Below are 57671 nucleotides of genomic sequence, written 5' to 3'. Positions count from 1 at the left end.
ATAACGAGGGTGTGAGATAGGATAAGATATGAAAATTGATATAAATAAAATAGCGAGTTTAGCAAGACTGCAAATTGCAGATGCAAAGAAGGCTGAGATCGAGAAGCAACTAGAAGGAATACTAGATTACTTTGCTCAAATTCAGTCCATAAATACAGATGGTGTAGAGCCCTTAGTGACCCCCCACGATGATCGGCCCATATTTCGAGAAGACCAAGCCTTATCAGATGATGAGTTTGTGGCAAATACCCTAAGCCAGGCCCCAGAAGTGAAGGGTCGTTTGGTTAAAGTTCCACCAGTTGTGGGAGGAGAGTAAGATGTCGCTTTTAAGCATGGGCCTATTTGAATTATCACAAAATCTAGAAAGTAAAAAAATAAGTTCCAAAGAAGCAACTGAATTTTATTTATCAAGAATTGAATCTTTGGACAAAAATATCAACAGTATAGTGACTGTAAATACGAAAGCTCTTGATGAAGCACAAAGAATAGATGAATTAAGGGCAAAAGGTGAAAGTCTTTCGCCTGTGGCTGGTGTACCGTATGCGGCTAAAGAGATGTTTTGCACAAAGGGCTTGCTGACAACAGCGGCATCTAAGGTGTTGTCGAATTTTGTTCCTCCGTATTCTGCGACGGTGATCCATAAACTGCAAAATTCAGGAATGGTGCTTTTAGGTAAGTGCAATCAGGATGAGTTTGCGATGGGATCAAGTAATGAAACCTCTTGCTTTGGGGCAAGTAAAAATCCGTGGAATGCAGAGTATGTGCCAGGAGGTTCAAGTGGAGGTTCTGCTGCGAGCGTGTCCGCGCGTTTGGCTCCTATGGCTTTGGGAACAGATACAGGCGGGTCAATCAGACAGCCTGCCAGTTTTTGCGGGATTGTGGGTGTGAAGCCTACCTATGGTAGAGTCAGCCGTTATGGGATTGTGGCATTTGCATCAAGTTTAGATCAGGCAGGTCCAATGACTTTAAAAGTCAAAGACGCCGCTCTTAGTTTGGAGCATATGTGCGGCGCAGATCCCTTTGATAATACGTCTGTAAATAAAGCAGTACCACAGTGGACTAAGAATATCAGTGCGAATGTGAAAGGTAAAAAAATTGGTGTCGTTAAAGAGTACATCAATTCTGAAGTGGATGCTTCTGTGAAAAAAGCATGGGACTTGGCTTTAGAAACATTGAAAAAAAATGGTGCAGAAATTGTAGAAGTAAGCATTCCTTTTTCAGAATATGCGATCCCGATCTACTATTTAGTTGCGGCCAGCGAAGCTTCAAGCAATTTGTCGAGATACGATGGTGTTCGCTATGGATATCGTTCTGATTTTGAATCTCGTCCAGCAAAAAGTTTAGAAGATTTTTATTCTAGAAATAGAGGCGAGGCCTTTGGTGAAGAGGTGCAGCGTCGGATCTTACTAGGAACATTTGCTTTATCAGCAGGGTATTATGATGCCTTTTACGGTAAGGCTTGCCAGGTCAGACGTATGTTGCGTGATCAGTACCTTGAAGCCTTTAAAGGTTGCGATGTGATTGTATCACCAGTTGCGGCTACGCCTGCCTTTAAGATTGGTGAACGAGTGCAGGATCCATTAAAGATGTTTTTGAATGACTATTTTACGACGGCCACAAATCTTTGTGGTCTACCTGGAATGGCTGTGCCCATATCGACGGATGAAAATGGTTTACCTACAGGTATTCAAATCACAGCAAACGCTTTTGATGAGCAATCCATGTTTGATGTTGCTCTCAACTTAGAAGAGAGTTTTGAATTTTATAAAGAGGTGCCCAATGGCTTTTAATATACCCAATGGATGGAAGGCTGTGATTGGCTTAGAGATTCATGCGCAGTTGCAAACTGTATCGAAGATGTTTTCTGTAGATTCAGCGGCTTTTGGTAGTGCGGACAATGAGAACATCTCTGCGGTGAGTATGGGAATGCCTGGTGCATTGCCTGTTCCAAATAAAAGAGCCATTGAGTTTTCTGTAAAGACGGGTCTAGCACTTAACTGTCAAATCCGAGACAGATCTGTTTTTGCCAGAAAACACTATTTCTATCCAGATTTACCTAAAGGTTACCAGATATCACAATTTGAACTGCCGATCTGTTACGAAGGTTATGTTGAGTTTTTATTGGGTGATCAGAAAAAAAGAATCAGAATTGAGCGAGCCCACATGGAAGAAGACGCAGGAAAATCTATTCACGATGGAAGCCAAAGCTTAATCAATTACAATAGAAGTGGTGTCCCTTTGTTAGAAATAGTATCTGGCCCAGATATGGGGGCCCCCGAAGAAGCGGCGGAATATGCCAGAACTATTCGGTCCATTTTACAGTATCTGGACGTCTGTGATGGAAACTTAGAAGAGGGTTCTTTAAGATGTGATTGCAACGTCAGCGTTATGAAAACCGACGAGACTCAATTTCGTACAAGGGTAGAGATCAAAAATATTAACTCCTTTAAATTTATTGAAAAAGCACTTGAGTTTGAAATCTTAAGACAAATTGACGTCTATGAAGAGGGTGGCACTATTGTTCAAGAAACGCGTTTGTTTGATTCTTCTAAGGGCAAAACGTTTTCTATGCGCAGTAAAGAAGAGGCGCAGGACTATCGGTATTTCCCTGACCCAGATCTATTGCCAGTATATTTGGAGCAAGGCTTTATCGAAGAAATTAAAAAAAATTTACCAGAGCTTCCTCTGAAAAAAGCAGAGCGTTTTCAACAAGAGCTGGGTCTTCCAGAATATGACGCTCATGTTTTGATCCAAGACCGAGATATGGCGGTATTTTTCGAAAAAGCCGCAGAGCTTTCTAAAAACCCTAAAGCGACATCGAATTGGATTATGGGTGAGTTGTTGCGTAGGCTAAATGAAGAAAACTTAGAATTTTCGCAGAACCTTATCAAAGCAGAAGACTTTGCGGAGCTGATTGTTTTGATCGATAACAAAACCATATCAGGCAAGATCGCAAAATCCGTTTTTGATGAAATGTGGCAATCCAGTAGATCAGGAAGCCCAAGTAAATCACCCAAGGACATCGTGGCCAGCCAAGGCTTAACCCAGATTACAGACGAAGGACAGATTGAAGCCTTGGTTCAAAGCGTGTTAGATAAAAATCCAAGTCAGACATCTGAATACAGATCTGGTAAAACAAAACTATTTGGATTTTTTGTGGGTCAAATTATGCGTGAATCTAAGGGACAGGCTAATCCAGATAAGGTGAATGAAATTCTAAAAAGACTTTTGGGTTAGTTGGAATTTTAACTATTAGGAAAAGGGAAACCATGATTGCCGCCGCTGTGGATTTAGGTTCGAATTCATTCATTTGCTTGATCTTTAAAGCAGATCCCTTGGGTAATATTACAAAACTTCATGATGAGGTGATTTTAACTCGTCTGTCAGAAGGGGTAGATCAGGATAAAAGGCTTTCGCTCTCGGCTCTAAACAGAGCTGAGCAAGCCTTCCAGAGGTTTTCTGATCTTTTCAGACAGTATGGCGTTGAACACGTTTTAGGTGTAGCCACCAGTGCTGCGCGTGATGCCAAGAATAAAGAGGAATTTCTAGGATTAGCAACAAAGTACGGAATCCCCATTAGAATTTTATCTGGCGAAGAAGAAGCTCAGATGACCTTTGAGGGTGTCAGAGATTATTTTACAGAACACACGGGTGTGATTGTAGATATTGGTGGGGGTTCGACAGAATATATTTTGGCTCAGAGAGGTGAGATTGTTTTACGAACCAGTTTAGATATGGGAGCGGTAAGATTTACTGAAAGATATTCCACAGCCCATGATTTCATAAATCGAGAATTTAAAGTTCGCGAAGGCATTCGAAGTGCATTATTACAGAGTGAGACTCTGAAACGAATTAAAGAACAGAACGCTTTAGACTTCTTGATGGCAGTATCGGGAACACCCACGAACGCTGTTGCTCTGGTGTTAGGAAAGTTTGATGATGATCAAATTGAGGATTTCGTTTTGACCCAAGATCACTTAAAGCAATTAACAGAAAGTTACTCGTACAAAAACCTCGAGCAGAGATTACAAGAGTATCCCTTTATTGAGGCCAAGAGAGCAGATGTTTTACCAGTGGGACTTGCAATCCTTGAGGAATCTATGAAATTCTTTGGGATGGATTCGTACAAAGTTTCAACCCGAGGAATAAGGCATGGCGCAGCAAAAAGTATTATTAACAAGTAGCTTTGGGATTTTAGCGCTCTTACTTTGGTCTAGTGTTTCTGCTAGCCCAAAGTCTGAGGTGGTATTTGAAAAGTCTAAAATTCAGCTTGGCAGCCAGGTTCTTGATGTGGATGTGGCAAAGACCATGAAGCAAAAAGAACGTGGTTTGATGTTTGTGAAACAAATTCCAGAGAATTACGGGATGTTATTTGTTTATGAAGGTGAGGACCACAGGGGTTTTTGGATGAAAAACACCTTGATCCCTTTATCTATAGGGTTTTTTGATAAGAATAAAAAACTAGTAGAAATCGCAGAAATGAAACCTGTTAAGAGTTTTCTGGATAAAAAAATAGACTCCATCGTCAGTCAGAAGCGGGCTCAATACGCACTGGAAGTGAATCAGGGATGGTTTGAGAAAAACAAAATCGGAATCGGAACACCTTTTAAGTGGATTAACACAGAATTAACACAAAAAAAGAATCACAAAAATAAGATCAAATAGAAACTAAGGTGCTTGTTGGCAGTAATAGATCAAGGGCTGGGTGTGAAAAATCTCTTTTCACACCATTATAATGTATGGTGTACTGTATTATGAAGAAACGTCTAGGAGTGTTGGCAGCTATGAAAAAAATAATTCTAATACCGATCCTAATGTTTTCATTATTGACGGTCATCTCGTGCTCTTCAAACAACGTAGGACAAGATGATCTGAGCATTTCTGAAATTGAAGACATTGAAAAAACAGGTGAGTTTAATGCTGAAGACTTTTTTAGTGATGAAGATGTCTTAGAAGAAAGTGGTGTCGCTGTAGACCTTGAGGGTGTAGATAGTGACTTGGATATTAGCGACGACGCCGAGCTTTTATCTGATGTTGAGTTCGATGAGTTTGAAGGCGAGAACTTTGATGAATCCAGTGATTTTGAAACAGACTTTGCTGATGGATCAGATGCGGAGTTTGACGAATTTGATGAGTTCATGACAGACGAAAGCGTTGCCAAAAATGAAAGCTTTGATTTAGATGACGAAGACACAGCTGTTGCAGGTGCGGGCGATCTAGATATTGATGAAGACGACGTGTTTGCAGAATTTGACAATATGGATGTTGCGGATGGCGGCGCAGGAAGTAACGACCTGAGCTTTGAAGATGCCTTTGCCGATGATTTCGAGACCCAACAAAATATCGTAGACTCAAACGATGTCATTTCTGAAAATGATCTGTTTGGTGAGCAAGAGCAAGCGGTAGCCAGAGAAAACATAGTGACTACAGAGGAAACCCCTGTAGGTGGTGGCCCAACGGCATCTCAGCTTTTAGGATCAAAAGCTGAGACAGGTGTGGGTCAAACATTTGGTGTGGGTGACACAGTGGATGCTGTGGCCAAGAATCTTGTACCCGTACAAAAAATGGCGGCCTCTCCATTCAATAGAGCGGGTATTTTGTTAAATACTCTTTATATAGTCAGAGAGGGAGATACTTTAAAATCTATTAAAGATAAAATTTATGGGTCTAACAGTTCAGCCAATTTACAGCAGCTCAACCCTACAATAAAGCCAAATAACTTAAAAGTGGGCGAAAAGATTTATTACAACTCTCCTAATCGTCCAAATGATAATAATCGAATGATGTTTTATTATGATGATATTGGAGCACAAGCGCAGTATCAGGAAATCAGATCTGGTCAAAGTATCCGAAAAGTAGCACAAGACTTATTAGGTCATCCAAGAAGTTGGATGGAAGTTTGGGCGACAAACCCAGATGTTGAGTCCAAGTGGGCCGTATCAAGAAATCATAACTTAAGATACTTTCCTGATGGAATTGCAGCAGCGCCAACATTGGCTCAAAACAATCAACCTGAATTGATCGAACCTGCTGAAGAAGAGCCACTATCTGTGACCACAAATATGAACAATGCAGGTTCAGGAACTGTAGAGCCTGACTTCGATGCAGGTTTTGATGATTTTGCTGAGGATAATAACCAAGTTGCCGCCAATGAGGGTGCCGTGACGGAAGTGCAGCCCGATTTTGATCAAGGGTTTAATGATGACTTTGATCAAGGTTTTGGAGATCAAGCCGCGAATGATACTAGTTTTGATGATGGTTTGGATACGGGCATGAGTGGACAAGATGCCGCGGCTCAAGCAATACCAGACAACTTCAAAAATGCAGGAACTAAAAACTTAGGCCCATTTGGTTTGGATCAGTCTATGATTGACAAGATCAGCCTTGGTGCTGGTGGTGCGTTGATCCTAGCGGGTCTATTCTTCATTGCTCGTAGACGACGTGGTAAGCGTGAATCTGTGGGTGTAGATGATTTTGATTTTGCTGGAAACACTCAGATTGATGAGCAAACTAAAACTCGTATTGATCTGTAAAGCCAACCTCATGAATTAAGATCAAGGTACAATAAGAATAAAAAAAGGGCTGTCAAAGCCCTTTTTATTTATAGCTAACCCAGATCAATAAATCGACAAGTTAGGTTAAGCCACTTTTTTAAAAATATTGTCTAAAACATCTCTTCGTTTCTCTCGTTTCGACTCTAAAAAATAAATAAGATCGTCAACGATTTGGATGTCTTTGTTGTTAAATGGAGAAAATTTCACTCCACAACCACGTTGGTTTTTCCAAACCACAGTGGCATTTAAGATGCGTTCGCGCCCACTCACATTGATAGTAATGTGTAGCTTGTCGTTTTCTTGTATGTCAGGATGAGAGTTTTCTAGAAACGCGCCGCTGATGCTAATATTCTTTAGTGTACCACCAATGGCATCTCTGCCATAACTCTTTCGAAACTCGACATCGAGTTCGACTGGAAACCTTGGTGCTGGTGCCCCAGAATTTGAACCAACAGACATAACTACCTCCAATGTTCTCTTCGGCAATACCACAAAGGATTTGAGGCAATTCTTTAAAAAATGTAGATATTTTTGGGGGTTACCTAGCCTCAGGGCCAGTAAGTTTATGATCTGAAATAAATCCTCTAGACTTTGGGGTTGACAAGATATGGCTTTTAAATGATCTTGGAATCTCCCAGAACATAATAGCCTTTTATGTAAATATAGAAGTTCGTGGTAAACAGAATTTTTGAAGTGGGTCAAAATTAACTAAAATTTAAAATCAAATAAACCAAGCAGTCTTTAAAAAAATAATCATAAAATACAAGGATTCCGATGTCTGATGAAACAGAAGAAATAAAAAAAAGCTCTAAGAAAACAGCAACCAAAAGTAAAAAAGTAGTAGAGGTTGCACCCAAAACTGAAAAAACTGCGGGTAAAGACGATGCGGGGCGAGCCCCAGAGCCTTCGCCTGAAGCGGTAAGCGCGAAAACAGAAAGTACATCTCAAAATACTGAAAGAGAAGAAAGCCCGAGTCGCCAAGAGGATAATCGAGAAAAAAAATATAATAATCATAAGAAGTTTGGTCGTCACAAGAATAATCATAATAATCGCGATCAACGTAATGGTAATAATAGCAATGGTCAGCAACGCCGAAAAAGACAGGGGTTTGAAGAGGATGGTCATGTTATGGGTGGCAAAGGGATAGACGAGATCGAAAGAGTGCCTGTATCTGAAATTGACCTTTCAGATATTGATCTTACAGAACAAGAGAAAAAAGAACTGAGTTCAAAACACCTTAAACAAAAGAAGATTAACGACCTTACGGACCTTGCAACGAAGTTTAAGGTTGAAAATGCGGCGGGGCTCAGACGCCAAGAGTTAGTATTTGAAATCCTTAGAAGGGCTGCAACCTTAGGGGACATTTATGGAGATGGTGTTCTTGAAATTCTGCCAGATGGGTATGGGTTTTTAAGATCTCCTGACTATAACTATCTGCCAGGTCCAGATGACATTTACGTGAGCCCATCACAAATTCGTCGTTTTGGTCTAAGAACGGGCGATACGGTTGTAGGGACGGTAAGACCACCTAAAGAAGGAGAAAGATATTTTGCTCTTTTAAAGGTGGATGCGCTCAACTATGAGCCGCCTCAGCACGCCAAAGATAAAATTCTATTCGACAACTTAACGCCACTTTATCCTTGTGAAAAACTAAAGCTAGAGCACAACCCTTCAGAGTACACGACCCGAGTGATTGATCTTATGGCCCCCTTAGGTAAAGGCCAGAGAGCCCTTATTGTGGCTCCTCCTAGAACAGGTAAAACGGTCATTCTACAGAATATTGCTAACGCTATTACGGCCAATCACCCTGAAGTGACACTTATCGTACTGTTGATTGATGAACGTCCTGAAGAGGTGACAGACATGTCACGTAATGTGAAGGGCGAAGTGGTCAGCTCGACCTTTGACGAGCCACCAACACGACACGTTCAAGTGGCTGAAATGGTCATTGAAAAGGCCAAGCGGTTGGTGGAGCATAAGCACGATGTTGTGATCTTGCTGGACTCGATTACAAGACTTGCGCGCGCCTACAACACGGTTGTGCCACCATCTGGAAAGATTCTTTCTGGGGGTGTGGACTCCAATGCTCTGCACAGACCTAAAAGATTTTTTGGTGCGGCGAGAAACATTGAAGAAGGCGGAAGTCTCACTATTATTGCTACCGCGCTGATTGATACGGGTTCAAGAATGGACGAGGTCATTTTTGAAGAATTTAAAGGAACTGGTAACGCTGAAATTTTACTGGATCGTAAATTGATGGAAAAACGTATCTTCCCATGTATGGACATCAATAAGTCAGGTACGCGTAAAGAAGACCTGCTGACAGATAAGGCTGACTTGAACAGATTGTGGATTCTTAGAAAGGTTCTAGCCCCCATGAATGTGGTAGACAGTATGGAGTTCTTGTTGGGCAAGTTAGAATCAGACAAGACCAACATTGACTTTTTAAAGGGCATGAATCAGTAGCGGCGAGGAGGAGAGAGGCAAATGATCTCCCCTTTTTTTTGCTCTAATCCCCGTTGTGTTTTACTAAGGGAGTGCCTCTTAGGAGAGCATTCGCGAATACATCTGCGGCTAAGGAACCTGAGTTTCTGAGCTATAAAAAGCCAGTAATTTTGACCATAGGCCGTAACTATATAAAAACACAGGATATTTTAGGTATTTGCCAACCTTAAAAAAGCTTTAATGAAACATTGATTTTTAATTCTAGGAAGACTATAAAGTAGGCTTTCCAAGCAGGAGCAAGATAGTGAAAAAAGACATTCATCCCAATTACAGACCCGTTGTTTTCAAAGACATTTCAGCAGACTTTGCTTTTTTAACTTACTCAACAGTTCAAACCAAAGAAACTATTGAGTGGGAAGACGGTAAAGAGTACCCGCTTTACAAAGTTGAGATTTCTAGTGCTTCACACCCTTTCTATACAGGAACACAAAAAGTTCTTGATACTGAAGGACGTATTGATCGTTTCAAGAAGAAGTACGCTCGTTTCTCAAAAAACTAGATATTCATTTAGAACTTTTAAAGGTCCTTTTGTTAGCAAAAGGACCTTTTTTTATTTAAAATCCATCGGTATCCTATATCCATAAAGAGTGTCTCTGAAATTAAGGCAGGATTCATGTTCGACAAACTACAAGAAGTAGAAAGAAAGTTTGAAAAAGTGGAAAGAGATTTGCAACGTCCTGAGGTTGCAAACGACCAGAAAAAATATCAACAGCTAATGAGAGAGTTTTCCGAACTGCAACCTATCGTTGAGGCCTATCGCAAATATGCAGGAATCAAAAAACAAATCCAAGATAATAAACAGTTGTTGATTGATGAGAAGGATGAAGAACTTCGGGATTTAGCCAAAGAAGAGTTAGGACAACTAGAACCTGAATTAGAATTGCTGGAACAAGAACTTAAAATCAGTCTTTTACCCAAAGACCCCAACGACGACAAGAACGTGATTTTAGAAATCAGAGCAGGCGCAGGTGGTGATGAGGCCAGTCTGTTTGCTGAGGAATTGTTTCGTGCGTACCAACACTATGCTCAGTCCCAGTCATGGTCAGTAGACCTGATGTCTTTTGCTGATGGTAATGCAGGTGGAGCCAAAGAGATCATTGCCAGTATATCGGGTGCCAAAGTTTTTAGTAAAATGAAATACGAAAGTGGTGTTCATCGAGTGCAAAGAGTTCCGCAAACAGAAACTCAAGGCCGTGTTCATACGTCGACAATTACCGTGGCGGTGATACCAGAAGCCACTGAAGTGGATATTAAACTTGATCCTAAGGATGTCAAAGTGGATGTGTACAGATCAAGTGGTGCGGGTGGACAGCACGTTAACACCACAGACTCTGCTGTCAGATTGACACATCTTCCTTCGGGCATTGTGGTCACTTGTCAGGATGGTCGATCTCAGATTCAAAACCGTGAAAAGGCATTTAAAATTTTATACTCACGACTGCAAGCGGCAGAAGAGGAACGTAAGATTAAAGAAGCCTCCGATCAGCGTTTAAGTCAGATCGGTACAGGTGATAGATCCGAAAGAATCAGAACTTATAATTTCCCTCAGACTCGTGTGACCGATCACAGAATTGGTTTAACATTACATCGTATTGACGAGATTATGGGCGGGAATATGTCGTTGGTCGTAGATCCCTTGATCACCTACTTCCAAGCTGAAGCGCTAAAGCGTTCTCAAGGTGAGGGCTAAATTTGATTCTTAAAGAAATTTATAGCTTTATCAAAAATAAATACGAACTGTCTGAGCCAGATGCTCGCGCTCTTATTGAATTTCAGCTGCAAAAGGATTTTTCTTTGATCATCGGGTCACAAGAAGAGATTTCCAAGCGGGATTTAAGTTTATTGGAAAAAGAGGCTTACAGTCTTCAACAGGGCTATCCGTTATCATATATTTTAAATGAACACTTTTTTTATAAACATAAATTTTATGTAGATAACAATGTTCTCATTCCTAGAACGGAAACTGAATATCTTGTAGAACTTGTAATTAAAGATTTAAAAAACCAAGGGCGCACACCTCAACTCATCATGGATATTGGTGCAGGCAGTGGGTGTATTGGTATAAGTCTGTTGCTGGAATATCCGCAATCAAAAGTATTTTTTGTAGAAGACTCACCAGGAGCAGTGGCAGTCACTCTTAGGAATTTAAGAAATCATAAGATTGATGAAAATAGATATGCAATTAGTTCTAGTCTGATCGAAGCGCAAAACCTATTAGCAGGACAAAAATTAGACCTGATTGTTTCTAATCCGCCTTATATTGCTAGTGAAGATCAAAGAGTTGATGACAATGTGAAGCTCTATGAACCTCCTCATGCTTTGTACGCGGATGATGATGGTTACGCCTATCTAAAGGGTTGGTCTATTTGGAGTAAAAATAATATTAAAGCAAAGGGTACAATCTATTTTGAATTTGGAGAGGGTCAAGCTGGAGAACTGGGAACCTATGCGGAAGCTCAAGGTTGGACCTATAAAATCTTAAGAGATCAATTTCAGGTAGATAGATTTTGGCATTTAGATGAGGGAGTCTAAGCATGGATAGAATTAAAATTGAAGGTGGGCAAAAGCTGATGGGTGAGGTGAAAGCTAGCGGAGCAAAAAACTCCAGTTTACCTATTTTATTTGCAACATTGCTTGCTGAAGGAAAATTTGAGTTGAATAAAGTCCCTCATCTTGCAGACACATTATCCACCATTGCTTTGTTAGAGGTGCTGGGATGTCAGTCGGATTACAACAATGGTCGTTTGATCATTGACCGACCCTCGACGATCGAAAAAGAAGCTCCGTATGACATCGTAAGGAAAATGCGTGCTAGTATTTTATGTTTGGGGCCCCTAGTGGCAAAGGAAAAAACCGCTAAGGTCAGTTTGCCAGGGGGATGTGCCATTGGCTCGCGTCCCATCAATTTACATTTAGAAGCCTTAAAAAAAATGGGCGCTCAAGTAGAACTTAAAGATGGATATGTTTACGCCTCAGCCCCAGAGGGCCTGAGTGGTGCTCACATTGCTTTTGATATGCCGACAGTGGGTGGGACCGAAAATATTTTAATGGCAGCCACTTTGGCAAAAGGAACCACAGTCATTAACAATGCCGCACGTGAACCTGAAGTGGTCGACTTAGGAGAAATGCTCATTAAAATGGGTGCAAAAATTAAAGGTTTAGGAACCTCCATTATCGAGATTGAGGGTGTGGACCAACTTCATGCGGTAAAGCATGAAGTGATTGCGGATCGTATAGAAGTAGGGACCTTATTGATTGCGGGCGCCATCACTGGTGGAAAGGTTAAGGTTACAGAGTGTAACCCAGAGCATCTAGAGGCTTTCTTAGAAAAGCTTAAAGAAACAGGTGTGAAAGTAGAAATTGGCAATAATTGGATTGAAGTGGATGCCACACTGGGAAGACTGAAAAGTACAAATATCACAACTATGCCCCATCCAGGTTTTCCTACAGACTTACAGGCACAATTTATGACATTGCTGTGTGCTTGCGAGGGTGTGGGATCTGTGAAGGAAACCATTTTTGAGAATAGATTTATGCACGTGCCTGAGTTGAATAGACTGGGTGCGGAGATAGAGGTGAATACTAGGACTGCGGTAGTTAAAGGTAAACGTCCTGCGTTCAGTGGGACCACCGTTATGGCCACAGACCTTAGAGCCAGCGCTTCGTTAGTGTTAGCGGGGCTGATTGCAGATGGTGTGACTTATGTAAAGCGCATCTATCATTTGGATCGAGGTTATGAAAATCTAGAAAACAAACTGGCATCGCTGGGCGCTAAAACACAAAGAGAAAAAGACCTGTAAGTCGCAGAGGTCTCACTGAGGTGATCCTTTCATTCGACGTGACCATGTCAGGACGGAAACAGTGTCAAAGCTGTCTCCAAAATTAAGATATAAGCTTAGAGTTAGGATGGATCGACCATAAAAAAAAGCCCTGGTTTAAGAGGGGAGAAAACCAGGGCGGAGTGCCAAGTAGGCAGGAGACAAAGAAAGAGGGGCTATCTTTGTATTTTGATACTTGTCACAATCAAATTAGGTAAAAATTGGGGGCGCGATGGAAGAGCTTGTTTCACCACAAAGCCTTCAACTTGATACAGACCATGTAAATCTAAACGCTCAAAGTCAATATCAGAGGAATTGAGTTCTACAGTAAACCGAGCTTGGCTTGGAAGAGCTATAAAGTACACCTTGTTGGTGTTTTCAAACTGCAAAGGTGTCACTTCAAAATGTCCAACAAGACTTTGGGCAGAAGCACTGACATGTCCAGTGCTCATATCATTAGCTTGAATATCAAGTAATTTACGTTCTTTTAAAAAGCTCAGTTCAGCCTTGATCTGGTCTAGTTCCAATTTCAAAGCTTGAGGGTCGATTGTGCTTTCAGCTCTGACAGTGGCTGAGATCACTAAAACGGCTACAACGTAAACCGAAAGTAAGATTTTTTTCCAATGTGATTTTACTAAATACGTCATCTTCATACACCTCTCTATAGGCAAGTGGTGTGCCAACTTGAGACGTCTTCTTCTCTTTTTTATTTTGATTTGGGAATAAGTTGTTTAGAATAAAAGTATGACTTTGGAACCAGGTCTAGAAGCGACTTCGTATGTATACAAAAAAGACAAGTAATATTAAGATGTTACGGGTTGGTTCCAGTCTGGAGCTGAAAACCGTTTTGGAACTGGAGTGAGATGGCACAAAAGTGGATCACAAGAGACGCCCTGGGAAGAATTGCAGGACCCTTTGATACCTCAGAGGTCATACAAAGAATTCACCAAGGTTTAATTACAGAAGAGGATTCTGTAGCTGCCTATCCAGAAGGCAAATGGATTTCTGTTACTAAAGAAGTGGCCTTTTTTGACGAGCTGCTTAACGCGCTGTCAGGGAATCGGCGTGGACGTTCCTCTGAACCTGCTGAGAGTCCAAAGGTGACATCTACGAATTCTACAAGCAAAAGTATTACTGAAAAAAGTAACAGCAAAACTAAGTCCATCACTCAAACTTCGACTTCAGATAAGACCGCGGTTTTAAATAATGATGAGAACACAAAAACTTTAGCCATTGAGGCTCCCAAAGATACGGGCTACGGAGATGAGACTTCAAGAATCACAAAGCCTATTATTGCGGAAGTCCCAAGTGGTATCACAACGACAGAAAAACAAATTGTGACAACAGAAGGGGCAAAAGCCAAAGCCAGTCCTGCCGCCCTTTTTTCGCAGAAAGATGTTTTTGATATTCAAAAACATCAAAAGATAACACTGGTTGAGAAGTATAATAGATATTTCGGGATTGCGATTATTCTCATGGCTTTAACTGCTGCGGCGTATTTTTTCTGGCCAGAGAAAGTAGATTCTATTACTGGAGACGAGTTTAAACTTCGACCACCAAGGTTTAACCAAAATAAAATTGCAAGGGAGCTTGAAGAGAGCAAAGTCACCTTGGCCTATGCAAAAATCAGACAAGGTACCTTTGCAGATTTTAGGGATGCACAAAATGAGTTGATTCAAGTTTTAGAAAGTACAGCAAATAACAAAGAAGCATTAGCACTACTTTGCTTTTCATATTTTCATCTTTGGGATTACACAGAAAAGAACTCAAGAGATCTCAACGCAGTAAGTGTTGTTACAAAAAAAGCAACCTCAGTAGATCGTTTTGGTTTTCAAGGGAAAACCTGTCGGTTTGTTGATTTTATGGTGAGAGCTCAGTACCAAGAAGCTCAAAAAGTTGTAGATGACGTCTTAGATAGTGAAGAGGGCGCGTCCAACGTGACGTTCAGTTATTTTAATGGATACCTTAAGGCCTCCCGTAGAGATCTTATTTCTGCTGAAGGGTATTTAAGTGCTGCCATTGCTCGAAGCCAAGCGCTTTCTACTCAAACGAGTAACAACGAGTTTACAGTGATGTGGCAGGCTTTGGCAGATGTGCAAAAAGAGTTGGGTAAATCTAATGAAGCCTATAAGTCAGCTCAAAGAATTTTAGCCATCAATCCTGCATTCGTCGATGCGATGCTCATCAAGGGTGTTTTGGAGTATCGGGCATTTAGAAAACCAAAAGTCTCAAAGAGCACTCTACAGAAAGCCTTTATGCTAGTGGCTAATAATAAAGCTAATAAAAAGAAACTTTCAGAAGCCTACTTGGTGTTAGCAGAGGTGGCACTCAGTGAAAAGAACAGGAAAGCCGCTTTAGAATACGCTGTGGCCGCCTATAACTATAACCCTGGAAATACCATTGCTAAAAACCTTGCTATTGAACTGGGTGGAAACAATAAAGTAGGACGTAAAAAAGTATTAGCGCAGCAACTTGTGATTGAGGGTGAACAGAGTTTGCAAGAGTCAGGGTGTGCTACTGCTCAGGCCTTTTTTAAAGAGGCTTACAAGTTAGATCCGCAAAACGGGTATGCAGCACTTAAAACAGCTCAGTGTTTGTGGGAGCTGAGCTTTTCCATGGATGCGATTCGTTGGATTGAAAATGCTATTTTGGCTGATCCGACACTGATCGAAGCCTATGTGACAGCCGCCAGTTTTTATATTGCTCGTTATGATTTTGATGCTGCACTGAAAGTATTATTAAAAGGCAGAAACAGAGCGCCGAGAAGTTATGAAATATTTAGGGGCCTAGCTTCTTTGGAGCTTAAAAGAGGAAATCCAAAATTAGCCGTCGGCTACTGTAATGAGGCCTTAAAGATTTATGATGCCGACACGGGCACACTCATTTTGATGGCTAAAGCATTATTGGATTTGGGTGATAATGATAAGGCCTTCCAGTATATTGTGCGCGCAGGCGAAAACGATTCGCGTAACGTAGAAGTGCACACCACTCACGGTAAGGTTCTTTATAAAAGCCAAGGTATCTTTTCCTCTATGGAGTATCTAACAAATAGGATCAACAGTTTCCCGCTTGAGCCCGCATACCGTGTGGCTTTGGCTGAGGTCTTATATGAGGACCAGAAACTACAAGAAGCAGAACGAGTGGCGCGAGAGGCTCTGCAATTTGATGCTAAAGCCAAGAGTGCTTATATGGTTTTGGGGAAGGTTCTTAAGGAGCGAGGTCAAAAGGATCAAGCGCTGAACTACTTTCTTGATGCACATGGTGTGGACCCCTCGGATGCGGAACCACTTTTTGAAGCGGGCAAGATTTATATTGAAGGGCGACAGTTTGACGAGGCCATCAAGCAGTTCAGGCGTATTCTGGCCATTAACCCAAGGTATCCCAATGTTTATTTGAATATGGCTCAGGTTTATTATGCACAAGGTAAACTGGAGGAGGCTCTTAAAGAGGCTCAAGAAGAGATTCGAAACTATCCAGATAATTACGAACCCTATATTTTATCGGCCCAAATTTACTTTAATTTAGGCGAGTCCCAAAGAGGGGCATTGGGGAATCTGAATAACGAGACGATCACAGAGGAGAATGCCAAACATCTAGAGAATGAAAAACGGGCCACCTATGCTAAGATGATCTCCTATCATAAATTATGTGCAGGCGCTTACCAGCAGGCCATTGATATTGCCCCACCGCAGGGCACGGTCTATATTGATTTATCTAGATGTTATCGTTTTTCTGGAGATTTGGATAAAGCCCAAAAAATGGTGGAAAAGGCCATTAACTTAGAGCCAGGTAACCCTGTGGTGTGGCGAGAAAATGGACTTATTTTTGAGCAAAAAGGGGATTTTCCTTTAGCCATGGAAGCCTACAAAAGATATCTCATCCTCAATCCCAACGCGAAGGATAGAGATCAGATTGTAGGGCGTATGAGAAGTCTGGAAACGAAGATTGATTAAAAGGACACAGCTTTGGATAGTGAATACAGTCGCAACGGAAATATAAAAAAGAAGGCCCTCCACTTTTTAGTAAAATCCTTATCCGCATTTTTTGTTGGGTTTGTGGTGTCTTTAGTTGGAAGACAGTTGATAGGGTATGATACCTTTGGCTTTATCTTTGTGGGAGTAGTCTTTGCGGGGCTGTTCTTGAAGGCCTTGGGACGAGCGGGATTGATGAAAATTCTTGTCTTTGACTCCTTTTTTGTTTTCTTGTTATTGCTCTTAGGCATGTATATAAATTTAGCTCCGAAGCTATAAAATACAAATGCCAGCGTGATCCATAGCAATTAGTGTGGTAAATGTAGGCTGTTGCAACCAGGGAGGCAACTGTGATCGACCTTAAGTGGCTTGAGTCTGACAAATTAGATGAAAAATGGGGTATGCTTCCAAGAGAAGTTTATAAGCAAAATCTGTCCCATAGAGGTGCTGATCCTAGTGCTGTGGATAAAATTCTTGAGATGAATGAGGCTCGTAAGAAAAAAGTATTTGAAGCGGATACGCAAAAAGCAGAACTCAATGCGATCAGTAAGCAGGTGGCAGAGCTAAAGAAAAATAAACAAGATGCTTCAGACATCATCAGTAAGACCCAAGAGATATCCAAAGCCGTAAAAGCTTTAATGCAAGAAGCGGATGAATTAGATCAAAAACTTAAATACGAGTTATCGATCATTCCCAATCAGTGTGCCAAAGAAGTCCCAGTGGGCAAATCCGAAGAAGACAACCAGCTTGTAAAAGAATGGGGAGCCAAACCAGAGTTTGCATTTAAACCTCTTGAGCATTATGTGCTTGGAGAAAAAAATGGAACCATGGATTTCACTAAAGCAGGACAAGTCACAGGTGCTAGATTTGCGTTTTTAAAAGGTGGTGCGGCTAAGCTTGAAAGAGCCTTGATTCAATTGATGCTAGATACTCATGCCACAGAACACGGATACGAAGAATTTGTCCCACCTTTTATGGTGAATTCAGACAGTCTGTATGGAACTAGTAATTTACCAAAGTTTAAAGAGGATTTGTTTAAGCTAGAGGGGTTTGATTATTTTCTGATCCCCACAGCTGAAGTTCCACTGACGAATTACCATCGAGAAGAAATTTTAGATGAAGCCCAACTGCCAAAATTGTTTACGGCGTACACTCCTTGCTTCAGATCTGAAGCGGGAAGTTACGGGCGAGACACAAAGGGTTTAATCAGACAGCATCAGTTTAATAAAGTAGAGCTTGTTAAAATTTGTCATCCCGAAGAATCAGAAGCTCAGCATGAAAAGCTTCTTAGCGAAGCCGAAAGCATTTTGCAAAAGTTAGAGTTGCACTATCAAGTGGTGAGTTTGTGCACAGGCGACATTAGTTTTGGTGCGCAAAAATGTTATGATATCAACGTATGGCTGCCAGGACAGAATGCGTATCGTGAAATCAGTTCGTGTTCTAATTTTGGTTCTTTCCAGGCACGCAGAGCAGGAATTAGATTTAGGTCTAAAGACCCTAAAGCGAAACCTCAGTTTTGCCACACACTAAATGGTTCTGGGCTTGCCGTGGGCAGAACTTTGATTGCTATCTATGAAAATTATCAAAATGAGGACGGAAGTATTACCGTTCCAAAAGTTTTAAGGCCATACTTAAATGGGCTTGAGCGCATCTAATAAGGGGTTAGGGTATGAGAGACATGTTTAAATACATCGTGGCCACAGTCATCGGCTCTATTGTGGGTCTGTTTTTCTGTTTTATGTTCTTTGTGATTATTGTTGCTGGGATTTTTTCATATATGGGCCAGATGTCATCCAAAGGCGTTTCAAAGATTGAAGATCAAAGTGTATTGGTGCTCAATTTCCAACAGCCTCTTCGTGAACGTAGAGATGAGTGGTCTTATCTCCTTGGGACGTTCCACGCTCCAACTCTAAGACAGGTGACCCAAGCTATCGACTATGCAGCCCAAGATAGCAAGATCAATGGAATTTACTTGGATTTAAGTTCAACAGCCCCTTTGGGATGGAGTACAACAAAGGCCGTTCGTGAAGCTCTTGAGAAATTTAAATTATCCTCAAAATTTATTTATGCTTACGGGGATTATTACACTGAAGGCACTTATTATCTGGCTTCTGTTGCGGATAAAGTTTTTATGCACCCCAAAGGTGAATTTGCTTGGGATGGGATTGCAACAGTGCCTATGTTTTACAAAAGATTATTTGAAAAGTTGGGCGTAAAACCCGTGATCTTTAGAGTGGGCAAATACAAGTCTGCCGTTGAACCTTTTATTCAAACTGAGATGAGTGAAGCCAGCCGCATACAAGTGTCGGCTTTGGTGGATGATCTATGGCAAGAGCTCATTTCGGCTGTAACTACATCCAGAAAATTGGACCCGCAAGATGTAGAGAAAATGGCGGAGCATCTTGAAGTGCGCACGGCTGAAGAGGCCCTAGAAAAAGGAATGATTGATGGTTTAAAACTAAGATCAGAAATTTTTGAAGAGTTTTTGATTGTAAAAGCTAACGATGAAATCAAGAAAAAAGATTATGATCGTCTTGTGGGACTGAGCAGATATTTGATGGCGAACAAAGGGGATATGTTTGATGACATGGGCTCCCCTGCAGAACTGTTTCAGGTTTCCAAAACAAGTGAGGATAAGACCGAAGATGTCATTGCATTGATCCAGGTTGAGGGTGTGATCATGCCTGGCAAAAGCAACGAAGAGACGACGGGCTCTGATGATATTGTCAGCCAAATTCAAAAAGCTAAATACGACAAGAACGTAAAGGGTGTCATCGTTCGGGTAAATAGCCCTGGTGGCAGTGCCTTAGCTTCAGATGTGATCTGGTCTGAGATTAAAAGACTAAGAGAGATCAAGCCCGTGTACGCGTCCTTTGGTGATGTGGCGGCTTCAGGTGGATACTATGTGGGTGTAGCTGCTGAAAAGATTTATGCGCACCCCAATACCATTACGGGTTCAATTGGTGTGTACAGCGTGCTGATGGATGTGCAAAAAGGGGCCAATGAAAAATTGGGTCTAAGTTTTGATAGGGTCGTGAGCCACCCTTATGCAGATCGAGGTTCAGCTGTGCGTACGATGTCACCGCAAGAGGTTCATTTTTTCCAAGAAGACACTAATCGTGTTTACAGAAGATTTATTGAAGTGGTGCAGTCAGGGCGCGAGATGGATACATATCAAGATGTTCACAATATTGCTCAGGGACGTGTCTGGTCAGGAACACAAGCCAAACAGATTGGCCTTGTGGATGAGTTGGGGAACCTAGAGGATGCCATAGCCACCTTAGCCGAAGAGTTAAAGATCACCGACAGTTACAGAGTCAAAGAGATGAGATCAGAGATGAGTTTTGGTTTCCTATTTTCTGGAATGATTCACTATTCTTTTCTTCAAAAGTTACCTGAAGAAATGAAAATTTTTGCTCAAACTTTGCTCAATAAAAATGCAACTTACCAACCCGTCAAAGAGGCGGATCGAGTTTGGGCTATAGCCCCTGCTTTACAGATTAGATAATTAAGGCGGAACGCATCAAACAGCCGCTTTGCTGAATAAAAATCGTTGAATACTCTCTTGAAAACCAATAGAACGGTAGATGGAGAGATGGCAGAGTGGTTGAATGCACCAGTCTTGAAAACTGGCGGGCCTTTGCGGGTCTCGGGGGTTCGAATCCCCCTCTCTCCGCCAAACTTCTGCAATCGCAAAAAACCAATTTAGTCATTAACCAACAAAACTAACTAGTTGAAATAACTTAAAGGGCTTGGCTCCCTTAGATGGAATCTTTCAAAATCGGTTCAACTCTCTTCATGGTGAGTGAAACCATATAAAGTCGAGAGTACAAAATACCAATTCCAACATGAGGGCAAAAATGACCCCAGCTTTTACTGGTGCTGCTCCGCCAGATAAACCATTAAAGCCTGACTGTTCTGTCCAACCTAACTGCGCATAAACAGACATGCTATCAAGCAAACCATACTCGCATCGAATATGAACCTAGTAACCAGGACGCCTTACCCCATCGGGCCGAAACGTGCGATCGTAGCAAACAACGGCAGTTCCATCACAAGGCAAATTTTTTGGATTCTCTGGATAGGGCAATCCTTCAACATAAACTCGATTTGGAGACTCTATCCCCCAGTGAATTTTAAAAATCTTTTGTGATGGAATAAAAGCGTAGCTGGCCTTTTGATAATTCGGACCATGGTTTATCCAATAACTTTTTTGTCTCCATTTAAAAAATAAATCGCCCTCAAGGCCCAAGTCGCTAGTAGGATATAGGATTTCACCATAAAAATAGTTATCTGGATCTTCGGGTACGATGGCCTTACTTTTAAGGGCTAAATATGAAACATCGGGACTGTCGTAAAGCGAAGAGTCATAAACTACATTCCCTTTAGCAATGGGCCAAATGGCCACGGAGTCATCACAAAGCTCACGATTAGGATGGGCGGCAGCCGCCGAGCAATCTCCAGGTGGTTTCTCGTACACACCTGTCGCATTTTCAATAATGCCGTTGTATTTGTCCTGTGAAGCCATAGGGACAGTCCAAAGCTCGGCTTCAGCTTGAATCAGCCATCTTTGTATATATGGTTTGGAATAGTCATAATAAACTGAGCTGCTGTTTAACATCTCTTTTTGTAAAATGTTTGTTAAATCCTGTTGCAGCTCAAAAGTTTGCCAAGAGTAAATGGGAACCGCTGCTTTTTTTATTAAATCTCGAGTGGGAATTTCAATTTGTGCTCTTGGTATTTTTTCATAATCCGTTTTGTGAGATAGAATAATATTAGAGTCATGCGGCGACACATTACCTATGATATGAGGTATTGCGACACTCTCTCCTTCATCTAAAAGAATTGGTTTTGTCAGTAAATTGGTGTCCAGTGGGCCCGTATAGGTATCAGGATCTGGTAGACCTTGAGCGATCATTTTGGCACGAAGATCGGGGCCCACCCAACCAATGTGTCTGAAGGAATAATGGTATTGGCATATTGTGCCTTCAATTCGCCAATGGTTCGACGTTCCGATGTAGATAAAGTCTGGTGGATAAATGTCAATGAGTGCCACTCGGGTAATTTTAAAATCGTCAGAAGGCGAAATAAGATGCGGACGTGCAGCCATTACCCAACTTGTTTGCAGGCCACAATCTTCACCCGCCTCACAAATACCATCATCATCCCCCTTGCCATCACCAGATACTTCTACCAAATGGGATTCATTATCTGTGTGATTAAAATTCGCCATCATATTGGCTTTACCGTCATCCCCAGCATGGCCTGTGTGAGGTGTTCCTGCGCGGGCCGACCAAGGGAAAATATAAAGCCGTAGTTTTTTATTTGGGTCATTATCTGGACTATGGATAAAAATTTTCTCAGCCTCACCAAGACCGTTGCGTTCAATTTCGTAATTAAATAAAAAGGCTGATGGTGGCGGGGCGCAGCTCTTAATGTCACTTCCCTTCTTGCTGCTACAAGATGCAAAAAACAAGGGTACACTACAAAGAATAAGTTTAAATGTGATTTTCACAGAAACACCCCTCTCGACCAAATTGTAGTACCAATAAAGATGTTTTGGAAACAAAATTAGACTGTAAATGCAAAATATAGCATTAACTTGGTGAGTTATAAGAGCGCTCATTTGGCAAGTATGGTTTTGTTTAGATTACGGTTCGACCTGCTTTAAAAATTAAAAAATTAAAAAATTCAATATCACTTATAATCATTTCAGTAGAGATCAAGACATCGGATTCCTAGACAAATTTACAGGAAGGGTTCAGTCTCATAATACTGAACAATGGAGATCGTATGGCACTTAAAGTTTATGAATACAAAAATTGTAGCACCTGTCAGAAGGCTAAAAAGTGGCTAGAAAATAATGATATTGCTTATACGGCTTTACCTATTGTAGAGCAGCCACCCTCCTTGCAAGAGCTAAAAACAATGCTTTCACACATCAGAGAGCGGGGTGGAGACCTAAAACATCTCTTCAATACTTCGGGCGAGCAGTACCGAATGTTGAAAGTCTCTGACAAACTTAAGGCGGGGATGAGTGAGTCTGAAGCTCTAAAGCTTTTGTCCAAAAATGGCAAATTGATCAAACGTCCCTTCGTGCTTGCAAAGGGCAAAGGCACTGTAGGCTTTAAAGAGGACGTTTGGAGTGAAATTTTCTAAAACCGTCTCATTTTAATATATTAAGTAAAATCTCAAAACGACCGTTTAGCCTTTTGTACAGATTTGCAAGAGAGATTTTATGAAATGGATATTTGTTATTACGGTTCTCTTTAATTACAGCGTTTTTGCAAATGAAAACGAAGAGTTCATCGAAGAGGGAAGCACAACAAGAGCCATCCAGCAATGTGAACCGATTATTGCTACTAGTAAAAGTAACAATAAAAGGGTAAAGGCTGAAAAGTGTTTTTATGGTTTTGGAGGCATTGGCTTTGATCCCAATAACCCTCCTGTTTTTTATTATGTGGGTGACAAGGAAGTCGAAGAAGAGGACTTTTTAAGAAATTACACAGAGCAAGCCCAACTCTCGCCTGAAGAGGCCAATAAATATAAATGTGATGGCAAGTCAGGTGACGATCTACAGTGCCTCATCTGTAACTGTTATTTTGAGACAGGTGCCGATGGCAACACAAGAAAAAATATCAGTCACGAAGAACGTGTTATGGTGGCTAAAGTGGTCACTTCACGGGTTTTAAATCCAAGTTTTGCCAATAGTGTGTGTGGTGTTGTGCACGAGAGAAGTGCTTCTGGAAGAGCCCAGTTCAGCTGGATTAGACTTTGGAATGACAACTGTGCAGATGGGACTCAAAACTGTAAAAACGAAGATGCTTCAGACCCGAACCATAAGATCAATACTGTCTTAGCGCCACCTACACAACATGACAACTCGCCTAAAGGTAAATTGATTCGTAGCTGTACCCAAGCAGCTAAAGAAGCTTTAAGAGACAGAAAAAAGTACTTTGCTTCTTACTACCTGACACCAGGTGCAGAGCAAGATTCAGCTTGGGCGAAGTCTTGTCGAGAAATGTATAAAACATTGAATAACAGAGTTGCGGCTGGCCCATCTGGAAACAGTTTATCCCATGTTTTTTATAAAGCATGCAGTGAGGACGAATTAAATTTAGCTGATGGACTACAACAGCCTTCAATTCCGTTTCCGCACCCACGTCCAAGACCCAACCCTAGAACTCAGAGCGGAACAAACTAAATAGATTTTAAATTTTCAAAGTGACAGACAGGACCATGCCCGTGGCCCAGTCTTAACTTTGATCCGTTTTGAATGGCTTTAGAAATAAAATCCTTAGCGTGAAAAAAAGCCCTTTCAATACTGAGGCCACTTGCCAGATACGCAGTCATGGCAGACGAAAATGTGCACCCAGTACCATGTGTATTGAGAGTGTGTATTCTTGGAGTACTTATCCATTGTGGCGAGTGGGGCGCTGCCTTGGTCAGCAGCAGATCGTGGGCCAACGGGTCGTCTAAATGACCGCCTTTCATCACAACAGCTTCGGGCCCAAGTTCCAGTAATAAAAGAGCCGCTTGAGCCATGTCTTGCGTAGAAGAGATCTTCATATTTAATAACACTTCTGCTTCGGGAATATTGGGAGTAAGAAGAGTAGCAAGCGGTAAGAGTCGTTGTTTCAGTGTGCTAACGGCAGAAGGCTCAAGTAAAAGGTCTTTGCTTTTGGCAACCATCACGGGATCGATCACGATGTGTGTTGGCTTATAAAATATAAGACGATCCGCAACCACATCAATGATGTCTGTTCTTTGTAACATTCCAATTTTAACAGCATCAATGGTCATGTCTTCAAAAACAGTGTCGATTTGTTCTGTGACAAATCTGGAACTGACATCATAAATAGCGGTGACCTGTTTTGTGTTTTGAGCGGTTAAAGCCGTAAGAACAGACATTCCATATATACCTATCGCAGAAAAAGTTTTTAAATCAGCCTGAATGCCTGCGCCCCCTCCAGAGTCTGAGCCTGCAATGGTCAATGCGGTGAGGTATCGCCGAGTGGTCATAAAGTCTCCTTTTTTTTATTCATGAGGGTTAAGGATGAGTTCAACTCAAATCCATAAATTCATTTCAAATTTTTATTTAAAGTGCTCAAATCCTTTGAGCGAGATGGGGTGGGGTTTATTTTGGTAGGTGTAAGTCAGGGATAAGGTTTGAGGTAGAATTTTTCCGATAGGCCACAATGAGGTGTTGAATTTTTTATTATAGCCTTCAACTAATGTAGCAAAATTTTCTGGAGCCACAGTCAAAAGTAAACAGTAATCTTCACCTCCTGACAGAGCCAACTCAAATTTATCCCAACCATATTCTTGTGCTACAGAGATTAAAGCTTTTGAAAGTGGTAGATGACTCAGTTCTATCTCTGCTCCGCAAGAGGACTGCTCAAGAATTTTAGGTAAATCTAAATGCAGCCCATCAGAAAGATCCATCATGGCGTGTACATCAGGATGTTGAGCTAACCACTGACTCTCATGGATAAAAGGATAGGGGCGTATATGTTGCTGTATCAAAGATGATTTATAATTTGTTCTTGTTATGGATCTGTCTTTGTGTGTCTGATCAGTATCAGTAAATGGTGTGGGTCGGGTATCGCGTGCGAAGGGTGAGGTTGTTTGTATGAGGGCAGCATCTGTTGTGACTTTTGAGGATGGGGTTTCTAATAGCAGTCTTAGTCCTGCGGCGGAATCCCCTAAATGACCTGTAACACAAATAATATCCCCGATTTGGGCTTGGCTGCGCAACTTACATTGTGAAGTTTTGATAGTTCCCACAAGTGTAATGTTGATCACGATGCCTTTGGGTGATTTGGTCGTGTCGCCACCTAAAATTAAAACGTTATGCTTTTGAGCAAGTTCAGAGACTCCTTGGTAAACCTCTTTGACCCACTCTACAGAAGTGGAAATGGGGAGTGCTAAAGAAATGAAAGCAGATTGTGGCACTCCACCCATTGCGGCGATATCACTCAGATTGACGGCAAGGGATTTATGCCCAAGGTCTTTGGGTGAGATCAGGTGTTTTAAAAAGTGAACGTTCTCAGTCAGAAGATCAGTAGTTATAACAAGAGAATGTGTGTGACTTAAGGGAATAACGGCAGCATCATCACCTATGCCTACATACTGAGAGGGTAAAGTCTGCTTAAGTTCAGAACTTAAAAGCGAAATCAAATTCAATTCACCAATATCAGAAAGTATCATGATTTAAGACTCCTAATAATTCTAGTGTGGCTGCATAAGGGTCTGGTGCGCTACAGATCGCAGAGACAACAGCAATGCCTGATGCCCCTAAATTTTTGACGGTAGAAATATTATGCGTGTGAATGCCACCGATAGCGATATGAGGTTTATCTGGAAAGAGGTTGCAGATATTTTTAAACTCATTTAATGAAGTCAGAGGTGTGATGGCTTTTGTTTGTGTGTGCCACAAAGGTCCTATACCCAAATAGTCAATAGGCGAACCCTGAGCGTCTTTGGCTTCTTGTAAGCTAGAAATAGAAAGACCAATAAACATTTTCCTATCAAAAAGTTCTCGTGCTTTAAAAGGGGAAGTGTCTTTCTGTCCTAAATGTAGTCCATCAGCCTGAACGTCTAAAGCCACATCTAAATCATCATTGATAATCAAGGGTACTCCTACGTTCTGACAGAGGGGTTTAATGGTCTCAGCAAGTTTTAAAAATTTTAAAGGTGATAAAGTCTTTGAACGGATTTGCACGGCTTTCACCCCAGCTTGAAGCGCCATGTGTGCCACATCAAAGGCAGAGTGATGTAAGCAATAGTCTTGGTCCAAAACAAGATACAAAAAAGGCTGCGCAGAATTAAAAGGATTCATAAGTGATCCTTTGCATCCGTGTCAGAGACTTTTCTGTTAAATTATGTAAGGCATCTAAATAATGAATTTGAAAAGTTCCAGGTCCGTGACTGTGGTGTAGGGCAAGCTCACCAGCCACACCAGTGACTACCATAGCAGACTGGACAGCCTCAAAGACAGAATCTGGTTGTAAGGCGACGAAGGCCCCAATCAGTGCTGTGGCAGCGCATCCCATGCCTGTCACACGAGTCATCATCTCGTGGCCATTGTGCACACAGGCAATATGTTTAGCGCTGACAATGTAGTCTATGTGTCCACTCACACACACCACGCATTGAAATTCTTGGGCCAGCTTTTTTGCAGCCTCAATCGCGGCGGCTGAGTCTTCATTGCTATCCACACCTCTGCTTGTATATGAGTGTCCCGCTAAGGCCAGTATTTCTGAAGCATTGCCACGGATGACCGTGGGAGAAGTTGAGCGAAGTAACGACATACAGGTTTGAGTTCTAAATGCAGAAGCCCCCGCGCCAACGGGGTCAAAGATGATCGGTTTATCATTTTTGTAAGCGGAGCACATGGCCGCCTTCATACTTGCAGCCCAAGGTGCATCAAGCGTTCCAATATTGATGACCAGTGCGTGGCAAATCTGAGTCATGGCTTCTTGTTCTTCTAAGGCGTGAGACATAAGAGGTGAGGCTCCCACGGCCAGAAGACAATTCGCCGTCCAGTTCATAACCACATAGTTGGTGATGTTGTGAACCAAGGGATGTGTGGTGCGCACACAATGTAAAGCATTGTATCTAGAGACAGAGGAATTCATAAAATGCTCTATGAAAACGGAGTGATTAAAACGATGTGAAAGCTAAAAGAAAATAAAGTGTGCACCTGAGCTCCTTTCGCCAGCATTACCTGGATCAAGTTATCGGGTCGTTGGGCCATTCCAACCTCTCAGCCACAATACAGTGCAGCTCCCCGTGGATAGAGCCAACATAGAGTAAGCTGTACTTAAAGTCAATTTTGCGCAGCTCTGCATTTACACTCTCAAAAGAACTTGTGTTGTCTTTATGAGAGGACTTCATTTAGAATATTTGCGTATTCAACATGAGGAGATGTGGTGAAAACAAAGTTAAGTCTTATTGCATTTGCAGCAAGTGTCATTTTAACTGGGTGTTTAAATTCTGGAAAAAAGGTCACAGCAGAAAAACTATATGAAGGGTTATCTATCCCACAACAAAGAGAATTTCCTTTGAGCCAAAAGGTGGGAGCCTGTGAAGACTTCCATCAGTACGTGTGTTCTGAAGTTGAAAACGCATTTAAATTACCTGATGACAGAGAACGCTGGATATTTTCTTTTTCAGACAATGCAGAAAAACTGCTTCATGCTAAAAAGAAATTTTTTGAAAACATCAATGACTTTAAACCTAAAAATAAAAGAGGGCAGCAATTCAAAAGCACTTATACGGCTTGTATGAATACGGAAGAAGCAAGAAAAGAAGAGGTCGCTTATGTTAAAGAGGAAGTGGCTCTGTTAAGTAAAATCCAATCATGGGAAGAACTGGCTCAACTTTCTCAGGCTCGTGTGGATCAAGGTTTAGAGGCATTCACTTATTTTGGACCTATTGCCAACAAAGAAAATCCATTACTTAACGATGTGTTTATAGTTTCTGATATGCGAACACTTCCTGAGCGTAGTTATTATACAAAGGCTGACTTGATGTCAGAGTTTAAGAAAATTCTTATGGAATTTTTTACGACCATTGGTATGGACGATGTAGAAAAACGCGCCCAATTTGTTTTGGATTTTGAAAAGGCACTTGCGCTGAAGGCCCCTTTGCCCAGTGAGATCAGAGGACGTTTTGCTGAGAAAAGAGAAATTTCACGAGAAGACTTTTTAGCAAAATACCCTAACCTCATGTTTGAAAGAATGTTAGAGCAAGTCCCCGCAAATATTGTTCTCATAGATGTAGTCCCAGAGACCAACGAATTTATAAATAAAGCTTTAGCTGAATCACCTCTGGAGCAGCTTAAAAGCGTTTATGCGTTTCACAGCTTGGTGGATTATCTTGATGATTCCTATCCAGAATTTTTTCAAAAGTATTTTGATTTTAAGCATAAGTTTTTAGGAGGACCAGCGGTCAGATCAGAACGTCATGAGCGTTGTACTAAACTTGTGATGGGGCAGTTTGGTATGGAGTTGGATTATGAACTGTTAGATATCTTGTTTCCTCATTTTCCACAAGACCGTGCGATCAAAGTGGGTGAAACTGTCAGAGAAGCCATTATTAAAGGGCTTGAAAATAACACATGGCTTTCAGATTCCACAAAAGAAGAAGCCATTAAAAAGATTAAATTTGCTAAATTACACTTGGTAAAACCACTTAAGGATAAAGACTGGAACTTTATGCCCATTAAAAAGTACAGCGATACCGAAGTGTACGCCAATGCGAGACTCTATAAAAAGACTCGTATTGAAAAGGTCCTATCGGAACTTAAAGAACCTAGAAATCCAGACCGTTGGTGGATGTCGCCTCTTTATGTGAATGCGTACTATTCTTCGTCTGACAATAAATTTGTCTTGCCCCAAGGTATTCTACAGTTTCCTTTCTTTTCAGCAGATTTAAGTGACATCGAAAATATCGCTGCGATTGGAACAGTAGTAGGGCATGAGTTGGGCCATGGTATTGATGATAAAGGGTCAGACTATGACTTTGAGGGTAAGGTGCGAAAGTGGTTTACAGATGCAGACCTTAAAACATTTAAGAGTCGTGGAGCGAAGTTTATTAAACAATTTGATAAGATTGGACACGACGGTAAGCTGACTTTAGGTGAAAATATTGGAGATCATGTGGGGATCACCTTCTCTCATGATGCTGCGTTTGCAGGAGTGGAAAAGGCCTCTAAAGAAGACCAGCAAAAATTCTTTGTGGCTTATGCAAGGATGTGGTGTGGTGTTGCCACTCCATCTTATATTGAACGCCAACTTAAAACTGATCCTCATGCTTTAGGCAAAGAAAGAATCAACCAACAAGTGATCCACCACAACGGGTTTTATGAGGCCTTTGGATGCACACCTAAAGATAAAATGTATTTAGCACCAAAAGACAGAATACGAGTTTGGTAATTTTATTTTAGAGGTTCCATCCAACTAAAGATGTCGTCACTTTGACCCGATTGAATTTCGATCAGGTCATTGTAAAGCTCAGAGGCCAAACTATTTTCAAAGTCTTGTGTAAAGGCAATGTCCCACTCGCGGGCTCGAAGCTCACCAATAGGACTAATAATAGCGGCAGTACCAGTACCGAAGGCCTCTTTCAGTCGACCTGTTTGTTGTGCATGTCTGAGTTCTTCAATGCTGACCTTCTGCTCAGAGACCTTATACCCTTTGTGTTTGAGGAGCTGAATGGCAGCGTCTCTTACGCCGCCGCCAAGAATGGTGCCATCAAGTTCAGGGGTGATCACTCGGTCATCAATCACAAAGAAGACGTTCATGGTTCCTACCTCTTCAACAAATTTTCTGGTGACGTCTAACCATAGAACTTGTGAAAATCCATTCTGTTTGGCTTTCTGTGCGGCTTTCAGACTGCCTGCATAGTTTGCCGCCGCTTTGGTGTGGCCCAATCCACCTGGGGCTGCTCGTAAAAATTCATCTTCAACCCAAATTTTTACAGGAGACACTTTGTCGCCAAAGTAATTGCCAGCAGGAGAAAGAAGAACAAAGAAAAGATACTCTTGCGAAGGGCGTACACCGAGAAAGGGCTCTACGCCTATAAGCGTGGGGCGAATGTATAAAGAGCATCCCCTGGTCTGAGGAACCCAATCCTGATCTATTTTCACAAGTGCTTTGATCGCGTCTTGGAAAAGCTCTAGGGGTGGAGCTTGCAGACAAAGTCGTTCTGCTCCTATACACATTCTTTCCCAATTGAATTGAGTCCTAAAAAGTGACACGCTTCCGTCTTTTTGGCGAAAGGCCTTCATGCCTTCAAACAAAGCTTGCCCATAATGAAGAACAGAGGCGGCGGGGTGAAGCTCAAGATTTTTTACGGGAGTGATCTCAGCAGAGTACCACCCTTTGTCGTTATGATATTTTGCTAGAAACATGTGATCTGTAAAATGCTTACCAAAACCCAAGTTATCTTCAGAGGGCTTCTCCTTAAGGGTTTTGCTTTTGGTGATATGAATAGGAATTGTATTTTGAGGAGTAGATTCCGTCTTCATAAGAACTCCTTTTTGATAATTTACAGTCCTCCATGTAACACCCTTATTGGGGAGTGTGAACAGTTTTTCTTAGAGTTTTAATTTTAGTAAGATCCCCAACCAACCATATAAGGTCTTCGGCCTGTAATGTTGTAGAAGGGTTAGGGCTTAGGATGCGCGTGCCATCGCGCTCAAGGCCCACAATCAGTCCATTGGCGACTTCACGAATACCTGAATCACGAATGGTTTTACCTACAAATTGATCTTCATCGTGTAAGATCAGTGAGGTCAGGCCATAGCTCTTGTAATCTTCGGTAGATACAGTTTCTGGACGATATTCAATCTCTTTTACGGCATTGCTAAGTTGCTCTTCAGTTCCGATGAGAGAAAGCTTGTCATAGGGGAGAAGAATCTCGTTACCCAGAGGGGCAATGATCTTTGTTGAGCCTCGTTCAATCATCGTCACTGTAACACCATAATTTTCTTTAAGTTTTGAATTTTGCAAAGTCTTGGTGATCAGTGGTGAATGAGGTGAAAGTTCAAATGCTGAAAGTTCGATGTTCCAAGGTGCCAAATCAGGTGTTTTTGCTTTTTTAGCCAAAGCAATACGTTCGTGCTCAGTCAAATTAGACAGGAATCGGGCTTCAATCTTTTTATAGAGAGGTTCAGAAAATTTACTCAGCAAGGCCGCTGCGACCACAAAACCTAGCAGCACAAAACCAGGAATGGTGGCAAGGGATGTAAAGTTGGAAACTATAAAAGCAATCAGAATGCCACCAACTGTCAGTCTGACGATAAAAAATCCAACCTGAAGTTTATTCAGTTTATCCACCATTTCTGGGCCGTATTGACTTAAATCTTTGGGTTGGCGAAGCACAATCGCCCATAAGAAGGGTCCCACCATCACAAGTGTCAACAAACATAACCATAAATTTACGGGTTCAATAAAACTCATATTAAGGCTGTGCAAATAAGGATAAAGAATTTTGCTGCTCAACAAAGTTGCAGCAATCACAAGCACGAGATTCATTAAAATCAAAACGCCATAAGACTTCCAAATGACTTTTAAAAAACTAGTGTCATTGCTTGAGGTGGACATAATGGCTTCGTACCTTTTCAAAGCCACTTGGACTCTTTTGGGTAGGCGACCCTCTACCCAATCAGACAAAGGTTCTGAAAATTTAATGGTGTAGGGTGTAGTGAAAGTTGTGACAGCAGATACAGCAATGGTAATAGGATAAATAAAATCACTTGTAACATTTAATGATTTACCGAGCATGGCGATCAAAAACGAAAATTCCCCGATTTGCGCAAGACTCATGCCTGCTTGAATGGAAGTTTTCAAACTTCTACCAGAAACTAAAGCCCCAAAACCAGAGCTGACTAATTTTCCAAAAATGGTGATGAGTGTAAGTAAAATGATCACCCAAAAGTGCTCAACCAGTATGGCAGGATCAATAAGCATTCCGACAGAAACAAAAAAGACCGCCGAAAAAAGATCTTTTACGGGTAAGATGATCTTTTCAATGCGATGACCTTCTTGGGTTTCCGCAAACAGAGAACCCATAACAAAGGCTCCAAGAGCTGCCGAGAAACCCACTTCTGTTGCAATGAAAACCATCATAAAACACAAGCCAATGGCTACGACAAGAATGGTTTCATTGGAGAGGTAGCTGCGGATTTTTGTTAGAAGTGTAGGGAGCAGATAAATACCAAGTAAAAACCAGAGAGCTAAAAAGAAAGCGAATTTACTAGAGGTGAAAAGAAGTTCTGATCCAGATAGTGATTGCGTGATGGCAATGGAGGACAGGAAGACTAAAAGTAGAATGGATATTAAATCTTCAACAATGAGCACGCCAAAAGTGAGAGTGACAAAGTTCTTGCCTTTGAGACCCAGTTCTTCAAAAGCCTTCACAATGATGGTTGTGGAAGATACAGATAAGACCGCTCCCATAAATAAGCTGTCCATTTGGCTCCACCCGAGCAATTGCCCCACACTGTATCCTAAGGCTATCATAAAGACCACTTCAGAGAGCGCAGACATGGATGCGCTCTTTCCCACCTGTCCCAGCTTTTTAAAACTAAACTCCAATCCAAGCCCAAAAAGCATAAAAATAACGCCGATCTCGGCCCAAATTGAAATGTTCTCAGTGCCCTTAACGGTAGGAAGCCAATTAAAGTGTGGACCTACTAAAAAGCCAGCAATCAAATAACCGAGAACGATGGGTTGCTTGAGGCGGCTGAATAAGATGGTTACAACAGCTGCGGCCACAAGTATAAGTGCCAAATCTTGAACCAGTGCCAGGTCGTGTACGGGTGCGGAAGAGTGCATAAATCACCTCAAGTTTGAGAACTTTTTTAGAGACTAAATAAATTAACATTTATCAAAAATATTGTCATTAAATTACTAGTGTGTTGATATAAAGCCTGTAACTATTGAGTTCAAAAAATAAATACAATTAAAGTCCAAGTAGACTGAGTTAAAATATACGGAGGAAAAGTGGGCATTCTAAAAGAGTTTAAAGAATTTGCGGTTCGTGGAAATGTGATTGATATGGCTGTCGGTATTATTATAGGTACTGCATTTACGGGCATTGTGAAATCACTTGTTGATGGTGTGATTATGCCACCATTAGGACTATTACTCGGTGGAGTGGACTTTTCACAACTCTTCATAAATTTATCTGAGACAGAATATTCTACTCTAGCTGAAGCCGCAGCGGCGGGTGCGCCAGTATTGCAGTACGGTGCTTTTATTCAAACTGTGGTAGACTTTACGATTGTAGCGATTGCGGTATTTATGATGGTCAAAGCCATTAACTCTTTAAAGAAAAAAGAAGAAGCGGCTCCAGCTGCACCTGCTGCGACACCAGAAGACATTATCCTGTTAAGAGAAATTCGCGACAGCTTAAAGAAATAAGACTCCCTTTTGGCATAGACATAAATCTATAAAAAGGTGAGGAGACACTATGAAACTGTGGTTTAATTTTTTCTTAAAAGGACTTTTGGTCGTTGCACCCATCAGTATCAGTGTGTACTGCATTGTTCTGATCGTTGTTTTTGTGGAAAAGCTGATCCAGCAAGGTATCTCTAAACTCTTTGTTATAGATTTTCAATTTCCAGGCCTTGGGATTCTGTTTGCGATCATCTTGATCACGGTCATTGGCATGGTGATGCACACTCTTGTGGCGCAAAAGCTCTATGGGCTTTTGCAGCAGGTCATCGCCAAGCTTCCAGTGCTAAAGACCATCTATTTTGCCATAGAAGATTTTATGGGATTCTTTGCAGATCAATCCTCAGAATCTACAAATAAAAAAGTGGTCCTAGTGGATCTAGCTGAAGACTTAGTTGTCATTGGGATCATCACTAACGAAAATCCAGAACATGTAGTGCATGAGGCAGTATCAGGAAAAATTGCTGTCTATTTACCTATGAGTTATCAAATTGGTGGATACACGATCTTTGTCGATAAATCCAAATTGCGAGAAACAGACTTGAGCGTTGAGGATGGAATGAAATTGTCAATGACAGCTTGGATGAAGAAAACCCCTTAGGCAGGAGAGCAAAGGTTATGAAGGTCGGAATTTTAACAAGTGGTGGTGATGCTCCAGGAATGAACGCCGCAATACGGGCTTGTGTAAGATCGTTGATCGAATTTGGACACACACCTGTTGGAATTAAAAGAGGGTATCAGGGCCTTATTGATCAAGATTTCACAGAGATGAACCTAAGATCAGTGGCCAATATCATTCACAGAGGGGGTACCATTTTAAAGACGTCTAGGTACGAAGACTTTAGAAAGTCATCTGTGAGAAAACAAGGCGTTAAAAATTTGCAGACCGCACGTATTGATCGCCTTATTGTGATCGGTGGGAACGGAAGTTATTTGGGAGCTAAAGCCTTATACGATGAACATGGTGTGATTTCATGTGGAATTCCTGGAACGATTGATAACGATGTTAGCGGCACAGACGAAACCATTGGTTTTGATACGGCCTTAAATACAGCTATTGAAGCCATTGATAAAATCAGAGACACAGCCAATTCACATGAAAGGCTATTCTTAGTCGAAGTTATGGGAAGGGATTGTGATGATTTACCTTTAGCTGTTTCACTAGCGTGTGGGGCAGAGTATCCTTTGATCTATAAATCTGCCAATGACCTTAAAAAAGTGCATCAAAAGATTCAGCAAGGTTTAAAGAAAGGAAAAAAATCAAGCATCATTGTAGTGGCTGAAAATTCAAAAGTGGATGCCATTGAACTTTTAAAAAAATCACTTAAAAATGAACAGTTGGATTTTCGCTCCTGCATACTTGGTCACATCCAGCGTGGGGGTGCCCCAATGGCCAAAGACAGGATTCTTGCAAGCCGTATGGGATACGTAGCTTCTGAACACATTGGTCAAATTAAAAAATTCAGTTGTGTGATTTCAGACAGCATAGATATACACGTTAAATCTTACGATGAATGTTTAAAAATAAAACGTCATAGCCTAGAATCATATAGAACCTTAAACGAAATTCTGGCTAAGTAATAAAAAAAAGATCCCCAGTATGACTGAGGATCTCTTTTAATAAAATTCATCTTTAGTACAAAAGAAATTTTTATTCACGGGCTCCAAAATCTCTTAAATTGTTTTAGAGTGCCCATTGTCCCAATTATTTTGGAACGTCTTTGAAAGAAATCAGCTGCGCCCCAGTCTCCACATTGTCGCCAACTTTAACAAAAATTCTATCCACGATCGCTTCTTTGGAGGCGCGCATTTCGTTTTCCATTTTCATGGCTTCCATAATCAAAAGTGGATCATCAGGATTTACACGATCACCTTCTTTGACAAGAATATTAACGATCTTTCCTGGCATACCTGCTTTTAAGTTTCCTTGTGCACCAATTCCACCGCGACCACGGATGCTTTCTCTTAAAAGAATCTCATCGTTCACAATAGAAACTGTTCGGTGCGAACCACGAGTGTAGACCTCATAATCGGTTCCGTATTTTACAGTATCAAGAATGTAGGAGACATTGTCCATAAGCAGACTGATGTGCCCGTCTTTAGCTACAGTAAAGTAGCGTCGATCAAAGACTCGTTCTACCCATATCTCTTCTTGATCAGGAACGAGAGTTCCGTCTTTTTGAGTTTCAATTTTACAATATTTAACAACCCAAGCGGAACGGTTCTCTTCTACAATGACTTTGTATGCAGATTCATCGTTTATTTTTGCTTCGAAATACATCTTAATATCTCCTCATCATGCTCTTCATGCGTGCACTGATGCGCCACTTTTTACCTTGTTTAAGATCAATGATTCGACGACCTTTACTTTCTTTATAGGCAGTGATGGCCGCAGCAATGAGAAAGATTTCGTCATCCACAAATTTAAAAAATGTTTTAGAGGCAGAAGGGATCAGTTCTTTATCGACAAACTGTGTGGTGTAGCTGCCATTTAAAAACTTCTCATGATCTAAAATGTTTTTATGTAGAATGACGTTGGTCTTAATACCTGCAACAGCAAATTCAGCCAGAGCACGCTTAAGTCTTTCAATACACTGTTCGCGCGTAGGACCCCAAACGATAAGTTTGGCAATCATCGGATCGTAATAGATAGAGATGTCGGCCCCCGAATAAATATAACCATCAAAGCGGATAAAAGGACCTTCTGGAATACGGCAACGAACAATTTTGCCTGCACTAGGTAAGAACGTGCTAGGGTCCTCAGCGCACAGTCTCAGTTCAATAGAATGACCCTTCTGACGAATGTCCTCTTGTTTCATACTCAGTGGAAGACCGTGAGCGACACGAATCTGTTCTTTGACAAGGTCTAAACCAGTCACTTCTTCGGTGACGGGATGTTCAACCTGCAAACGTGTGTTCATTTCCATAAAGAAAAATTCTTTTGTGGTGTTATCAAAAATAAATTCGATAGTTCCAGCACCAACATAGTTGATGGACTTAGCGGCATTCACAGCCACTTCGCCCATGCGTTTACGAACATCATCAGGAACAGAAATACTTGGGGATTCTTCAATGATCTTTTGGTGTCGTCTTTGAATGGAACATTCGCGATCATACAAGTGAACTACGTTTCCGTGGGTGTCCCCAAAGACTTGAATTTCAATGTGTTTGGGGTTTTGAATGAATCTTTCGATAAAAACGGTGTCATCGTTAAAGTAGTTTTTTCCTTCTGACTGAGCCGCCCTAAAAGCACTGGCTAATTCTTTAGGTTCGTGCACCACACGAATCCCTTTTCCACCGCCACCTGCAGAGGCTTTGATCATAACGGGGTACCCAATTTCTTTGGCCGCGGCTTCAGCTTCAGCCACGTTTTGTATAGCACCACTGCCAGGAACAACAGGCACGTCGGCCTTTTTCATCAGCTCACGCGCGCCCAGTTTGTCTCCCATAGCATCAATGTTTTCAGGTGTGGCCCCGATAAAAGTGATGCCTGCTTTACGAAGAGCTTCAGCAAAAGCCTTGGATTCACTTAAAAATCCGTACCCAGGGTGAACGGCTTCAGCCCCAGATTTTTGAGCTACATCAATGATTTTATCTATACGCAAATAAGATTCCGCACTTGGTGCAGGACCAATTTCATAAGCTTCATCAGCAAGCAGAACGTGTAAGCTATTTCTGTCGGCCTCGCTATAGATACATACCGTTTCAATTCCTAATTCACGACAGGCACGAGTGATTCGGATAGCAATCTCGCCTCGGTTTGCAATGAGTATTTTTTTAAACATAACGACCTCAATATTCCCTTATTCAATTAAAGCGGAATGCTTCCGTGTTTTTTGCTTGGATTAGACCCTGATTTATTCACAAGCATTTCTAAAGATTCAATAAGACGTACGCGTGTAAGTTCAGGTTCAATCACTTCGTCAATATAACCTAATTCTGCCGCGACATAAGGATTACTAAATTTAGATTCATATTCTTTAATGATGTTTTGCTTTGTGGTTTCAGGATCAGAAGCCCCTGTAATCTCACGGCGGAAAATGATATTTACTGCACCCTCAGCGCCCATCACAGCAATCTCAGCATTGGGGTAAGCCAAATTGATATCGGCACCAATATGTTTAGATGCCATAACGATATAAGCACCACCATAGGCCTTGCGTGTGATCAGTGTGATCTTAGGCACTGTGGCTTCAGAATACGCATAAACTAATTTTGCACCATGAGTGATGATGGCATTCCATTCTTGTTCGGTACCAGGTAAAAACCCAGGGACATCAACAAAGTTAATCAAAGGAATGTTAAAGGCATCACAAAAACGGATAAAGCGTGCAGCTTTTCGGCTGGCCTCAATATTTAAACATCCTGCAAGCACTTGAGGTTGGTTGGCAATAATACCCACACTTCGGCCATTAAGACGACTAAAGCCCACGACGATATTTTCTGCATAATGGGGTTGGACTTCAAAGAAGTATTCGTCATCAACAACCTTACGGATCAGCTCTTTCATGTCGTAAGGTTTTTTTGCACTGTCAGGAATAAGTTTAACTAACTCAGGAATTTCGCGATCCGTGCGATCAGAAGTCAGCGCACGGGGAGCATCGTCCATATTGTTACTGGGGATAAAGGAAATCAGCTCGCGAATTAACAGTAAAAGGTGTTTGTCGTTCTCTGCGGCAAAATGTGCAACACCAGATTTGGTGTTATGTGTGCTTGCCCCACCAAGGTCTTCTTTGGTTACTTCTTCATGAGTTACAGTTTTAATTACATCAGGACCCGTTACAAACATATAACTTGAGTCTTTAACCATAAAGATGAAATCCGTAAGTGCAGGACTGTACACTGCACCACCCGCACACGGACCCATGATGGCAGAAATTTGTGGAACCACACCAGAGTATCTCGTGTTTCTTAAAAAGATATCTCCATATCCGCCAAGGGCTTCAACGCCTTCTTGAATGCGGGCACCACCAGAATCATTCAGACCAATAACAGGAGCCCCGTTTTGGGCGGCAAGGTCCATGATCTTACAGATTTTATTTGCAGTCGTGCGGCTCATACTTCCACCGTAAACGGTGAAGTCTTGTGAATACACATAGACCAGTCGGCCACTGATGCGTCCATATCCTGTGATGATTCCATCGCCAGGTTGGTGGCTTTTTTCCATTCCAAAGTTTGTGCATCTGTGAGTCACAAAACGATCAAGTTCAACAAAAGACCCTGGGTCAAGCAAGACATCTAAACGCTCCCTGGCTGTCAGACGCCCGCCTTGCTTGTGCTTGGCGACACGATCGTCACCACCACCTGCGAGGGCATTTTGATTTCTTTTATTTAATTCGGACATGGGAGTTGTTTCCATATAACCTCTCAATGTTAGTCATCTTTAAAAAATTTAAATTAGGGGTAACTTCTGCCGTACAGTCTTGGGAAGGGGATGGTCTCGCGAACATGGGGTAAACCACAAATCCACGCCACACATCTTTCAATCCCCATTCCAAATCCAGAATGAGGAACAGAGCCGTATTTTCTAAGGTCCAAGTACCAAGCAAAATCCTTTTCATCCAAACCATGTTCTTTAATCTTTTGAATCAGAACATCATAGGACTCTTCACGTTGGCCACCACCAATCAATTCACCATAGCCTTCTGTGGCTAATAGATCGCAGCTCAAGGACTCGTCAGAGTTTTCGGCATCTTCTTTCATATAAAAAGCCTTAATGGCTTTGGGATAGTTGTAAACAAAAACAGGCTTATCAAATTTAGAGCTGATGATCGTTTCATCTGGAGCCCCAAAGTCATCCCCAATCACAAACTCAGGGTTTTCTTTTTTGATGATTTGAGCGGCTTCTTTATAATGCACTCTTGGGAAAGGTCCTTTGATCACTTCTAATTTGCTTAAGTCGCGCTCTAGAATAGTCAGCTCGTCTTTTCTGTTGTGTAATGTTCTTTGGACGACATACTCCACAAAATCTTCTGCCAAGTCCATGTTGTCTTTAAGGTCATTAAAAGCTACTTCAGGTTCTACCATCCAAAACTCAATGAGGTGACGACGAGTTTTAGACTTTTCTGCACGGAATGTTGGGCCAAAGCAATACACTTTACCCAAGGCCATGGCTGTGGCCTCGGCGTACAGTTGACCACTTTGTGAAAGATAAGCTTTGTCATCAAAATATTGTGTTTCAAATAATGTAGAGGTCCCCTCGCACGCACTGGGTGTAAAGATCGGTGAGTCCGCAAGGACAAAGCCTCTGTCGTCAAAGTAAGAGCGAACCGCATTGATGATTTCCGAACGTACTCTAAGGATGGCCATTTGGCGTTTTGAGCGTAACCACAGATGACGGTGATTCATCAAAAAGTCAGTTCCATGATCTTTAGGGGTAATGGGATAATCCACAGAAGGGGAAATAAATGTATAAGTGGTGGCTTGAAGTTCATATCCACCAGGGCTGCGCGGTTCTTCGCGTACAACACCCTCAACTTCTAAAGCACACTCTTGGGTGAGCTCTTTGAAATTTTCTAGAGACTTAGCATCAGAGTTTTCTTGGGAAAAGATACACTGACAAAATCCAGTTCCATCGCGCACCACTAAAAACTTCACTTTACCTGAAGAGCGAGTGCGTGCTGCCCAACCTTTTAAACGGACTGTTTGACCAACATGAGATTTTAAATCTTCGATATATACGCGAGCCATATTCCCTCTCAAAAAACACACAATAGCCCCATATTTGTGAGGGTATCAACAAAATCTTATCGGGGGTGCGTTATGGTTGGGGCTGAGGCAAAAGTTGCAGTGATGAGAGGTGCAAATAGGAGCTTTTTAGGTCCATTATGTTCATTTCTGCTGTGGGATTTGCAACACTTGAGCCGTGGGTCAGAGCATAGGATAGGGTATGCAAAGCTACATCGGGAAAAGCTGACTTTAAAAGCGCGGCCCCACCTGCTGCAATGGCAGAGGCCAAACTTGTGCCTGACTCGACAACAAGCTCGTGATTCAGACCCAGCGTTGGTACATCTTGGCTAGGCGCAAAAAGATTCACAAGCCCCCCGTAATTGGCTCGTCCAGGGATCTCCAAATTGCGGTTAATGCCAGACACCACCACCATTGTGGGAATATTAAACGAAGCAGGAAAATCAGGTTTATGGGTCAAATTTTTTGCACTGTCACCTGCGGAAGTGACAAAAAGAATGCTGTTTGTCCAGACTTCAAAAAGCTTATTTTCTAATAAAGCCGAGCAGTTGTCAGACCCGCCCCAGCTGGCGTTGATGATGTCCACCTTCTGGCTGATGGCGTAGTCGAGGCCTTTTAAAATTGTAGAAAGATCGGTGACTCTTGTGTCACGAGCAAAAATTTTAACAGGCAGTAGCTCTGCTTGAGGGGCAAGGCCTCCTTCAAAGGTCTCTCCGTTAAAGGCTTGGCTTTCGGGGGCCGCAATCAGGGCGCTGACCATAGTTCCGTGGCCGTTATAGTCTTGGACATCGGTATTACTCTCAGCAAAGTTATAGCCTTTAAAATCAGAGTCACTGCGAGCCAGAAGATTTTGAAAAGCGGCGGATCTTAAATCAATACCTGTATCTAAAACAGCGATTTTAACCCCTTGCCCGAAGTATCCATGATGGGTCAAAAATTCAGAGCGAGTGAGGGCTTTAACCCAAGGCTGGGTGGTGGCTTTCTCAAAAGTACGACGTCTCTGGAACTTAGAAAGTTCGTTGTGATGAGTAAATTTAAAATTCAAACCATACTGTTCGATCTGTTCTTCCATAGGTTGAACCACATCGTTAAAAAAGGTTTGAGCATCCTCGGCTTTGACGGTTCTGTATGTGGATTCGTGCTTAAATTTTACAATAAATTCATTTGAAACCAGTTTGTTTTTACAAGTTTCGCTGAGTCGACTGGTATCTAGTGTAGCTTCAATTGGACCTTGACAGGCAGACAATAAGAGGGCGGAAATAGCGGCTATGGGAAATAAAAAATTATTTATATATCTTCGGAAATAGGCTTCTGACGTAGTGTTTGGCGACTTTGACTTTTTATAAAAAAACAAGTTTTTCATGGCCCTCCTTGGCCTTCTTTCAAGTCTAGTCGATACTTTTAACAAATTCCAATAAGAATTTGGAAAATTGTTTCTCTACACGCCCTGCCACCTCTTGGACCTCATGGTGACTGAGCTTTAGTCCAGTGATACCTGCGGCCATATTTGTAATACAGCTCAGCCCTGCAACGCGCAGCCCCAGGTGGTTTGCGGCGATCACCTCAGGCACGGTGGACATGCCTACCGCCGATCCACCGACCATTTTTAAGAACTTGATTTCAGCAGGGGTTTCATAAGTGGGACCTGTGACCCCACAGTAAACGCCCTTATGGTATCTGATATCGAGTTCACCAAAAAGCTCTTCCATAGTAGCGATCAATTCGGGATTGTAAGCATAAGTCATGTCAGGAAAACGGGGGCCGTACTTTTCAATGTTGGGTCCCTTAAGAGGATGATCTCCAAAAAGGTTAATATGATCGGTGATGATCATAAAATCTCCTGCTTGCATCTTTTCATCCATTCCACCCGCAGAATTGGTCAAAATCAAAGAGTGTATACCCAGCAAAGCCATAACACGAGTAGGGAAGACCACATCTTGCATGGAATAGCCCTCATAGTAATGGATGCGCCCTTGCATGGCGATAACGGGGACATCCCCGATATGACCTATGATCAATTGCCCCTTATGCCCTTCCACAGTGGTTTTGGGGAAGTTTGGAATATCCGAGAAGGGAATGGCCGTGTCGACAGTGATACTATTGGCCACGGAGTTGAGCCCTGAACCTAAGGTGATACCGACTCGAGGTTTGACAGACGTCTTGGATTTAATGAGCTTTACGGCTTCGTCTATTTTCTCAATGATTTCTAGCATATTTGACCTCAACAATTTCTGAGTTTTGAGTTGTAAGTACACGGCAAACAGTTTCTATTTTTGGAGGAGCAGTTCGGCTCACCATAAACCCCTTTTTGAGGTTTTGTAGACAGTTGTTCAATCTGGTTTCGTCGTTAAAATAAATTTTAAATAAGGGTTCGCCTTTTTTGATTTCATCGCCTTCTTTTTTATAGCAATAAAAACCGACGTGGGGGTCGATGACATCTTCCATAGTTTGTCTGCCTGCGCCTAAAAGTACGGCAGCCATTCCGATCTCTTTGACATCCGTGTAGTGCATGAACCCTTCTGATTCTGCTGTAAGCAGAGTCTCTTGGGCCTGGATATTAAAATCTTTGAGTGAGCCGTGTTGGTTGATCACAATACTTTCAAAGAAAGAATACACCTCACCGCTTTCAAGCTTTTCGCGGCAAAGCTTAAGGGCACTATCAAGATTGTGACGTTCGTCCACGCTGACGATCATTAAAGCAGATAACAGAATGCTGAGTTCATAATTGTCAGAAAACTCGTCTTTATAACGAGAGGGCTCTTGCATGATCTGCACACATTCTAAAACTTCTAAACGGTTGCCAACATATCTGCCAAGGGGTTGATCCATAGATGTAAGAGCAGCAAAAGTTTTAATTTGGCTTTTGTCAGCAATTTGCAAAAGACGTGTAGCAAGGGCCGTGCATTGTTCTAGGGAAGTCATAAAAGCCCCACTGCCAAATTTCACATCAAGCGCAAGCCCGCTTAAACCTTCAGAAATTTTTTTACTCATAATACTTGAACAAATCAGAGGAATATTGGCCACGGTGTGTGTGGCGTCTCTAAGGGCGTAGAGTTTTTTATCAGCAGGGCAGATCTCTGTAGTTTGTCCAATAAAACAAATATTTTTAGATACCACCTCTTCATGAAATTGAGGAAGGGGGAGTTGAGTTTTAAATCCTGGGATACTTTCCAACTTATCGAGAGTGCCTCCCGTGTGTCCCAATCCACGTCCACTGATCATGGGCACTTTGTAACCCAAGGAGGCCACAAGTGGGCCGATGATCAGACTGGTTTTATCACCCACGCCACCTGTGCTGTGCTTATCAACGGCCTTAAAATCCCAAGTCATAGTATGACCTGTTTCTCGAATGGCTTTGGTAAGGTGAAAGGTCTCTTCCACAGTCAGTGGGTTGAGAAACACTGTCGCAAGCCACGCCGAAAGTTGATAGTCAGGGAGCTTTCCTTCGGCGTAAGAATGAATCAGCCATTCAATCTGCTCTGCAGTCAAAGGCTTGTGTTGTTGTGAAGTGGAGAGAATGTCAAAAATATTCATGATAATGTTTTGGTCTTCTGATTTTCAGATTGCAAAAAGATATTTACACTTTCAGAGCAACCAATTCTTGAAACACCAAGGCCGATGTACTCTTGTGCTTGTTCATAAGTTTTAATACCCCCGCTGGCTTTGATCTTTACCCTTCCTCCAACAACGGAAAGCATAGTTTTTACAGCCGAGATTTGTGCTCCCACCTCATAAAAGCCTGTAGAGGTTTTTACAAAGTCGAGTTCTGCGTCCAAAGCAAGGCGGCACAGTTGCTCAATTTCATCTGTATTCAGAGCGCCTGTTTCAAGAATCACTTTGATCACTGAGTCAGGAGCTGAAGTTCTTAATACATTGAACTCGCGTTTGATCAGATCAAACTTTTGTGATTTCACCCAAGAAAGGTTGGTTACAAAATCAATTTCATGAGCCCCAGATTTTACGGCATGAAGCGTTTCCGAAGCTTTGCTTTCAGTTTCCGTATATCCCCAAGGAAAACCCACAACGGTAGCAATCTTAACGTTGCTTCCTTGTAGAACGCCCTTGCAGTGCTTGATCCAAGAGGAGGGAACACAGATGGCGTAAAAGTTATATTCTTTGGCTTCTTCTGCTAGCTGAGTGTATTGGGCTTCATGGGCAAAAGGTTTTAATAAGGTATGGTCAATATAGTTATTTATAGTCATGGGGGACATCATAGAAAAAAGAGGATGAATATACAAATCCATCCTCTACTTCATGATGCAAACTTAAAAACTCTAAGAGGCCATTTGGAATAGGGTTGGCTTTCGGCCCATACCCACTAAAGTTTCAGTGGCTTGGTCTTTGGTGATCATGCCAGCTCTAACAAGTTGCAGTAAATGTTGTTCAAGGGGTAACATGCCCAGCTTTAAGTTGGTCTGCATTACAGATGGAATTTGATAGTTTTTGCCTTCACGGATCAAGTTAGCGACCGCGCTGTTATTGATCAGAACTTCTACGGCTCCCACACGACCAGTTCCATCAGCCTTTTTAAGCAGGGTCTGCGAAATTACACCCCTTAAAGACTCACTTAACATAGATTGGATTTGTTTTTGCTGTCCTGCGGGGAAAACGTCAACAATACGATCCAAAGTTTTGGCGGCACTGTTTGTGTGAAGTGTTCCGAAAACCACGTGTCCTGTTTCTGCGGCTGTGATGGCAAGCTGAATGGTTTCTAAGTCCCTCATCTCCCCAACCAGAATGACATCTGGATCTTCACGAAGTGCGGCTTTAAGCGCGTTGGCAAAAGACTGTGTATGGCTGGAAACTTCACGTTGGTTCACCAAAGACTTTTGGTTGGCGTGCACGAATTCGATGGGATCTTCCACCGTAAGAATATGTTTTTGTTCTTTTTGGTTAATATAGTTAATAAGAGCAGCCAGAGTGGTTGATTTACCAGAACCTGTAGGACCAGTAACAAGGATCAAACCCTTATCCACAGCGGCTAGATCATATAAAGAGGGGGGCAGGTTGAGTTTTTCTAGTGGCAAAATCTTAGTAGGAATTTGACGAAACACAGCCGCCAAACCGTTTTTTTGCATAAAGATGTTACATCTAAAACGACCTAAGCCCTTGATTTCATAAGCACAATCTAGTTCCCAGTTTTCGATAAACTCTTTGCGTTGTTTTTCGGTGATGATTTCAAAAATTAGATTTTTTAAATCGTCATGGGTCAGTGGTGCAGAGTTTGAGCGGATCATGTCCCCATGAATTCTAAAATAAGGGGGGCTTCCTGCGGATAAGTGCAAATCCGAAGCGCCTTCATCCATCATAACTTTAAATAAACCATCTATTTGTGCCATAAAAATTCTCCTAGAAAGCTCATCGGTAAACTCTGTAAGACCTTAATAAACATAAGGTCTAAAAGTTTTTTAATAGGTCATGACCTCAACTTAAGGCTATGTTAGATAAAGAGGCGGAGGTTCATTTTGAGTTCAAAAATTATGATCAACGTAAGGCCTAACCAAACTAGAGTGGCCTATTTAGAAAATGAAAACCTAATAGACTTTCAAATTGAAAAGACCAGATCGCCAACGCTTGTGGGTTCGGTCTTTCGTGGTAAGGTCATGCGAGTGCTTCCTGGGATGCAAGCGGCATTTGTAGACATTGGTCTGGACCGCGCAGCGTTCCTCTATGTGGGTGACATTCGTGTGGACCAAGAGACCGCCAACCAGCTTGAGATTGATGAAGACGAGGGCGATCCTGTTGCTGCGTCTACAGATAAAACTCAAAACGCTGTAGAAGAAACCGTAACCGCGATCCAAGCAGAAACCACTAGAATCCCTATTCAAGATTTGATCAAAGAGGGGCAGCATGTTTTGTGTCAAGTGGCCAAAGACCCTTTAGGGACAAAAGGCGCAAGGATCACCACGCATATTTCTTTACCAGGTAGAACTTTGGTGTATATGCCGACAGTTCCTCACTTTGGTGTATCCAAAAAAATTGAAGACGAAGAGGAAAAAAACAGACTCCGAAGTTTAATCACAAAGATCAAACCCAAAGGGGGTGTGATCATTAGAACAGCTGGCGAAGGGGTTTCTGAAGAGTCATTGCGTTCAGATCTTGAGTATTTGGGACGGGTATGGAAAGAAGTGCAAAAGAGTTACGAAAAAAGAAAAACTCCTGGGCAAATCCATAAGGAACCTGATCTGGAAATACGGGCTTTGCGTGATTTTTTAAATCAGGATGTTACCGACGTCTTAATTGATGACAAAAAAACTTACCGTAAAGTTTTAAACTTTGTAACACAGTTTTTGCCTAAATATAAAAATATTATTAAATTATACGAAGGCACCCATCCCATGTTTGATCTTTACAACATCGACTTGGAAATTACGAGGTCTTTAGACAGAAAAATATGGCTCAAGTCAGGTGGATATTTGGTTTTTGATGAGGCCGAAGCTTTAGTGGTTGTGGACGTGAACACGGGTAAATATGTGGGAAAAAAGGACATTGACGAAACCATCTTGCAAACCAATATGGAAGCAGTCAAAGAGATCGCCCACCAGCTTAGGATTAGAAATTGTGGTGGGATTATCATTATTGATTTGATTGATATGTCTAAAGAAGCTCACCGTGAACAGGTGCTCAACTTGTTGATTGAAGAGTTAAAACTAGATCGTGCTAAGACCACAGTGACGGCGATTTCTGGTTTAGGCCTAGTGGAAATGACAAGAAAAAGAATCCGACCCAGTCTCACCTCCACACTGTGTGAACCCTGTGGATACTGTGAAGGAACAGGATACATCAAACGCCCAATGACAGTGGCTAGCGAAATTTTTCGGTCCCTAGAGCGTCAACGTGAAGGATTTGACCAAAATAAAATGGCCATCGTGAAGTGCCACTCTGATGTGGCGGATTGGGTTTATGAAGAGGAATCTGACAGTTTGGATGATGTGGAAAATCGCATCGCAGCCCCTATTGTCTTTAAGGTGGAGCCTAAATTCCATATTGAAGAGTACGCGATTGATATCGTAGACAAATAACCTGCAGCGCAGGACTATAATGCTCTTCCTATGAGTGCTACAATTTCAGAGAGCACACCTTAGTCTGGGGTTAGACTTTGGTGGTCACAAAGCGAGTCTAGATAGCAGCAGACTGGCTCAATGAGTTTAGCTTTTTCGCCGAAAACTAAGAGATGGGAATAAAGGGTCTAGTTGCCTTTTTAGGTTTTTTAATGACGTTCAATTTTCAGATTGCACATGCTGATATGTGGGATCAGGGATATGTGGACTCCGAACCTGCGTTTTTGAATTGCGGTAGAGCGTGCATTGGCTCTCCAGAAATTCAAGCCTACCTTTACACCGATTATCAAGTGCAACAAAGAGGGATTTACATCGAACAAGAAGGTGCGGACCTTTTTAGAGCGCAGATCCCGTGGTCGACTTCCAGACGTAAATGGCTGCGTAAATTTGGTCGCAGTTTATACAGACACAATAACGCCTATTCTGTGGCTGCATTTAGAATCGGAATCCTCATTCAAGAAGAAGACAAGTCAGCGCATTCGGCAATTTGGCGCGAGGTACGAAAGCCGCTCTTATACTCACTCAGAAACCAGATCACCACCACACTGAAAAAGCGCAAGGGAAGCTTGAGTGCGTGGGCTGTCGAGCAAGGGATTGATATCGGGGCGTCTATGGCGGGTTTGGACAGTAACGGTCGTGGACAGGATGTGATTGATAGTGACGAGATCACCGACAAATCACCGTATAAAACTAGCTTCAGCGTAAGGCTTGACCCTTGGAAGGGACGTTACGGGTTTCGTACAAAAGCGCAGATATTCAGAGGGCTTAGAGACCCTCACGTTCTTCAGTTTTCCTACTACTACTGCGAGAGCAGTTGGGGCCTTGGCGACAGGGTTTGTGCCTACTTGCATCAATACCAAGTGGGCTGGGGTTATAGGTACCGTCGAACAGGGCGCGATATTTCTTTCCATATTTCTGTCTATTATGAAGGCAAAAGTTTAAATCCTGATGCCTATATGGCGGATGGTGAGTACTATGAATTTAAGCCTTGGGGCTTTCAAACCCGTCTAAGAATGGCCATTTAAAGAGGCAAAAAAGCTCAATGTTTAGGCCTAAAATTCTCACATAAACTGTAATAAATATAAGCACTTATTTTTTCATAATGATTGACAGAAAGCCTTAAAGCATGGCACTTCTAGCCCTTTAGTGGAGGTTGAACTATGTACGCGATCGTACGCGCTGGTGGAAAACAGTATAAAGTTAAAGCAGGCGATGTTTTTAAAGTTGAGAAGATGGACAAAGAAGTGGGTTCAGAGTTTGACCTTACTGAAGTTCTTTTTATTGGTGGCGAAAAAGTTTTAGTAGGTGTTCCTAATATTGAAAACGCTCTTGTAAAAGTGGTTGTTTCCAAACAAGCGAAGGCTCCTAAAATTGTCGTATTAAAGAAAAAGCGTCGTCAAGGTTACAGAAAACTTCAAGGTCACAGACAATCATTTACAGAGTTATTTGTAAAAGAGATCGCAGCACCAGGTTTAACAAGCAAAGCGGACAAAGAGCCAAAGCTTTACACAGTTGAAGCCGTAGCTGCGGCAAAGAAAGCGAAAGCTGAAGGCGCAACTGAGAAGAAAGCCGTAAAAAAATCCGCAAGCAAAAAGACGGCAAAGAAGACAGCTAAAAAAGTAGCTAAGAAGACAACAACTAAAAAAACAACTGCTAAGAAATCGACTTCTAAAAAGAAGGCGACTAAAAAGGCTTCCAAATAAGAGGTGAATCATGGCATCGAAAAAAGCAGCGGGTAGTACTAAGAACGGAAGAGACTCCCAGAGTAAAAGATTAGGTGTTAAGCGATTTGGTGGACAAAACGTAAAGCCAGGTACGATCATCGTTCGTCAAAGAGGAACTCAGTTCCATGCTGGTAACAATGTGAAGCTTGGACGCGATTACACTATTTTTTCTTTGATTGATGGTCAGGTGAAGTTTGAGAGATTGGATAAAAGACGCATGAAAGTGAGTGTGTATCCAGCTCAAATAGCAGCATCTTAAAGTCTGCGGACACTAAGTCCCAAAAGTAAAATATGTCTCAAGGAAAATTTGTAGACCATGTGGTCATTCATCTTAAATCAGGAAGAGGTGGCCCAGGTAGCATAAGCTTCAGAAGAGAAGCGAAGGTTCCAAGAGGCGGCCCAGATGGCGGCGACGGAGGACGTGGCGGCCATATTTTTTTTAAAGCAGCTCCTCATAAAAGATCACTTCTGGATCAAAAATTTAAGAAACATTACGAAGCTCAATCGGGTGCCCATGGTGAAGGTCAAAATCGCTCGGGTAAAAACGGCGAGGATCTTATTATCGAGATTCCTCCAGGAACAATGATCATCAATCATCAAACCGAAGAGCTGATTAAAGATATGCAAGAAAACGAAGAGTTTATGATTCTTAAAGGTGGTCTTGGTGGTAAGGGCAACTCCTTTTACAAGTCCAGCGTGCATCAGGCGCCAGAGATTGCCCAAAAAGGAATGCCTGCGGAAGAACTTGAAGTACGCCTAGAGTTAAAACTGTTAGCGGATGTGGGCCTAATTGGTTTTCCTAATGTGGGAAAATCAACATTGATTTCTGTACTTTCTGCTGCAAAACCAGAAATTGCGAATTACCCGTTTACTACACTGACGCCTAATTTGGGTGTGGTTCAAGCTGCTGAAAGTTCTTATATCATTGCCGATATTCCAGGTTTGATTCCTGGGGCTCATCAGGGCGTGGGTTTGGGTCTTGAATTTTTACGACATATCGAAAGAACAAAAGTGTTTGTTCACCTCATTGATGTCGATCCTTTTAACGGAAGAGATCCCATCGAAGATTTTAAACAGATCAATTTTGAACTCGAGCAGTATGACAAAGATAATAAGAGTAAGTTTGGCCTGTTGCCTTTGTCACAGCGTCCTCAAATCATAGTATTCAACAAATGGGATTTGTTAGATGAAGAAAAGAGGGCGTACTTTTTAGATTCCTTCGAGCGGCAATTAGGACAAGATGTTTTGCCGATTTCTGCCTATACTGGATATGGACTTGAAGTGCTGAGGCAAAAGCTATTAAATGTAGTTTTTAGTGATAGAACACAAGACGAAGATATTTTAAACCCTGAGGGAGAGAGTCAGTGAGTCGAATAGGGATTTTTGGGGGAACGTTTAACCCCATTCATGCAGGTCATGTGAACAGCATGGTAGAGGTTCAGAAAAAATTAAATCTCGACGAAGTAAAGGTCATTCCTGCCTATCAAAGTCCTGGCCGAGAACTTATAGAATCCCCAACACCAGAACAGCGTTTAGAAATGGTAGAACTGGGTTTAAAAGATCAATATGATTTTCTAGAAATTGATTCACGCGAAATTGAAAGACAAGGTACGAGCTACACGATTGACACTCTTAAGTCGCTCATGACGCAAGAAGGGGCAGGGGATTCAGAGTACTTTATCATTATTGGATTGGATCAGTTTGGTTCTTTTGATACGTGGAAAGACTTTAAGGATATTTTGAGTTCAGCAAATCTAATTGTCACTTCCAGAATGGGATATCAGTTTCCACTCAGTAAAAAAGATTTTCCTGAAGGTCTGCAAAGCCAGGTGGCGGAATTTGATGGATATCAATGTCTGCTGACTTCTGGGAAGTGGATTCATTTTGTAAGGCTGAATGATATTGATATTTCTTCTACTGAAGTCAGAAGAAAACTTAAAATTGGTCAATCCACAGATAAATATCTGGCTTTAGCCGTAGAAAATTACATTCATAATAACGGGCTTTATGATATCGCAGCACCTAAAATTGAAGACTTTAAAAAATTCGCTCTGGAAGTTGCGGAATTACTAGATCAAAAGGGAGCACTCAACACTCTGGCTTTTGATTTTACGGCAACTAAAGAATATATCGTTGAGTACTCCATTGTATGCTCTGCGAGCAACAAACGCCAATCTGGGGCTCTGGCTGATCATGTTTTAAATAATATGAAAGAAAAATACAATGTTCGTCCTATAGGTATGGATGGCAAAGAGGACGGACGTTGGATTGTTGTGGATTATGGCGGCCTTATCATTCATATTTTTTATGACTTTGTCAGACAAGAGTATCTACTTGAGCAGCTTTGGAAAGGCGCTAAAAAGTTAGATTACAAGGTCACCGAAGAAACCTCTAAAACCTCAAATTAGTTTCCATTATTTGGGGGAGAGATATTTGTCTTTCGGTCACGTTAAAACTTAGAGATATAACTTGAAAATAAATATTCAAATCATCTTTATACAGTCTAAAAAGATAAAGCCCTTTGAGGCTGTAGATGAGATGTATCTGGATAAAATATCGGCATTCTGTGATATCGAACTGGTCGTGGTGAAATCAGAAGAAGCCGAGCGCAAGAACAAAGAAATTAAAAAGCAAAAAGAAACAGAAAAAATCTTACAGAAAATTCGACCAGATGATTATGTGATCCTTTGTGATGAAGGTGGCCAAAATCTTACTTCCGAAAAATTTGCAACCACATTGATGACACAACTTGAAACTTATAAGTGCGTCACATTTGTTATTGGTGGCGCATTTGGTGTGACAGAAGAACTCAAAAGCAGGGCCCAGTGGTCCATTAACCTTAGTCCGTTTGTGCTGAATCACCATATTGCTAAAATTGTTTTAGCCGAACAGATCTATCGTGCCTTTACGATTGCCAAAAACATTCCCTATCACAATGAGTAGGCCCGCCCTCTTGGGTGTGGAGCTGGGATTTTATTATATATACTCAAAATGCTCAGACAGTGACGTTTGGCATAATTTTGCGTTTGCAAAATCATGCCAAGCCGAACTCGCATTTCGACCATATATAATAAAATCCCAGCTCCACGCCCAAGAGGGCTAGAGGATGGCGTGAAGGATTGAAAGCGGACGACAGGGTTTTTAAAGTGAGTAGGGTTAGCAGTTTAGTGGTATATTTTTAGTATTTGTATTTTCATGGAGATTTGTCTTTCTTTAAGTACCTTTTTTAAAAAGAATATTTTGAATGTATCGAAGCTTTTGCGATTTCGGGAGTTTTTGTGTGGGTTTGGGCTTTCAAAGATTCGGATGGTGCGGGCTTGTGTGGTGTGTGAGGAGCTTGTGTTTTTGGAGTTGCCGCTTTGTAAGGAGTGTCGAAGGTGTCTTTATCTTGAGTTTGTTAAGCATCTTGAACAGATGATCTTTTTAAATATAAGTCACCGTAATGTTCCTGTTTTTTATTTATGGAGTTGGGGTGAGGAGAATGGGTTTGCAATTCAAAAGGTCATTGTAGCGTTAAAGGATGGGAGCAATCCAAAACTTTATGGTCTGTTTGCCAAGTGGATGAATATAAAGCTAGGGCATTTCAATGTATCCCCACGGCACAATGTCTTTGCTGTGCCTAGTTTGGATAGGAGTCATGGTTTACAAATGGGGAAGAGTTTTTCTGAAGAATTGGGGCTACGGTTTTTTGATATTTTATTTAAGATAGGGAATCGGACTCAGAAGAATCGAGGTAAACAGGAGCGCCAAGAGATTCGTATGGGAATTTGTAAAGACAAAATGAGGGATTTGGACTTGGACCATACTGGTTTGCTGGTCGATGATGTCATGGTCACGGGGGAATCTTTAAAGGCTTGTATTGAGGCGTTAGACCCTGTTCATATTCAATATATTGCAGTTTGGGCAGAAAAACAGTAACAGTCGAAACTATTTTCATATAGAATTGTTGCTATTGATAGGTGCTTGGGAGGCCAAATGCTTAAAGCTTTACAATATGTATTTGTGGGCATTGTTTTTATGACCACTTCCAATTCTTATGCCCAGCTTGAAGACAAAGCAAAGCAACAAAAGATCGAACAGAAAATATTTGATCAACTCAAGCAAACCACAGAAATTTATTCTTCTGACACGGGCCTTTACGCGAAATTTAAGAGGACTCAAATTCTATCTTTATTGGGTGAGACCGAAAATGCTAAGGGCGAGTTGTATTATTCTAAAAAAAGATTGCGCCTAGATTTAAACAGTAAAGACAAATCTATGGTGCTCATCACGCCTAATGAAATTTGGAACGTGAGCTACGAAGACGGCAAGCCACAAAATATCATTAAGAGTAAACCTGTACCCATGCCGTTATTAGATCTTCTTTTTGGAGACAAAAACGTTTGGGATAAATTTCAGATCACCAATATACATACAAATACAGAAAGCCGTATTGACGTGACTCTGGTCCCTAAACGCGATGCTGGGGTTTCGTATGTCTCAAGAGTCAGGTTTAACTTAGATACGAAAAAGAACATCGTAAAAAAATTAGTCTACTGGGATGATGTGGATAATGAAACTAGCCTTACCTTCACCTTTAATAAGTTTAAAGACAAGATGGATGAATCCCTATTTAAGTTTCAGCCTCCTAAAGAAGCTACAGTTACAGTGATGTAAGAGTGGGGTGTGCAGGTATCTCTACTGCATGAAGTTGTAGATGTCAGCGTAGTTTCTGCCAAGCTCGTCTGAGTCCATGCCGTATCCGATGACATAGCGGTCACGGATCACTTTTCCCACATAATCAGGTCGCAATGGAATTTCACGACGTGCAGGTTTATCAATGAGAGTGGCAATGCGAACAGTGCGAGGGTTGGAGTGTTGCAAATGTCTTTTTAAGAAAGACAGAGTGCGACCAGCATCAATGATCTCTTCACAGATAACAACGTTCTTTTCATAAATATCAATAGCGATATCTTTGATAAGACGCATAGACTTGCCAAGAGACTTCACCTGGACAAATTCGATTTCTACATTAGGGTTCTTTAGTTTTCTGCAAAGGTCTGCGACAAACATGAAAGAACCTTTAAGAGGGCACACAAGCACCAGGGGCTCTCTGCCAAAATCACGGTCAAGGGTCTCGGCAAGCGTTGTGATCATTTGTGCAATTTCATCGGCTTCAATATAAGGAATCATTCCTTCTTTGAGTTTAGACATGAACTTCTCCTTGAAAACGGCTGGGATTTAAGGCTCTGATTTGAGTTAATTTAGCATGGGCCAACTTATGATCGGGTTGATGTAAAAGCACTTGTTCATAAGTGCGCACGGCCACTTCTTTATGACCAAGCTTATAATAAATCTGTGCTAAACGCATAAGAGCAGGAATGTAGTTGGGCTTTCTTTGCAGAATATTTTTAAGTTCATTTACGGCACGTTGATATTCTTTAAGATGCAGTAAACATTCGGCGATAAAGATTTGGACTTTTTCAGTATTAAAATCAAAAGACTTGGCTTTGATCAGCTGTTGCAGGGACTCAGCATAGTTTTTTTGCTCGTTGTACATCTGAGCAAGTTCCATGTGCTTTTTCACAAATTGAGCTTTGATCTGTCTTTGGTGTTCGTTTTCTTCGGGACTGTGGTTTGAGACTCGCTCTTGAACTTCTGCAAAACGTTTTTGCCCTTCAGAGTATTGTCCTAGGTCATTGTAAATCACACTAAGGCCAATGCCTGAATCGGTAAAGTTGGGATCAATCTCTAGGGATCTTTTGAAACTGCGAAGAGCTTTTTTAATATCGTTCTTCTGGTATTGAATGGCGCCCAACATATAAAAGAGCTTGGCACTTTTTACGTTCTTTAAAACTAATTGATGCAATAGAGGTTCGGCTTTTTTATAGTCGCCATTGTCAAAGTACTCAGATGCGTTTTTAAGAATAAAGTCTATAGACTCGACCATACAAACCTCTTTGTGTAAAGCTTGGGAACCGTATAATCAGGATATTTTGTTTTCAGTTCAGCTAAGTATTTTTTATGCATCTCGTCCTCGTCGATACGTAAAGCCGAATAAGCGGCACCAGCAAGAGCTTCAGGTATTTGTGGGTATCCTGGATGGTTGGCAATGAACTTTTGGAAGCGTCGAAGTGCTGCCAGAGGTTGTTTGTACTTAAAGTAAAACTTAGCAATATAGAGTTCTTTATCGGCAAGCTTATTGTAAATCTCTTTTTTGTACTTTTCAGAATCTTTAATATACACACTGTTAGGAAAGCGAGTGATCACTTGGTCAAAATACTTAATGGCATCACGTGCTGATGAGAGATCTCTATCATGAGTGGAAGGCAGTTGTTTGTACAAAGAGTGTGCGATTTGGAAAACCACGTAATCAGCCTTTTCGTCTCTGGGATAGAGTTCGTTATAAGTGATGTATGAGTATTGCGCTTGAATGAAAGACTTAGACTCAAAGTGAATGTCAGCAATCTTTAAGCGCGCCATCTTTGCATAGTGGCTGTAAGGATATTTGTTTTTAAGGCTATCTAAGGCCTGAATGGCTTCTTCGTAGCGGTAAGCTTTTTCTAATTTTAAGGCATCTTCATAAGCTTTGGCGACGGGTGTATTAGAAGGTTCGTCGGCGTAAGAGGGGTTGGCGACAAGTCCCAAGCTAAATAGTAGAATTGCTAAAATAGAGTTCATCTGCGCATTTTAGGGCTTCGCTGGTAGTGGGTCAATCCAAACGGCTATGGACTTTAAGGTTATTCGCTTGTACCCAAGCCGAGGGAATATCAGAGGTGCGGATTTGCCACCAAGCTTCATTTCTCCTTAAGACTTCTACAGAATCCCCAGGGAAGAGCTGGCCTACATCCACCGATTGATCCGATGGACCTGCGTATGCCGTGATTGCATCCAAGCTCACTAAAGTGGCAAAGACTCGATGGGTTTGCCCTTGCCCAATGAGAAAGAAAACAAACAGCAATACACTTAGGCCTGCCCACGGTAGGGCCTTAAGCAGTCGTGGTGCCCAAGGAAGAGACTTGTTGCGCGATGCAACAAATGCCATGTAGGGCAAAAGTAGAAGGCTCAGCACGAAAAAATATTGAGGCCATAGGTAGAGTGAAAGGGTGGCCAGCAAAGGGTCTTTTCGAAGTGTAATATGCTGGATGTTCTCAATTTCGTCTTGAGCCCAGCGTAAAGTGGTTAGGTTTTTTAAAGCATAGGGCCTGAGATAGGTCGTCAGTCTGAAGTGGGCCAAAGCGGGGCCGTGTTGTTCTAAGAACCATTCGCTCAGACCTAAATTATAGATCAGTTCAGGAGAGTTATTATAATTGGGGTTTTGCCGCAGCTCTTGGATCTTAATCAGGGCATCAGAGTATTGCTTTTCCGCAATGAGTTTTTCCAAAGACTGTAGGTCCAGATTATTATCGGCATGAGCAAAAGCCAGAGGAAAAAGGCAAATTATGAGGCAGCACACCCAGATTTTAAACACTTTTGTCAGATCTCCTTTAGAGGATTATATTGGTGTAATTATAGCAATGAGGAACAAGTAATGCAAAAATTTGGTGATAGAATTAGACAGTCTAGCGAAATTAAATCGAATATTAAAAATTTAGTGAGTGAAGCCTTAAAGCTTTCAGAAGGCATTCAGGGTGTACGTCCTGCGCTGCCTACTGAGGTCGATGGATTTAAAAAATCATGTGAAGAGATTGGTAGCTTGCGAGGTCGTCCCCTTTATTACAACTATGTGGGAAGTGGCGCGGGCTATGGTCCTTATGTGGAGTTAGAAGACGGGAGCATCAAATTAGATTTGATCAATGGAATTGGAATTCATATTTTAGGACACTCTCATCCTGAGGTTTTAAGTGCGAGTGTTGAGGCTGCGCTTTCAGATGTGACGATGCAAGGAAACCTCCAACCCAACCAAGAGTATAGACTTATACTAGAAAAGTTAATCGAGATTGCTTCTAGAAAAAGTTCTATCAAATATGGGTGGCTCACAACGTGTGGTGCGATGGCGGGTGAGAATGCTTTAAAAATCGTAAGACAAAAAACTAAAGCCGCAAAAGTTATAGCCATGCAAAATGCGTTCGCTGGTCGCAGTATGATGATGGCTGAAATTACGGACAACCCTGCATTCAAACAGGGTCTACCTGATTATCATGAAATTTTACGAATTCCATTTTTTGATCCTTATGCCCCTGAAGAGAGCACTAAGAAGGCTCTTGAGATGTTCAAAGAGCACGTGCAAAAAAACAAAGGACAGATCAGCTGTTTTAGCTTTGAACCTATGCAAGGTGAGGGTGGATTTAATGTGGCCCCAAGAGATTATTTTGTCCCCATGTTAGACATTTGCAAGAACGAGAAGATACCCGTGTGGTTTGATGAGGTTCAAACTTTTTGTCGTACAGGAGAATTTTTCGCTT

General features: G+C 41.7%; 53 protein-coding genes, 1 tRNA gene and 1 riboswitch (1 of these 55 cut by a window edge). Of the genes, 32 read left to right on the top strand and 22 right to left on the bottom strand.

Annotation, left to right across the window (positions count from 1 at the left end):
- The first annotated feature begins 28 nt into the window (after positions 1-28).
- The 6 genes from gatC (at position 29) to M9899_00990 (ending at position 6533) form a co-directional block, all read left to right on the top strand.
- A complete protein-coding gene (gene gatC / locus M9899_01015) occupies positions 29-316 on the top strand; it encodes an Asp-tRNA(Asn)/Glu-tRNA(Gln) amidotransferase subunit GatC (protein ID MCO5112734.1) in 288 nt (95 codons plus the stop codon).
- Position 317: 1 nt separating this feature from the next.
- Positions 318-1790 (top strand): Asp-tRNA(Asn)/Glu-tRNA(Gln) amidotransferase subunit GatA, encoded by a 1473-nt coding sequence (gene gatA / locus M9899_01010; GenBank protein MCO5112733.1) that lies wholly within the window; start codon positions 318-320, stop codon positions 1788-1790.
- Positions 1780-3237 carry an Asp-tRNA(Asn)/Glu-tRNA(Gln) amidotransferase subunit GatB gene (gene gatB / locus M9899_01005; GenBank protein MCO5112732.1) on the top strand — a complete coding sequence of 486 codons (1458 nt, stop codon included), beginning with the start codon at positions 1780-1782 and terminating at the stop codon, positions 3235-3237. Before gatA ends, gatB begins: the two co-directional genes overlap by 11 nt.
- 32 nt (positions 3238-3269) lie before the next feature.
- Positions 3270-4184 carry a hypothetical protein gene (locus M9899_01000; GenBank protein MCO5112731.1) on the top strand — a complete coding sequence of 305 codons (915 nt, stop codon included), beginning with the start codon at positions 3270-3272 and terminating at the stop codon, positions 4182-4184.
- Complete coding sequence (locus tag M9899_00995; GenBank protein MCO5112730.1) at positions 4153-4665, top strand: DUF192 domain-containing protein; 513 nt, start codon at positions 4153-4155, stop codon at positions 4663-4665. The genes M9899_01000 and M9899_00995 overlap by 32 nt, the downstream gene beginning before the upstream one ends.
- Before the next feature lie 119 nt (positions 4666-4784).
- Positions 4785-6533, top strand: coding sequence for a LysM peptidoglycan-binding domain-containing protein (locus M9899_00990; protein ID MCO5112729.1), 1749 nt, complete (start codon positions 4785-4787; stop codon positions 6531-6533).
- A 105-nt stretch (positions 6534-6638) separates the two neighbouring features.
- On the opposite strand, the gene M9899_00985 is transcribed toward M9899_00990, so the two are convergent.
- On the bottom strand, positions 6639-7013 hold the full coding sequence (locus M9899_00985; GenBank protein MCO5112728.1) for a PilZ domain-containing protein: 375 nt from the start codon (positions 7011-7013) through the stop codon (positions 6639-6641).
- A 792-nt stretch (positions 7014-7805) separates the two neighbouring features.
- On the opposite strand from M9899_00985, the gene rho reads away from it, so the two are divergent.
- From rho to murA, 5 genes are all read left to right on the top strand, one after another.
- A complete protein-coding gene (rho, locus tag M9899_00980; GenBank protein ID MCO5112727.1) occupies positions 7806-9020 on the top strand; it encodes a transcription termination factor Rho in 1215 nt (404 codons plus the stop codon).
- A gap of 283 nt (positions 9021-9303) precedes the next feature.
- On the top strand, positions 9304-9558 hold the full coding sequence (locus tag M9899_00975) for a type B 50S ribosomal protein L31 (GenBank protein ID MCO5112726.1): 255 nt from the start codon (positions 9304-9306) through the stop codon (positions 9556-9558).
- A 114-nt stretch (positions 9559-9672) separates the two neighbouring features.
- Positions 9673-10749: a peptide chain release factor 1 gene (gene prfA / locus M9899_00970; protein ID MCO5112725.1), complete on the top strand. Its 1077-nt coding sequence runs from the start codon at positions 9673-9675 to the stop codon at positions 10747-10749.
- A 2-nt stretch (positions 10750-10751) separates the two neighbouring features.
- The gene (locus M9899_00965; GenBank protein MCO5112724.1) at positions 10752-11591 is read left to right on the top strand and encodes a peptide chain release factor N(5)-glutamine methyltransferase; all 840 of its coding nucleotides are present in this window, start codon (positions 10752-10754) and stop codon (positions 11589-11591) included.
- 2 nt (positions 11592-11593) lie between these two features.
- Complete coding sequence (gene murA, locus M9899_00960; GenBank protein ID MCO5112723.1) at positions 11594-12859, top strand: UDP-N-acetylglucosamine 1-carboxyvinyltransferase; 1266 nt, start codon at positions 11594-11596, stop codon at positions 12857-12859.
- 194 nt (positions 12860-13053) lie between these two features.
- Here the strand turns inward: murA and M9899_00955 are convergent, their stop codons facing one another.
- Positions 13054-13530: a hypothetical protein gene (locus M9899_00955; protein ID MCO5112722.1), complete on the bottom strand. Its 477-nt coding sequence runs from the start codon at positions 13528-13530 to the stop codon at positions 13054-13056.
- A gap of 210 nt (positions 13531-13740) precedes the next feature.
- On the opposite strand from M9899_00955, the gene M9899_00950 reads away from it, so the two are divergent.
- From M9899_00950 to M9899_00930, 5 genes are all read left to right on the top strand, one after another.
- Positions 13741-16830, top strand: coding sequence for a tetratricopeptide repeat protein (locus M9899_00950; protein MCO5112721.1), 3090 nt, complete (start codon positions 13741-13743; stop codon positions 16828-16830).
- 12 nt (positions 16831-16842) lie between these two features.
- Positions 16843-17127: a hypothetical protein gene (locus tag M9899_00945; GenBank protein ID MCO5112720.1), complete on the top strand. Its 285-nt coding sequence runs from the start codon at positions 16843-16845 to the stop codon at positions 17125-17127.
- A 122-nt stretch (positions 17128-17249) separates the two neighbouring features.
- On the top strand, positions 17250-18503 hold the full coding sequence (gene serS, locus M9899_00940) for a serine--tRNA ligase (protein MCO5112719.1): 1254 nt from the start codon (positions 17250-17252) through the stop codon (positions 18501-18503).
- A 14-nt stretch (positions 18504-18517) separates the two neighbouring features.
- On the top strand, positions 18518-20356 hold the full coding sequence (gene sppA, locus M9899_00935) for a signal peptide peptidase SppA (GenBank protein MCO5112718.1): 1839 nt from the start codon (positions 18518-18520) through the stop codon (positions 20354-20356).
- An 81-nt stretch (positions 20357-20437) separates the two neighbouring features.
- Positions 20438-20527 (top strand) — tRNA-Ser (locus tag M9899_00930).
- Between the two features lie 306 nt (positions 20528-20833).
- Here the strand turns inward: M9899_00930 and M9899_00925 are convergent.
- The gene (locus tag M9899_00925; GenBank protein ID MCO5112717.1) at positions 20834-22363 is read right to left on the bottom strand and encodes a hypothetical protein; all 1530 of its coding nucleotides are present in this window, start codon (positions 22361-22363) and stop codon (positions 20834-20836) included.
- A gap of 278 nt (positions 22364-22641) precedes the next feature.
- On the opposite strand from M9899_00925, the gene M9899_00920 reads away from it, so the two are divergent.
- Complete coding sequence (locus M9899_00920; protein ID MCO5112716.1) at positions 22642-23007, top strand: arsenate reductase family protein; 366 nt, start codon at positions 22642-22644, stop codon at positions 23005-23007.
- A gap of 79 nt (positions 23008-23086) precedes the next feature.
- Positions 23087-24052, top strand: a complete 966-nt coding sequence (locus M9899_00915; GenBank protein ID MCO5112715.1) for a cell wall hydrolase — start codon at positions 23087-23089, stop codon at positions 24050-24052.
- On the opposite strand, the gene thiD is transcribed toward M9899_00915, so the two are convergent.
- The 4 genes from thiD to thiM all read right to left on the bottom strand — a co-directional run bounded on the left by thiD (position 24049) and on the right by thiM (position 27488).
- On the bottom strand, positions 24049-24870 hold the full coding sequence (gene thiD, locus M9899_00910) for a bifunctional hydroxymethylpyrimidine kinase/phosphomethylpyrimidine kinase (GenBank protein MCO5112714.1): 822 nt from the start codon (positions 24868-24870) through the stop codon (positions 24049-24051). The two genes, M9899_00915 and thiD, sit on opposite strands and share 4 nt — an antisense overlap.
- Before the next feature lie 72 nt (positions 24871-24942).
- Positions 24943-26058, bottom strand: a complete 1116-nt coding sequence (thiL, locus tag M9899_00905) for a thiamine-phosphate kinase (GenBank protein MCO5112713.1) — start codon at positions 26056-26058, stop codon at positions 24943-24945.
- A complete protein-coding gene (gene thiE, locus M9899_00900) occupies positions 26045-26689 on the bottom strand; it encodes a thiamine phosphate synthase (GenBank protein ID MCO5112712.1) in 645 nt (214 codons plus the stop codon). The genes thiL and thiE overlap by 14 nt, the downstream gene beginning before the upstream one ends.
- Positions 26676-27488: a hydroxyethylthiazole kinase gene (gene thiM / locus M9899_00895; GenBank protein ID MCO5112711.1), complete on the bottom strand. Its 813-nt coding sequence runs from the start codon at positions 27486-27488 to the stop codon at positions 26676-26678. Before thiM ends, thiE begins: the two co-directional genes overlap by 14 nt.
- A gap of 52 nt (positions 27489-27540) precedes the next feature.
- Positions 27541-27651: riboswitch (TPP riboswitch) on the bottom strand.
- 131 nt (positions 27652-27782) lie between these two features.
- Between thiM and M9899_00890 the strand changes: the two genes are divergently transcribed.
- Complete coding sequence (locus M9899_00890; protein MCO5112710.1) at positions 27783-29789, top strand: M13 family metallopeptidase; 2007 nt, start codon at positions 27783-27785, stop codon at positions 29787-29789.
- 2 nt (positions 29790-29791) lie between these two features.
- On the opposite strand, the gene M9899_00885 is transcribed toward M9899_00890, so the two are convergent.
- Complete coding sequence (locus M9899_00885; GenBank protein MCO5112709.1) at positions 29792-30883, bottom strand: branched-chain amino acid aminotransferase; 1092 nt, start codon at positions 30881-30883, stop codon at positions 29792-29794.
- A 43-nt stretch (positions 30884-30926) separates the two neighbouring features.
- On the bottom strand, positions 30927-33194 hold the full coding sequence (locus M9899_00880; protein MCO5112708.1) for a cation:proton antiporter: 2268 nt from the start codon (positions 33192-33194) through the stop codon (positions 30927-30929).
- A gap of 168 nt (positions 33195-33362) precedes the next feature.
- On the opposite strand from M9899_00880, the gene mscL reads away from it, so the two are divergent.
- From mscL to M9899_00865, 3 genes are read left to right on the top strand one after another with little or no spacing between them, the layout of a single operon-like run.
- Complete coding sequence (gene mscL, locus M9899_00875; protein ID MCO5112707.1) at positions 33363-33782, top strand: large conductance mechanosensitive channel protein MscL; 420 nt, start codon at positions 33363-33365, stop codon at positions 33780-33782.
- A gap of 49 nt (positions 33783-33831) precedes the next feature.
- Complete coding sequence (locus M9899_00870; protein ID MCO5112706.1) at positions 33832-34416, top strand: DUF502 domain-containing protein; 585 nt, start codon at positions 33832-33834, stop codon at positions 34414-34416.
- Positions 34417-34433: 17 nt separating this feature from the next.
- Entirely contained in the window at positions 34434-35396 is a 963-nt protein-coding gene (locus M9899_00865) for a 6-phosphofructokinase (GenBank protein ID MCO5112705.1), read from the top strand.
- A gap of 124 nt (positions 35397-35520) precedes the next feature.
- Here M9899_00865 and M9899_00860 read toward each other — a convergent pair whose 3' ends face one another.
- The 9 genes from M9899_00860 to M9899_00820 form a co-directional block, all read right to left on the bottom strand.
- The gene (locus M9899_00860) at positions 35521-36096 is read right to left on the bottom strand and encodes an acetyl-CoA carboxylase biotin carboxyl carrier protein subunit (GenBank protein MCO5112704.1); all 576 of its coding nucleotides are present in this window, start codon (positions 36094-36096) and stop codon (positions 35521-35523) included.
- Position 36097: 1 nt separating this feature from the next.
- Positions 36098-37600, bottom strand: a complete 1503-nt coding sequence (accC, locus tag M9899_00855; GenBank protein MCO5112703.1) for an acetyl-CoA carboxylase biotin carboxylase subunit — start codon at positions 37598-37600, stop codon at positions 36098-36100.
- A gap of 26 nt (positions 37601-37626) precedes the next feature.
- Positions 37627-39174 carry an acyl-CoA carboxylase subunit beta gene (locus tag M9899_00850; protein MCO5112702.1) on the bottom strand — a complete coding sequence of 516 codons (1548 nt, stop codon included), beginning with the start codon at positions 39172-39174 and terminating at the stop codon, positions 37627-37629.
- 38 nt (positions 39175-39212) lie between these two features.
- Positions 39213-40505, bottom strand: coding sequence for an asparagine--tRNA ligase (gene asnS, locus M9899_00845; protein MCO5112701.1), 1293 nt, complete (start codon positions 40503-40505; stop codon positions 39213-39215).
- Between the two features lie 70 nt (positions 40506-40575).
- Complete coding sequence (locus M9899_00840; protein MCO5112700.1) at positions 40576-41865, bottom strand: S8 family serine peptidase; 1290 nt, start codon at positions 41863-41865, stop codon at positions 40576-40578.
- A gap of 25 nt (positions 41866-41890) precedes the next feature.
- Positions 41891-42715: a purine-nucleoside phosphorylase gene (locus M9899_00835; protein MCO5112699.1), complete on the bottom strand. Its 825-nt coding sequence runs from the start codon at positions 42713-42715 to the stop codon at positions 41891-41893.
- Positions 42699-44036 carry a thymidine phosphorylase gene (locus M9899_00830; protein ID MCO5112698.1) on the bottom strand — a complete coding sequence of 446 codons (1338 nt, stop codon included), beginning with the start codon at positions 44034-44036 and terminating at the stop codon, positions 42699-42701. The genes M9899_00835 and M9899_00830 overlap by 17 nt, the downstream gene beginning before the upstream one ends.
- Positions 44033-44746: a deoxyribose-phosphate aldolase gene (gene deoC, locus M9899_00825; GenBank protein ID MCO5112697.1), complete on the bottom strand. Its 714-nt coding sequence runs from the start codon at positions 44744-44746 to the stop codon at positions 44033-44035. Before deoC ends, M9899_00830 begins: the two co-directional genes overlap by 4 nt.
- 30 nt (positions 44747-44776) lie before the next feature.
- The gene (locus M9899_00820; GenBank protein ID MCO5112696.1) at positions 44777-45841 is read right to left on the bottom strand and encodes a type IV pilus twitching motility protein PilT; all 1065 of its coding nucleotides are present in this window, start codon (positions 45839-45841) and stop codon (positions 44777-44779) included.
- 126 nt (positions 45842-45967) lie between these two features.
- On the opposite strand from M9899_00820, the gene M9899_00815 reads away from it, so the two are divergent.
- The 9 genes from M9899_00815 to M9899_00775 all read left to right on the top strand — a co-directional run bounded on the left by M9899_00815 (position 45968) and on the right by M9899_00775 (position 53943).
- Positions 45968-47524, top strand: a complete 1557-nt coding sequence (locus M9899_00815) for an Rne/Rng family ribonuclease (protein MCO5112695.1) — start codon at positions 45968-45970, stop codon at positions 47522-47524.
- Positions 47525-47715: 191 nt separating this feature from the next.
- Positions 47716-48588 (top strand): hypothetical protein, encoded by an 873-nt coding sequence (locus M9899_00810; protein MCO5112694.1) that lies wholly within the window; start codon positions 47716-47718, stop codon positions 48586-48588.
- 135 nt (positions 48589-48723) lie between these two features.
- Positions 48724-49266, top strand: coding sequence for a 50S ribosomal protein L21 (gene rplU, locus M9899_00805; protein ID MCO5112693.1), 543 nt, complete (start codon positions 48724-48726; stop codon positions 49264-49266).
- 10 nt (positions 49267-49276) lie between these two features.
- Positions 49277-49546 carry a 50S ribosomal protein L27 gene (gene rpmA, locus M9899_00800; protein ID MCO5112692.1) on the top strand — a complete coding sequence of 90 codons (270 nt, stop codon included), beginning with the start codon at positions 49277-49279 and terminating at the stop codon, positions 49544-49546.
- 32 nt (positions 49547-49578) lie between these two features.
- Complete coding sequence (obgE, locus tag M9899_00795) at positions 49579-50655, top strand: GTPase ObgE (protein ID MCO5112691.1); 1077 nt, start codon at positions 49579-49581, stop codon at positions 50653-50655.
- Complete coding sequence (gene nadD, locus M9899_00790) at positions 50652-51695, top strand: nicotinate (nicotinamide) nucleotide adenylyltransferase (protein MCO5112690.1); 1044 nt, start codon at positions 50652-50654, stop codon at positions 51693-51695. The genes obgE and nadD overlap by 4 nt, the downstream gene beginning before the upstream one ends.
- 61 nt (positions 51696-51756) lie before the next feature.
- Positions 51757-52230, top strand: a complete 474-nt coding sequence (locus tag M9899_00785; GenBank protein ID MCO5112689.1) for a 23S rRNA (pseudouridine(1915)-N(3))-methyltransferase RlmH — start codon at positions 51757-51759, stop codon at positions 52228-52230.
- Between the two features lie 471 nt (positions 52231-52701).
- Entirely contained in the window at positions 52702-53205 is a 504-nt protein-coding gene (locus M9899_00780; GenBank protein ID MCO5112688.1) for a hypothetical protein, read from the top strand.
- A gap of 57 nt (positions 53206-53262) precedes the next feature.
- Positions 53263-53943 carry an outer membrane lipoprotein carrier protein LolA gene (locus tag M9899_00775; GenBank protein MCO5112687.1) on the top strand — a complete coding sequence of 227 codons (681 nt, stop codon included), beginning with the start codon at positions 53263-53265 and terminating at the stop codon, positions 53941-53943.
- A gap of 21 nt (positions 53944-53964) precedes the next feature.
- Here the strand turns inward: M9899_00775 and M9899_00770 are convergent, their stop codons facing one another.
- The 4 genes from M9899_00770 to M9899_00755 are packed head-to-tail and all read right to left on the bottom strand — an operon-like array spanning position 53965 to position 56737.
- A complete protein-coding gene (locus tag M9899_00770) occupies positions 53965-54480 on the bottom strand; it encodes a hypoxanthine phosphoribosyltransferase (protein ID MCO5112686.1) in 516 nt (171 codons plus the stop codon).
- A complete protein-coding gene (locus tag M9899_00765; protein ID MCO5112685.1) occupies positions 54473-55216 on the bottom strand; it encodes a tetratricopeptide repeat protein in 744 nt (247 codons plus the stop codon). Before M9899_00765 ends, M9899_00770 begins: the two co-directional genes overlap by 8 nt.
- Entirely contained in the window at positions 55201-55947 is a 747-nt protein-coding gene (gene bamD, locus M9899_00760) for an outer membrane protein assembly factor BamD (GenBank protein MCO5112684.1), read from the bottom strand. Before bamD ends, M9899_00765 begins: the two co-directional genes overlap by 16 nt.
- 31 nt (positions 55948-55978) lie before the next feature.
- Entirely contained in the window at positions 55979-56737 is a 759-nt protein-coding gene (locus M9899_00755; protein MCO5112683.1) for an SH3 domain-containing protein, read from the bottom strand.
- Between the two features lie 60 nt (positions 56738-56797).
- On the opposite strand from M9899_00755, the gene M9899_00750 reads away from it, so the two are divergent.
- Positions 56798-57671 carry the 5' portion of an aminotransferase class III-fold pyridoxal phosphate-dependent enzyme gene (locus M9899_00750; GenBank protein ID MCO5112682.1) on the top strand. 503 nt of this gene lie beyond the right edge of the window, so the window shows 874 of its 1377 coding nt (coding positions 1-874); it begins with the start codon at positions 56798-56800; its stop codon lies off the right edge, out of view.

The sequence above is a fragment of the Pseudobdellovibrionaceae bacterium genome (assembly GCA_023954155.1).
Taxonomy (GTDB): domain Bacteria; phylum Bdellovibrionota; class Bdellovibrionia; order Bdellovibrionales; family UBA1609; genus JAMLIO01.
Note: the sequence above shows the minus strand (reverse complement) of the source record. Positions and strands in the feature narration are given on the sequence as shown.

Coding starts and splice junctions, on each gene's coding strand:
- M9899_00955 (MCO5112722.1), bottom strand. CDS start 13,530: ATGAAGATGACGTATTTAGTAAAATCACATTGGAAAAAAATCTTACTT.
- rpmA (MCO5112692.1), top strand. CDS start 49,277: ATGGCATCGAAAAAAGCAGCGGGTAGTACTAAGAACGGAAGAGACTCC.
- gatC (MCO5112734.1), top strand. CDS start 29: ATGAAAATTGATATAAATAAAATAGCGAGTTTAGCAAGACTGCAAATT.
- M9899_00840 (MCO5112700.1), bottom strand. CDS start 41,865: ATGAAAAACTTGTTTTTTTATAAAAAGTCAAAGTCGCCAAACACTACG.
- M9899_00830 (MCO5112698.1), bottom strand. CDS start 44,036: ATGAATATTTTTGACATTCTCTCCACTTCACAACAACACAAGCCTTTG.
- M9899_00995 (MCO5112730.1), top strand. CDS start 4,153: ATGGCGCAGCAAAAAGTATTATTAACAAGTAGCTTTGGGATTTTAGCG.
- M9899_00780 (MCO5112688.1), top strand. CDS start 52,702: ATGATCTTTTTAAATATAAGTCACCGTAATGTTCCTGTTTTTTATTTA.
- obgE (MCO5112691.1), top strand. CDS start 49,579: ATGTCTCAAGGAAAATTTGTAGACCATGTGGTCATTCATCTTAAATCA.
- gatB (MCO5112732.1), top strand. CDS start 1,780: ATGGCTTTTAATATACCCAATGGATGGAAGGCTGTGATTGGCTTAGAG.
- M9899_00920 (MCO5112716.1), top strand. CDS start 22,642: ATGGCACTTAAAGTTTATGAATACAAAAATTGTAGCACCTGTCAGAAG.
- M9899_01000 (MCO5112731.1), top strand. CDS start 3,270: ATGATTGCCGCCGCTGTGGATTTAGGTTCGAATTCATTCATTTGCTTG.
- sppA (MCO5112718.1), top strand. CDS start 18,518: ATGAGAGACATGTTTAAATACATCGTGGCCACAGTCATCGGCTCTATT.
- M9899_00860 (MCO5112704.1), bottom strand. CDS start 36,096: ATGTATTTCGAAGCAAAAATAAACGATGAATCTGCATACAAAGTCATT.
- gatA (MCO5112733.1), top strand. CDS start 318: ATGTCGCTTTTAAGCATGGGCCTATTTGAATTATCACAAAATCTAGAA.
- deoC (MCO5112697.1), bottom strand. CDS start 44,746: ATGGATTTGTATATTCATCCTCTTTTTTCTATGATGTCCCCCATGACT.
- M9899_00820 (MCO5112696.1), bottom strand. CDS start 45,841: ATGGCACAAATAGATGGTTTATTTAAAGTTATGATGGATGAAGGCGCT.
- M9899_00775 (MCO5112687.1), top strand. CDS start 53,263: ATGCTTAAAGCTTTACAATATGTATTTGTGGGCATTGTTTTTATGACC.
- M9899_00870 (MCO5112706.1), top strand. CDS start 33,832: ATGAAACTGTGGTTTAATTTTTTCTTAAAAGGACTTTTGGTCGTTGCA.
- rplU (MCO5112693.1), top strand. CDS start 48,724: ATGTACGCGATCGTACGCGCTGGTGGAAAACAGTATAAAGTTAAAGCA.
- murA (MCO5112723.1), top strand. CDS start 11,594: ATGGATAGAATTAAAATTGAAGGTGGGCAAAAGCTGATGGGTGAGGTG.
- accC (MCO5112703.1), bottom strand. CDS start 37,600: ATGTTTAAAAAAATACTCATTGCAAACCGAGGCGAGATTGCTATCCGA.
- M9899_00865 (MCO5112705.1), top strand. CDS start 34,434: ATGAAGGTCGGAATTTTAACAAGTGGTGGTGATGCTCCAGGAATGAAC.
- M9899_00810 (MCO5112694.1), top strand. CDS start 47,716: ATGACGTTCAATTTTCAGATTGCACATGCTGATATGTGGGATCAGGGA.
- M9899_00915 (MCO5112715.1), top strand. CDS start 23,087: ATGAAATGGATATTTGTTATTACGGTTCTCTTTAATTACAGCGTTTTT.
- asnS (MCO5112701.1), bottom strand. CDS start 40,505: ATGGCTCGCGTATATATCGAAGATTTAAAATCTCATGTTGGTCAAACA.
- serS (MCO5112719.1), top strand. CDS start 17,250: ATGCTTCCAAGAGAAGTTTATAAGCAAAATCTGTCCCATAGAGGTGCT.
- thiM (MCO5112711.1), bottom strand. CDS start 27,488: ATGAATTCCTCTGTCTCTAGATACAATGCTTTACATTGTGTGCGCACC.
- M9899_00880 (MCO5112708.1), bottom strand. CDS start 33,194: ATGCACTCTTCCGCACCCGTACACGACCTGGCACTGGTTCAAGATTTG.
- M9899_00850 (MCO5112702.1), bottom strand. CDS start 39,174: ATGGAAACAACTCCCATGTCCGAATTAAATAAAAGAAATCAAAATGCC.
- M9899_00985 (MCO5112728.1), bottom strand. CDS start 7,013: ATGTCTGTTGGTTCAAATTCTGGGGCACCAGCACCAAGGTTTCCAGTC.
- M9899_00885 (MCO5112709.1), bottom strand. CDS start 30,883: ATGAAGACGGAATCTACTCCTCAAAATACAATTCCTATTCATATCACC.
- M9899_00770 (MCO5112686.1), bottom strand. CDS start 54,480: ATGTCTAAACTCAAAGAAGGAATGATTCCTTATATTGAAGCCGATGAA.
- thiD (MCO5112714.1), bottom strand. CDS start 24,870: ATGACCACTCGGCGATACCTCACCGCATTGACCATTGCAGGCTCAGAC.
- prfA (MCO5112725.1), top strand. CDS start 9,673: ATGTTCGACAAACTACAAGAAGTAGAAAGAAAGTTTGAAAAAGTGGAA.
- thiE (MCO5112712.1), bottom strand. CDS start 26,689: ATGAATCCTTTTAATTCTGCGCAGCCTTTTTTGTATCTTGTTTTGGAC.
- M9899_00765 (MCO5112685.1), bottom strand. CDS start 55,216: ATGGTCGAGTCTATAGACTTTATTCTTAAAAACGCATCTGAGTACTTT.
- M9899_00990 (MCO5112729.1), top strand. CDS start 4,785: ATGAAAAAAATAATTCTAATACCGATCCTAATGTTTTCATTATTGACG.
- thiL (MCO5112713.1), bottom strand. CDS start 26,058: ATGATACTTTCTGATATTGGTGAATTGAATTTGATTTCGCTTTTAAGT.
- bamD (MCO5112684.1), bottom strand. CDS start 55,947: ATGAACTCTATTTTAGCAATTCTACTATTTAGCTTGGGACTTGTCGCC.
- M9899_00835 (MCO5112699.1), bottom strand. CDS start 42,715: ATGCTAGAAATCATTGAGAAAATAGACGAAGCCGTAAAGCTCATTAAA.
- M9899_00950 (MCO5112721.1), top strand. CDS start 13,741: ATGGCACAAAAGTGGATCACAAGAGACGCCCTGGGAAGAATTGCAGGA.